We start from the raw sequence: 57,671 nt of genomic DNA on the forward strand, positions 1-57,671 counted from the left end.
GTCTCGGTTAAGTCTCATCGCTTGTCCTTTTCTTGGTCGAAAACGCAAGTTAGAAACCTAACCATCCCTAGAATTCACTTTCTAGGGATTTTTTTGTTTTCAGCCTAGATCGGATTTACTTGACGATGAGAATCCGCGTTGAATATGATTCATATATTGCCTTGTTTGGTTCGTTGAAAGAAACATGGAAGGGGGTTAAACCGAAAATACAAGGTGATAAATTAATTGTGGAAATTCAGGACTCAACAGCCTTGTCTAATGGTGAACGGGATATTATTGTTTTCCTTGCTATGTTAGAACGAGCGAAGAATGTTTTAAATAAAAAGCAGAATATTTTAATCATTGATGAAATTTTTGATTATTTGGATGATGCCAATTATACTGCCGCATACTACTATATTTTGGAATTTATTTACAAATTGCAACGTGAGGACAAGACCATTTATCCAATTATAATGAGTCATTTGAATCCTGATTTTTTTGATCATTTTCCGAAAGATTCGTTGCGAGTTTACTATTTGAATCCTCAATCTGTACCAACTTCATCTGAAAATATTTTGAAAGTATTAAGAGTGAGAGAATCTAAATTAGGACAAGGGGACGACTATATTTCGAAGTATATGTTGCATTTCTATGATCCATACGACGATTCAATCAATGATTGTTTGAAAAATGAATTGAAAATTTGGCAGGGAAAAATACTAAATTTTAAAAATAGTTGTAAAAAACAAATGGATGCATATTTAAAAGGTGAATCTACTTATGATGCCGTCGCCGTTTGTATTTGGTTAAGAGAGTGTATTGAACGATACGTATATGATCGTTTGAATGTAGAATTGCGTAAACAGTTTTTTGATGGTCCTCAGGCTGAGGGAACTCGTAGTAAATTGATTTTTGCTGAACGACATGATGTTTCGTATCCAAAATCATTTTCAATATTGGCTCCTATTTACAATGATCCTCTGCATATAGGAAAAAGTGGTGAGACAAAAGATCTTCGTCAAACACTCTTTTCAAGACTACACAATAATACAATTCGTGGAATGATTGAGAAAATTGCTAATGGTATTGAATTGGAGTTTTAAAAATCGTTACTTCGTACATTTTTTACGTTACTAAAGGCCAATAAAACTTTTCAGATAAGATGCAATAGAAGAAATATTTCCTAAGGTTGTTATAATGTCAGATTTGCGAGAGTTTTCGTTGATTTGATTTACTTTTTGTTGTAGGTCTTGCAGCATCTTTAGCGCCTTAGCTCTATCAATCTCAACGGAATCCTTCGTCTTTTCATCTTCAGCCCTAACGAAAATGATATCCTTGTTTTTCTTGAAGGAATCTTTCGCCCGTTGAACATATTCTTTATCGACAATTTTTAGACAAAGACGGTCGTAATTAAGACTTTCTCTGCCATTCCTTTTGATGAATTCCACATCTTTTACAGTGACGAGAGAAGAATTAATTCTCTTGAATAGCGTAGGAGCAACGTTCAATTCCTTAATTGTAATTCCAGCTTCTTCTGCAAGGCGGATGATAAGGGATGTTCCCTTTGGTCCCTCACCAGGATAACCCGAAGTTAATCCGCTTTTGATAAAAACAACGAGGTCCTGATCTTCAAAGCATAACATTAGGGCGTGATAATTTTCGCAAGTCAGGATTGTCATGTCCACAATTTTGCGACTACCATAAAGACGTCTCATAAAGTCGTCAATGCAGTATTGAGTCGCACTTGTAGAACCTTCGTATTTAATATCAATGCTATATAAACCGAGAGAATCGTTGTTAAATATCATTTGCCCCTCCCTTACTGGCCTGAACTTTCTTTCATTTCTTCTTTTCGGACTTTTTCTGCTGTCAATTCAGGATTCCTAAGTTCAAATACAAGTTCATCCACATGTGTGCATGGGTTTTGTGTACTCGGCGCATCTACGGAATCTTTGTGATTCTTCTTAAGGGCATTTGCCCTTGCAAAGGCATCGGCTTCGCTTCCAAGTGTTGTTACATGTTCGTAGATTTTCTCATTGCCTTTGGAATAATCATAGAGGGCATTCGGAGCGGTTTTGTGCAGTTCATTGCGGATGGCTTTTTCGAGTAAATCACAAAGGTCTTTGCGGTTCGTTCTTTGAGTAACGTCTCTGAAATGCAGCAGCAACCACAGTTCAAAACTTTCGTTTGACCAAGCGCAATTGATCTTGTGTTCCGTGGCTTGTTGGATGGCTTCGTCAAAATCAGGAAATTCGTCCCTATCGAAGACTACCCAAACTCGGTCGTATTCCTGGTGGTTGTATTTTATTTGACGATAAACTTTGCCGACAAGCGCTGTCGTCGATTTTCCTTTGCCCTGTACAGAAACTTCTATGTTGAACCGGTTTGACTTTTCGAGTTCCGTTTTGAGCGCATTGAAATAATTTGGTTCTGTTTGTGTGCCTTCGGTTGCAATCAAAAACGTGAGCTTTACAAATCGTTCCTTCTTTTGCGATTCTAGTTCAACTCGTTTGGCATGCAGTAGCTCTTCCTGTGCAATTTCCTCTAATGAGAGTTTTTTCATCTTAACTCCTTAAGAAAGGTATTGCGCCATATTTACCATTTATATAATCCTTTTCATAAACACGATCGTTTCTGATTTTGTCGCCGTTCTGTTCCCTGATGTCGCTCAGTGGATAAATGTCCGTTGACTCGTCGTTTCTGTCTTTTTCTGCAAACCAGATTTGGTCTCGTCGTAATATTTTATTGCTTAAAAGGTTTGTATCGTGTGTTGCAAAAATCAGTTGAGCTTTGTTTGGGTTGGTTTCCGGAGAATTGAATGTCTCAATAATCTTTCTTGTTAATAACGGGTGCAACTTTGCATCGAGTTCATCAATGACGAGTGTATAACCGTTTGCCAATGTGTCCATAATAGGACCGGACATATTGAGTATTTTTTTTGTTCCTTCAGATTCCATCTCTTCTACAGAGAAAAATTGTTCTGTAGAGGATCCGTCGTTTAAATGAACCATGTGCCCAGATTTTAAAAAGGGAGTCTTTGAATTAGGATATTTTTTTAATAAATCTTTTCTTAAATCTTCAGGGAAATTAGGGGGAAACGTGTCTTCGAAATTCAATTCTGTCTTTTTCAGACTTGAGAATCCCAAATCCATACTCCCTAAGAAGCTTTTCGCCTTGGCTGATTCGGGTGAATCTTTTGTGATATAGTCTATGGAGAAAAATTTAAAATCCTCATCATTTATTCCAGAAATGATGTTGAAATGTTGAAACCAGTTCATGACGGAATAAGATGTTTTTCCATTAAAGTTGGCGACCACAGAAAGGAAAAGTTTATTGTCTGTGGTCATTTCTTCTTTACCTTTGCCTTCCGCGAATTTGTCATCTACTCCTATTCCATTTTCGTTGCGAGTGAAGAGTAGTTTTTCTTTCCCCTTGGTGGCGTCATAAAGCCATTCTTTCAATATTTTTTTTGCATTATACTCAAAACCGTAGCGGTATATTTTTGATTCTATAGTGCATACAACTTCAAAATGAGTGGGCTCTTGGGAGTATGCTTCATCTAGTTTAAATATGTCGGTTTCAAGATCTTCTGTGGGATTCGTTTTTATAGAAGACAACAATAGGCTTTTCATAGCCATCATGGCTGTAAGAAGATTGCTTTTGCCGCTAGAGTTGGCTCCGTAAATGGCCGTAACGGGCAGAATGCTTTCGCTACAGTCTTCGCGCACAAATTCCTTGAGTTCTTGGATGGAGGCCGCCCTCATGGAAAAGGTCTTGTTCTCTTTAAATGATCGGAAATTGCCTACAGTAAACGATAAAAGCATTAGTCATCATCCTTGAATTTTGAGAGATTTTCTCAAAATTTATATTATTTTTGCGTAAAAATCAAGGTTTTGTCTTGAGAAATGAGAAAGAGTTTCAAAATGAAACAATACTTGCTTTTTTGTTCAGTATTGAAACGTGGTAACCGCCAAAGTCGCTGTTTTAGTTCCGAAAAACCGTGATTTCGATATTTTTGATTGTTGGCATGGAATTTGCATTAATGATGTCGAATAAAACAATGGTGTTTTATTCTAAATGCAAGGAGAAAATAAAATGGCGACAAATCCACCGTCAGGTGACAATCATAGAAATGGGGCGGTTCGTTCTCGTTCGCAAACCTTTAATCCTAAAACAGGCCTATATATTAAGCGAAATGCTGAAACAGGTCGATTTATGGATGCAAAACAAAACGGAACTCCGTTTAAAGGTGTGAGAAAGGAACGTTAATTTCAACGCAAAGAGGGACTTGTTCAGACCCTCTTTTTTAGATGAGATTATATATTCCCCGCGAGCAGTCGCTCTATTTCCACACGATATCTTCTTCAGCCTTGCGGTACACTTCTGCAAGGTTGATTTTCTTTTTAGGTTTATGAAATAGCAAATTGGTAGCACCCAAAGAACGGCATTTCTGATGTTCCTTAGGTGCAGTTTTTATTTGCCCCTCGCCATTCAGGATTCGCGATACATGGCTTTTAGATATGCCGGAGAGTATTTCTATTTCGCGAACGGTAAAACCCTGCGTTTGCAATAGTTGCAAGTTGTCTGGAGCTTTGCCGACGAATGATTTATAAATGTTTTTGAGATAGTCACATTTGATGTTTGCGTCGCTGAATGTGATGTCGGCCTTGATGATTTTTCTTAAATCAGCGGGGCAGGGCAGTTTTTTGTTCAGGTTAATAATTTTTTGGAAGAGACGAGAGTTTCGTCCAGCAATTTTAAACTTGGTCAGGAAATTGTTTAGAATAGATTCCGCAATTTCTTGCAAATCGTCCTGGGAGTATCTATTGAAATCAACAATGGAATCGAAACGGCGGGAAAGCGCCTTGTCAAAATGCTTGAAAAGGTTCGTCGTGGCGATAATGGTAATCTTTTCGTTGAGGTTGTCAAATCCCTTGAGGATTGCCGACGTGGCACGGCCCATTTCGCGAAGGTCCTGGGAGCTGGTTCTATCAAGGGCTATGGCATCGATTTCGTCGAACAGAACAAGAATTTTTTCAGGGTGCGCGAAATGATTCAGTTCATCGAACAGTGCTGCGATGTTCTTTTGCGTTTGCCCGAGTTTGCTGTTATTGCGTCTCGGGTTTTACAATGTACATCGCTACACTTGTCTATCTCACCTGTACTTGCATGCTTCTATTGACCCGGGAGCCATTGTTGGAAAGGCCGCGGATATTCACCAGGTAGGAGCCTCTGCTATAGTCATTCAGGTTCACAATGGCGGAGCCGTTTACGGAAACGATGGACTTGGAAGTCATTAGGTGCTTTCCACTCAAATCCGTCACGCTGATAGAAACATTGCGGGGCAATCCGTAAAGATGGACGATGTTGTTCTGGATGGCGACATGGAATGTTTTTTGGTTCAATGCGGCAACGGATGTGATATCGCCATCCTCATCGGGTTCTTCTGTTTCGGTAATTACGCCGGGTTCCGGATCCTGTGCGGATACTGCAGCCAATTTCTGGGTAACGCCGATCTTGCGGGAATAGGTATCGCCGGCATTGTCCTTCAGGGTAAAGGTAATGTAGCCAACGCCTGCAAAAGTGTCGGACAGTTTCACGGTCATCTTGGATCCGCTTACAGTTGCTGTGACACCGCTTGGAATATTGCTCAAGGTATAAGTTCCGCTGTCATAGCCCTTGGTGTATTGGGACAAATCAATTGTCTGGGTTTCGCCTTTTTCGAAGGTGAAGTTTGCGCGGGCAAGCCATTCCAGGTAGCGTTCCAGTTCCGTCCAGCCATCGCCGAGACGATCCTTGTTGGCGTCGCTGAAGTCTCCCTTTGCCGAAGCTGCGTTCAGACCGTACATATTTTCCCACCAGTCCGGAAGGCCGTCAGCATCGGAGTCAAAATCATTTGCCATGCTTACGCTAGGATAATTTTCCAGGCCGCCCACGTCGCTTTCGCGATCAGGGATACCGGGCTTCTTGCCTACAGAACCTGTGTACTTGTAGGTGCCGGTCTTGACTTCATTAATGATGCGAGAGTCGTGATCGTCGATGACGGTGCGGTTTAAGCCTACGTCGCTAAGCACGTCCTTGTAGGCTGCTTTTGCGCTATGGATGGTGGCGTAGGAATCAAAGTAGGGCTTGTTGACGAATACAGTCCAGTTTAGCACCTGCTTATCGTACTTCTGGTATTCGCGACCGCAGTTGTCGTTGGTGCCATCGCAGGTGAAGGAACCGTTAGCAGCCTGTAGAATGTTGTTGTGGTAATAGTATTCCTGGGTTCCGCCGCCGGTACCTTCCAGCTGGGCACGCAATGTGTAGCCATGCAATGTGGTGGCTGCCCCTTCCTTATAGTAATTGCCTACGAAGTTCACGTTATGTGCGCCACCATCAGTAACGCGGTCAATCCAGTTGTAAACCACATTGTTGAAAATGTCCAGCTTGCCGGCGTAATTTCCTGCGGCATCCAGGCCACCGCCCATGCTCCAGTTGCGGCCATCATTATGAGCCAGCAAGTTGTGATGGAAACTGCCGACGTCGCCCCCGATGGTAGCGGCATACCCGTGGGCCGTACCTGCAGGATAATTGGGGTGGCCTGCAATATTCAGCGCTTCTGAAATGAGGGTGCGCTGCAGCGTGATGTTCTTTGCCCCACGGCTGCTGAACGCTTCGTCGGTAGTCCAGCTGATGGAGGAATGGTCAATAATGCTATGGTTTGCGCCTGTGATTCCCATGCCGTCAAGGCCGCGGTTCTGTTCTTCGGTAGTGCTTGCAAAACCGCGGCGAACACGCATAAAGCGGACAACGCAATCGTTACCGGTAATACCGAAGGGAGCGCCTGTAATGGTGATGCCCTTGCCGGGTGCCGTCTGGCCTGCTACAGTCACATAGTTACTGCTCAGCACCAAACGGGATTTCAAATTGATAACGCCTGCCACCTTGAAAACGATAGTGCGGGGGCCGATATCGTTGGTAACAGCTTCGCGAAAGGAGCCTACGCCGGAATCATTCAGGTTGGTAACATAGACGATTTTTCCGCCGCGGCCGCCCACTGCATTGCGCCCATAACCTTCAGCACCTTCAAAAGCCAAACGCCCGATGCGGAATTTCCAGACATCGCCCTTGGTGATGGTGCCGTTGGCATCCACTTCGTCAACGCGCCAGAAATAGGAGTTTAGAGGATTCGTTCCAGTGACCTTGAATGTTGTTTCGGTTTGTTCGCCTTTGTATTCTGCGCTCTTTGAAGTTGCTGCAAGTACTGCGGCTGAATCGGTACCGAAATAAACCTGATGTTTCTTTGCGGAAACTGCTGCCGTCCAGGACAAGGTCAAGTCCCCATTATTGTGGGCAGCATGATCGTTTAAATCAGCAGGAATCGGGCCGGAAGATTGTGCTGCGGAATTGGGAACATTCAAGGCGAATCCGTTAAGAGTCACGTTGCGAAATGTTGCGTTGGATGTGCTGGGAACGAACTTGATGGTGGCGCTGCCTGCAAAAGTTACCTCAAAGGAAACGTAGGCTGTTGCAGCGTTCTCTGTGGTGAGGGCTCGATTGGATGGCTTGACGGTTATCTTTTTTGTCCCGTTGACGTAGACATCAATATTGCTGTAGTTAAAGGCTTCGGGCGCGTCCACATTATTCAAGTAGGCGAGAAGGCTGTGAGTTCCTGCAGAAAGTCCAGAGAATGTAAGGCTGATTTCTCCGCCGGAATTTCCGCCATCTACGGTGACGCCATCTCCAACCAACTTTGCGTAATAGGGCGACTGGATAGAAGCCTTGTACCAGTTTGTTTTTAGAGCAGTTCCCGCACTGCCCTTGTTTATGGTAATCTTGACTCCACTTAAAGTCGTGTCTTTGGAGATCGCCCCGGTAACTACCCAGGGGATGTAATTGCCCTCAGTGACTTCGGAACTATTTCGACCACTCTGGTCAAAATCTACCTTGATAGTAGGTGTTGCTGCAATGGCGGAAGCGGTTCCTGCCACAATCACGAATTTACCCAATCCAAACATTTTGCACTCCCAAAAATCCATTTCATTTGGAATTTTCTTCAAAAATATTTTCGGTCACTGCAAAATCGTATCCCTAATAAAATCAAAGAGTTGTCTATAGACTACGCGTTGTCGCTGGACAACAGAAAAATTTTGTTGAGGTGTACATGTGCGGTAATACCGAGTATCTTTAGGTTTGGGAAATCCCGGAAAATGGTGTTTGGGTTCCCAAGGGATGTTTATGAAAAGGTTTATGGTGTGTGCAGGCCTTACGCTTGTAATGGGTTTTGGTGTTGCAAACGCAACTCGTCAAATGGAAAATCTGGATCGCGGCCTGGTGGCTGTGAAGACTAGCGGGGGCGTTTACCTCAGTTGGCGCGTTTTGGGTACCGACGGCAACACCACTGGTTTTAACCTCTATCGTGATGGCGCAAAAATCGCAAGCTTCGATGGAAAAGCCGCCAGCAATTATACGGATGCTCAAGGTACAAGCGCTAGTAAGTATTATGTACGCCCGGTTGTGAACGGCGTTGAAAAATCTGCAGACAAGACTGTCTCTGTGTGGGGTTCCCAGCAGCTGGTTGTTAATCTGGATCGCCCCGCGGGTGGTTCCGATTATACTTACAGCCCTAACGATATCGCCGTAGGTGATGTAGATGGCGATGGCGAATATGAACTGATTTTGAAGTGGGATCCTAGCAATTCCAAGGACAATTCCCAGAAGGGAAAGACCGGCAACGTGTTTGTGGATTGCTATAAGTTCAATGGCAAAAAACTTTGGCGCATTGACCTAGGCGTAAATATTCGCGCAGGTGCTCACTATACCCAGATTCTGGTGGGCGACTACGATAGCGATGGCAAGGCTGAAGTGGTCATGAAAACAGCCCCTGGCACAAAGGATGGTTCCGGCAAGTACATTAGCAAGGGCGCTGCCGCCAGCGAAACAAACCACACCAAGGATTACCGCAATTCCAACGGCTACATTCTGGGCGGTAATGAATATTTGACTTTGTTCAATGGCGAGACCGGTGTGGAATTGGCTACGGTCAATTACAATCCCGCTCGCGGAACAGTTTCCAGCTGGGGCGATTCCTACGGCAACCGCGTAGACCGTTTCCTGGCAACTAACGCCTATTTGGATGGACAGAAACCCAGCATGGTTTTCCAGCGTGGTTACTACACCCGTATGGCAATTGCCGCTTACGACTGGGACGGAAAAACTTTGAGCCAGCGTTGGTATTACAATGCCGCTACCAAGGGCAGCGAATGTTACGGCATGGGCAATCACAATCTTTCTGCAGGTGATGTGGATGGTGATGGCTTTGATGAAATCATCGAAGGTGCCTGCGCCATCGATCATAACGGAAAGTTCATGTACCGTACCGGCAAGGGTCATGGCGACGCCATGCACTTGGGCGACTTGGATCCGGATCACGAAGGCCTTGAAGTATGGGAAGTTCACGAAGAAAAGCCCTACGGATACGACCTGCACGATGCCCGCACCGGAGCAATCCTGTGGAGTTCCAACAGCGATGCTGATAATGGCCGTGGCCTCGCCGCCGACGTAGACAGCACTAGCCGCGGTTATGAAATGTGGAGTACTGCCGATGGCAACGTATATTCCGCAAAAGGTAAAGTTCTGGGAAGTCGCTACTCCGTCAATTTCCGCATCTATTGGGATGGCGACCTTCAGGATGAACTTTTGGATGGAAACAAGATTAGTAAGTGGAATTATTCCAGCAAGAAGTTTGGTGACTTGGTGACTTTGGAAGGCAATAGCTGCAATTCCACTAAGGCAACTCCCAACTTCAGCGGAGACCTTTTCGGTGACTGGCGTGAAGAAGTCATCCTTCACGATGGCGCTTCCAAGCTCTACGTTTATACCACGACAATTCCTACCACACATCGCCTTTATACTCTTGCCCATGACCCGATCTATCGCTTGGGAATGAGCTGGCAGAATACCGCCTACAACCAGCCGCCTCATCTCGGCTTCTGGCTGGGTGCTGGTGTCGACAAGGCTCCTACTCCGGACATTATGCTGGTGGGTGGCGAAGCTGGTCCTAGAATTCCTGCCATCCAGAAACAGGGTGCAGGCTCTAGTTTCCAGACCATTATGCTGGGCGACGCCATTACGGAATACGCCTTCGGTTACAGCAACTGCGATGGTCTTACCATCACGGGGTTGCCTGATGGTGTGACTGCAAAGCTGGATGCCACAAATTCCCGTTATGTCATTAGCGGTACTCCTACAAAAGCAGGTGTTTACGAAATCAACATTGTTACCAAGGGTGGTTCCGATGAAGTGGATCCCGCCACACGCACAGCAAGCATTACGGTTCTTGCAGAAGCAAAGATTGAAAATTCCGCAGTGAGCGTTTTGTCCAGCATAGAGGCAGGTGTCCCCACTGATGGCGTTGGCGTTTGCGAAACAACTAACGGTGGCTTTGTTGGTGACTGCTACTTCAATTTCGACAACATTGTTACCAGCTATGGCATCTGGAATTTGTATTCTCCCTCTGCCCAGGAAGGTGTCACTCTGGTTCTCCGCTATGCCCACGGCAAGACGGATACCCGCAAGATGGAACTGTTCGTCAATGATGAAAGCTATGGTGTCGCCACATTCCCGCCTACCGCAGATTGGACAACCTGGGATTCCGTGGCAATCAAGATTTCACTGAATAAGGGCGTGAATGTTCTGAAGTTGCAATCTGTTTCAGAACAGGGCGGCCCCAATATTGACCAGCTTGAATTTGACATGAAGGGCATTGTGCTTGCAACTGACGAATCCATCGTGGATGAGGATCCCTCTGAAGATTCTTCCGAAAATCCCGGTGACGATTCTGCCGGTGAAAAATCCGACGATTCTTCTGATGATTCGGAAGACCCGCAGGTGATTGCAAACTCCCTGCACTTACAAAATGCAGGAATGGCTCAAGTTCAAGTATTTGATCTGCAAGGGCACCGCGTAGCGTCTTTCAATGCAGAATATGCTGGTGAAGTTCTAGATGCCAAACCTCATATGAGTGGACGTCCTAATGGAATCTATTTCCTGCAGGCAAAAGTGAATCACCAAGTTTTGCGAATGAAAATGATTCACAATAAATAGGCACGAATTATTTTCTGCAGTAACTAATCAACGTCGTCCCAAAAGACAGTGCGGTAAGCAATAGGCCTGCCAGCACTGTTCCGTTCCAGCCCCAGAGTGTCCAGAAGGTTCCTGCCAGGAATGTTCCGAGGGAACCGCCAATGAAATAGATGGTCATGAAGATGGTGTTCATGCGGCTGGTGGCTTCGGGGCAAAGTTTCATCACGGAACTTTGGTTGCCCAGCTGGATAAACTGCATGCCGATATCGATGAGGATAATGCCTACGACGATGGCGGCGTAACTGGAATTTCCGAAGTAGAAGGTTGCCCATGCGGCTGCCATCAAAAGGCTTCCGGCGTTGCAGAATTTTTCTACACCATAACGCTTGATGTACTTGCCGATGCGAGAGGCTGTTAATGCACCGGCGATACCGCAAAGTCCCAGAAGTCCAACAGCTTTACTGTCCTGGAAGAACGGCGCTTGCTTCATTCGGAAAGCGAGACATGCCCATAGCGCAAGAAAAGACCCGAAAGCGAATCCGGAGCGGATGCTGAAAATTCTTGCCTGAGGGAATCGGAGGAAAAGTTCCCCGATGGATTTCAGCATGGTGAAAAATGTGCCGCGATAGGTGGTGGGTACGTTGGGCAATGCCTTGAATACGATGGCGGTAGATATTAGCATCATGGCGGCTGCAATCAGGAACATGCTGCGCCATCCGAACCATTCCCCAATAAGACCGCTGAACACGCGGGAGGCAAGAATTCCTGTGAGGAGTCCGCTCAACACCATTCCAGTTTTCAGTTCCCTTTCGTCGGGTTTCGAAAACAGCGAAACCATGGGAATAAAAATCTGCGGCGTCACGGAGCAGATGCCTGTTACAAAGGAGCCTGCCAGAAGCATTCCTGCGTTCTTGGAAAAGTAAATGGTAATGAGGGCGAAAATCAGCAGGGAAAAATTCACCAGTACAATGTGGCGGCGGTCAATCATATCGCCCAGCGGTACAATGAAAAGCAGGCCTAACGCATAACCTACCTGTGTTAAAACCGGCATGAGATTCACATGAAATTCCGAAAGACCCATGTCCATGCGGATCATGTTCAGCAGGGGCTGGCAATAATAAATGTTTGCCACAGAAATGCCCGCCATAATGGCAAGCATCAAAGTCAAGGAGCGGGGAATTCCTGCATGTGCTTTCAGTTCGTACATTGTGCGACTTGGTACTGGTTCGCTGCGGGTCTGAGCGATTCGTTACGGACACCGCACCAGCACTTTTTTCTTTTGTAAGAAGTCAATGCATTCTTCGGCGGAGGCCTTGCTGGAGTCGAAAAGGAAAATGCGGCCGCCATCGGGGCTGCCCATTTCCTTTAGCTTCATGATTCGTACATAGCCCAGTTCCTTGCTGGCTACATAACCGGTAACGTATTCCGGGTCGTCGCTGATGCAAAGTTCTGCAACCATGCCGGGGGCGTTTGCCACCTTTGTTGCAAGAACAATGGCTTCGTTAAAATGATTCTTATTGGTGGAAGCGGTTCCGCAGGGCTCCCGGTCGTCAACAGCGTTAGTCTGCAGTGCATCCATGTAGGTGGCGCGAACCCCACGTTCCTTGTTGGGTTCCAGACGTTCACCGGTGCGGATGTCGTACAGCATGGCTCCACGCATGGAATAAGTAGCACGGAGAAGTTCCGGCAGCTTTTCGCGGACGCCTGCAGCGGCTTCTCCCACAAGTTCAAAAGCCTTATCAAGGCCTTTCTGCCAAGTATTCACATCGATGCGGGTAACGGGCAGCGCATCCAAAATCTGGATGTCTTCTTCGGCCACCTTTTCGATCTTGATGTTAATCTTGTCTGGATCACCTTTAGAATGAGTCATGGCGCGGCGTACCATAGCCTGGCAAACGTATTCTACAGCATCTCGAGATACGATGCGTTCTGCACCGGAAATATGTTGCTCGCGAATATTGCGGCTGCCGTCTGCACCAGTTTCTTCCACATCCTGGGAAGCACGCATTTTCAAGCTGTAGTAATCCATAAATCTTTACTCGTGGAATTCGTCGTCGCTGACGGGGCCAGGTTCGCACTGACCGATCATCTTGATGGCTTCGCATATGCGGTCCACTTCGGATTCGCTGGTAATGAGGGGCGGCATGGTGTAAACGTAATTGCAGAAGGGACGGAGCCACACCCCAGTTTCCTTGATGACGCGGAGGATGTCGTCGCTGGTGGGAATAGCCTTCAGTTCCAAACAACCGATGGCTCCGAGAACGCGAACGTCTGCGGCGTTTTCCAGGTTGCGAAGCGGTTCCAAGTTGGCGCGGAGTCGCTTTTCGATGGCGGCTACGCGGGATGCGTAATCACGATTTTCAAACAAGTCCAGGGAGGCAATTGCTGCGGCGCAGGCCAGCGGGTTTGCCATATAGGTGGGGCCGTGCATGAATGCGGAAATCTTGCTGTTGGTAATGACGTCGGCCACCATTTCAGAAGCGACACATGCGGCCATGGTCATGTGACCGCCCGTAAGTGCCTTGCCGATAGTCATGATATCCGGCAGCACGTCTGCGGCGCAATCTTTGCCCGCGGCACCCGGGGTACCCCAGGCGTGTTCCATGCCCCAGCGGGGGCCGGTACGGTAAAAGCCTGCGGCGATTTCATCAAAAATCAGCAGAATGCCTTTTTCGTCGCAAAGCTTGCGCAGTCTCTTCAGGTAGCCTGCGTTATAAAGCCACATGCCGTTTCCGCCCTGGAAAACAGGTTCGCAGATAATGGCTGCAATTTCGCCTTCGTGTTCCGCAACCACCTGCTCCATAGAGGCGAAGTCGCGGTCGTCCCATGGTTCGTCAGCGCGGCAGTTAGGGCGTTCCGCAAAATAATGCTGAGGCATGATACCGCGGAAAAGAGTATGCATTCCATCGGGATCGCTTAAGGCCATGGCTCCTGCGGTGTCGCCGTGATAGCCTCCCTTCAACGCCACCAGCTTGCATTTTTCAGGATGGCCCTTGGCGAACTGGTACTGCACTGCCATCTTGGCGGCGCACTCCACAGAAATGCTTCCGGAGTCGGCGTAGAAAATCTTGTTCAGGCCCTTGGGCAAAAACTTCACCAGACGTTCGCCCAGTTCGATGGCTGGCTCGTGGGTGAAACCGCCAAACATCACATGGCACATCTTTTCGCTTTGCTTGCGAATGGCTTCAACAATTTCGGGGCAGTTGTGACCGTGGGCTACACACCACCAGCTAGAAACGGCGTCAATCAGTTTTAAGCCGTCAGCGGTTTCGATGGTGGTTCCCTGTGCGGAACGTGCCAAAAATCTGGCCGGCGTGTTGCGTAATGCTGCATAAGGATGCCACAAGTGACCCGCATCAAATTCAAGAAGTTCGCTGGCGTTTTTCATACCCTAAATTTAGAAAATAAAGCGGTGCGTTATGGGTGCCGCTTAAGAGGTTTGCTAACTTTATGAAGTGATGAAAATGAATTCCTTTTTTAAAGTGGCTGGCCATGTTTTCGAGGTGAAGTTGAACGACGATGCTTCGCCTTTGTTCTTCGCGTCGATGGATAACTATGCTCCCTTTAAATTGGAATCTGTAGACGGTTTGCCATTAGCATTCTCGCTGGAAATTTTTACGGAAAATGTACGGGTTGATTTTGTCGAAGAGACGCGTCAGGTCGATGAAGGGCAAGAAATCATCTGCGGAAAAAATGCTGAAAGTTTGCCGACATTTGAATTTCTGTTGGGTGGAAAATCTACTGGAGTACTCGTTTGTCATGACGAATTTCAGAGCGGTTCGCTTTATGTGAATGGAACTTTGCCCGCTCATTTTCAAAAGTTCGCCTTGAACAATTCCCTGATGGTGCTGTATGCGTTGGCCACGTCCTGCAAGAATACGGTGCTGTTCCATTCGGCAGTAATTGCTCGTGAAAATCGAGGCTACATGTTCCTTGGGAAAAGCGGAACAGGAAAGAGCACTCACGCGAGAATGTGGTTGCGTCGATTCAGTAACGCTGATCTTTTGAATGACGACAATCCTGTGGTCCGTCTTGAAGAGGATGGCGTTTGGGTCTACGGAACGCCTTGGAGTGGTAAGACTCCCTGTTATAAGAATAGCAGGGTTCCGCTGGCGGGAATAGTAAACCTGAGTCAGGCTCCGCAAAATAAAATTCGCCCCATAAAGGGAATTGAAGCCTATATGGCTCTGGTGGTGAGCATTTCTGGAATGCGTTGGGATAAGAAAGTGGCCGATGGCCTCCACGCTACAGAAAACCGCCTTGCCCAGGAAGTAAAAATGTTCCATCTGGAATGCCTTCCCGACGAGAATGCGGCCGAAGTTTGCTACGGCGCCTTTACCGAGGTTTCTGCGCAGTGAACATTACGGATGAAGTTATTATAGCGGAAGCGATCCGCCTTGTAGAAAGTGGCGTGAGCGTAACGTTCCCGGTGAATGGTCGTAGCATGTTGCCCTTTATTGTGGGCGGCCGCGAAAAACTGGTTCTTGTAAAACCCGAAAACCTGAAGGTGGGCCATGTGGTGCTTGCCTTTGTTGAGGGGAACCGTTATGTGGTTCATCGGATTGTGAAAATCAGTGGTGAGAATGTAACGCTGATGGGGGATGGCAATCTGGCTTTTGGGGAACGTTGCAAGTTGTCAGATGTAAAGGCCCAGGCCATCCGTGTGGTGGATGAACAGGGGCGTCACCGTTCGCTGATTTCCAGGTGGAGTCTTTTTTGTGCGAAGCTTTGGGCTTTGTGTTTGCCTATCCGCAGATACCTTTTAAAAATTTATCTTATAACTCATAAAGTTTGACTGTACTTGAGGACGTAAAATGAAAATCAAGAATGGCTTTGTTCTTCGCGATGTGTGCGGCGAAAAGGTGATTATGGGCGAGGGCCTCGGTGCCCTGGATTTTGGTCGTCTGCTTTGCCTGAATGATACCGCTGCTTTCTTGTGGAATGAAGCGTCGCAAGGCGAATTTACTGTGGATAGTCTGGCTGAAAGACTCTGCCAGGAATATGAAGTTTCCGAAGCTCAGGCCAAGGCCGATGTGTCTGCCATTGTAGCCCAGTGGCAAGAGGTTAAAGTCGTCGAATGAAATATCTGACTTGGTTGTGGCGCAATTCAAGAGGCGAACGCATGAACATGTGCGCTCGCGTCATGGCTGGCGTTTTCCAAGTGGCTTCGGGCTTGCTTACGATTTGGTTGAGCAAGACCTTTATCGATGTGACGATTCATGAAGGCTCCAATCATGATGTTGCCGTGATGGTGATGTTCCTGGTGGGAACCGTTGTGGCTGGCGTTTTGTTGCGACAACTGAATTATTATCTGGGTATCAAGTCTTGCACTCGTGGTGTTAACCGCTTGCGTGCGGTTGTCTTTTCAAGGATTTTTTCGCGGAAACTTTACGGCAAGGAAACCCTTCATTCTGGTGATGTGGCGTCCCGCGTCATGAAGGATGTGGAAACCATTTGCGATGTCACTTTTGATAAGTTGCCGCAAATGGCGGTGACTTCGATCCAGCTGGTGGGTGCCTTTTTGCTGATGCGCTGGTTTGATCCGCGGTTGGCTTGGGCCTTGCTGTTGACGACTCCTTTTGCATTGGTGCTGGGAAAAATGATTGCCCGCCGTCTGCGAAAGATGACTGCAGAAATTCGCGAAAGTGAAAGCCGCGTTCAGATGCATGTGCAGGAGTGTGCCGAGAATGACGCTCTGATCCGTTCCATGGTGAGCGAGGGATTTGTGGGCGGACTGTTGAACAATATGCAGGACTGCTTAATGGGGCGCGTTGTAGTCCGTAGCCGTTTTACGGTGATTGTCCGTCTGCTGATTGGCTTGTCTTTTGGGCTTGGTTATTTGCTGGCCTTTGTGTGGGGCGGTATTGGACTGCGAAATGGAACAATCACTTTTGGCGTGATGACTTCGTTCTTGCAATTGGTAGGTCAAATTCAGCATCCCATTTTTAATTTGCTGAATTCGGCTCCTCAGTTGATTCATGCTACGGCAAGTATTGACCGTGTTGATGAAATTATTGAAAATCGTCTGACTCAGGAATCCGCTAACCTTGACCGAGTGCAACACTCAATGGAACCGTTCCCTTCTGCAGGTGTCCGCTTTGAAAACGTTTCCTTTGCCTATGACGATGACGGTAGAAAAGTTCTAGAAAATTTGAATCTTGATTTTAAGCCTGGCAGCAAAATGGCGCTGATGGGTGAAACCGGTATTGGAAAAACCACACTCTTTAGAATCATGCTTGGTCTTGTAAAACCTGACGTTGGCAGGACTATTGTTTATTCAGGGAGCCCGGATCCTCGGGAAGTTTCTGCCGATGAATCTACCCGAAAAAATTTTGCTTATGTTCCTCAGGGTAATTCGCTGATTAGCGGTTCTCTCCGCTTGAATATGCAGATGGCAAATCCTGCGGCAACTGACCAGGAAATTTCTGCGGCGCTGCACATTGCCTGCGCAGATTTTGTAAATGATCTGCCTGAAGGTCTTGATACGGAATTGGGTGAACGGGGCTATGGTCTTAGCGAAGGTCAGGCGGAACGTATCGCCGTTGCCCGCGGTCTTTTGCAAGGCGGATCCATCATGTTGCTAGATGAAATTAGCGCCGCCCTGGATGTGGATACCGAAAAGGAAATGTTCCGCCGCATCTTCGAGGCGTTCCCGCAGAAGACCATGATCTTTATTACGCACCGTGAAGAAGTCTGCAAACTTTGCGATGGCGTGATAAGGCTGTAACCTATTCGCAAAAAATTATTGTAGTATCTTAGTTAGCTTCTTGGTGGCCGGACGTTCCACCAATATATGCATTGCTGCAGATACGAGAATGCAAACGATAAATGAAATGGCGAAGTTTAAAAATCCGTTGTTGATTCCGGTCAGTTCCTGGAACTTGAAAACGGGAATCCAACAGAAGGATTGGGCCAGAAAAAAGGCGTAGGAAATCTTGCAGGCAAACTGCAGAATTTTTGAATTTTCAAGTGCTTCTGACTTGACTCCGGAAAGGCTCCACAACATCGCTGCAAATGCAGGCAAAGCAATAAAATCAAAGAGCATATAGTTTCCGGGAATTCCGATTTTTAATGCGGCGGTTACCGCCACGGCATAAAGTAAAAATTCTGCTGCAAAGAATTTCCACTGCTGCAAAAATCTAAACTTGTCTGCAATAGCGTCGTTGCGTAAAGAACAGAGCATGACGCCGATGGTAAATTCAAGGCCTCTGTAGAAGGGGTTTTCGTAAATAGAAGCGGTGTGGTAGAAATGAACGATGACGGGTGCCCAGCACAGGGCCACACCGCAGAATGCGATAATCAAAATTTTTGCACGGGAGCTGATTTGCTTGGCCACTTCCTGCATCAAGGGGAATAGCAAGTAACATATCAAAAGGCACGAAATGAACCAGGTCCCGTCATTATGAGAAACCGTGAAAATGGAAGAGAACGTGGATTGAAGCCCTAGGATTTCTACGGGAGCGAGAATCAGGTTTTCTTTTAGGGATTCCTGCCCTAGAGTTACAATGAAGAGCAAGGCGAAAAAGTAGTAGAGCGGTAAAATACCGATGGCCCTTTTGAAGTAGAATTTTTTTAGGGTTGTTACCTGCATTAAGTTCGTCTGACTATGGGTCAGGTGCAGAACAAAACCAGAGAGCATAAAGAACCCTGTCATGAAAACAGCGCCCATTTGAATCACGCTGTCGGCGGGACCGAAATCGCACTTCAGGAAAAGCTGTGCGTGAAAAAGGAACACGATAAAAACTGCAAGGACTCTAAAGATGTCCAGGCCTACAATACGTTTTTTGGGCATGCCCTAAATATAATCTTTTACTTAACGTTGAAGTACTCGATTTCGGGATGGCTGATGTACAGGCCGCTGACAGATGCCTGCGGGTACATGGCGCCATTTTCGGTGAGGCTGATGCCTACGCTGTCGAAATCGATGAGCTTTGCCACGTTGAAGATTTCCTTGATGTTGGGCAGTACTGGGTAGCCAACGGCGGGGCGGATGCCCTTCCAGTTGTTGTTTGCGTCCAGCTGATTGCTCAGGTATTGGGCGCCTGCTTCGGCCAAGCGGTCTGCCACAGTCTGCATCAAGAGCACATCGTAATCGCTGCCACCCTGTTCCGCCTTCAGTTTTTCAAGACGCTTTACGAAAGTGTCGCTGACGGTAACGGCAAAGGCGCCCACGATATCGCGGAAAATCTTGTCGCCCAGAACGCTACTGAACACGCTGGCGGTCTTGGCGTCGGCGGGGGCCACATAGTCGCAGAGGGCAAGGCAGGTGCCTTCGGGATTCTGCTGACGTGCGGTGGTGACTTCAACCAGGTCGGCTGCGGTGCCGGTGCGTCCGGTGTTGAACTGGACGGTGCTATCGGTACCGGCGGCTGGGTAGAATGCCTGAACGGCTCGCAGGGCGTATTCGGGCTTGCTGATTTCTGCCAGCAGTTTTTCGGCGTCGGCCTTCAGCTTGATTGCTTCTTCGCAATCCGGCTTTACCTTCCAGGTGTAGAAGAAGTATTCCCAGCTGATCAGCGGGATGACCTTTTCCAAGGCGATAGGCGGCAACTTGCTTTCGCCCATGAAGGGGGGCTGTACCGGCTGATATTTTTCCCAGTCGCACTTGTAGCGGCGTTCCACCGGAGTGGATTCTGCAGCGGCCATGGCTTCTTCGGCAGCAGAGATGATGCCAGCCTGCTTGTCGCGAATGCGCTGCTGTTCCTTGCGGTTTTCTTCGATGGTTTCTGCGCTGGTGGAGGGATCCAGAAGTTTCTGGGCCAGGCCCGGATTGCTTGCGGCATCGCGGACGTGGAATACGGGGCCATCGTAGCAGGGTGCGATTTTTACTGCGGTGTGGGTAGGCGAAGTGGTGGCACCGCCAACGATAATGGGAATGCGGAGTCCCGCTTCCTGCATCTTGGTGGCCACGGTACACATTTCTTCAAGAGACGGAGTAATCAGACCGGAAAGGCTGACGATATCCGCCTTATGTTCAATTGCCGCGTTGACAATCACATCTTCGGGAACCATCACGCCCAAGTCCACCATGTCAAAGCCGTTACAGGCCATGATTACGGAGACGATGTTCTTGCCGATGTCATGGACGTCGCCCTTGACGGTGGCGATGACGATCTTGCCTCGAGAGGCGGCGCCTTCTTCCTTGCCGGCCTCGATGTAGGGCTGCAGAATTTCAACGGCCTTCTTCATGGTACGGGCTGTCTTTACCACCTGGGGCAAGAACATCTTTCCTTCACCGAAGAGGCGGCCCACTTCGTTCATGCCGTCCATCAAAGGACCCGAAATAATGTTCACCGGGCTGTCGCCACGGTTAATCAGTTCCATCAGATCCGGCTGCAAGGTGGTGGAAGTTCCCTTCAGGAGGGCTTCCTGCAAACGCTGTTCCGGAGTGGTCTGCACTGCGGCGACATCGGCACCCGCGCTTTCAGAACTAGCGGCGTTCGCGGCTCCGGCGCTTACGGCAAAAATAGCCTTGGGGTCATATTTGGCGCCACTTTCCTTGGCGGCCATCTGGGCGGCAGTCATGCGGCTTGCAATTTCGATCAGCTCTTCGCTGGATTCCGGATAGGTATTCAGCAGAACTTCGGTAATGGCCATGCGCAATTCCAGCGGGATGGTCTTGTAGTCTACGGCGGCGGCCGGATTCATGATGGCCATGCCCATGCCGTTGGGAGTTGCCAAATGCAGGAACGTAGAATGCATGGCTTCGCGGAGGTAGTTGTTTCCGCGGAAGGCAAAACTCAAGTTAGAAAGACCGCCAGAAATGCGGACTCCAGGCAGGTTGTCGATAATCCAGCGGCAAGCGCGGATAAAGTCATGGGCGTAGGCGTTGTGTTCCGCCATGCCTGTTGCTACCGTCAAGACGTTGGGGTCGAAAATAATGTCAGAGGGATCGAAACCGCACTTCTCGGTAATGAGCTTATAGGCGCGGGAAGCAATCGCTACACGGCGATCGTAATTGGTGGCCTGTCCTTCTTCGTCAAAGAGCATCACGATAACGGCGGCACCCAAGCGCTTCACCGTCATGGCGTGTTCGATAAAAGCTTCTTCGCCCATCTTCAGGGAGATGGAGTTCACGATGCACTTGCCCTGGGCGCACTTCAAACCTTCTTCGATGACTTCAAAGCGGGAACTGTCCACCATGATGGGCACGCGGCTAATGGCCGGGTCGGAAGCCAGCAAGTTCAGGAAAGTTCGCATTTCCTGCTTGGCATCCAGAAGGCCATCGTCCATGTTCACGTCAACAACCTGGGCGCCGTCTTCTACCTGCTTGCGGGCGATGTCCAGAGCTTCTTCGTAATTCTTTTCGTTGATCAGTCGCAGGAACTTCTTGGAACCTGCCACATTGCAACGTTCACCCACGGGGACGAAATCTTCGGAATTGCAGTTGTCGGCGCCATTGCTGGGGCGTACCTGATTGACCAACAGCGGTTCCAAACCGGCCAGGCGCAGCAGCGGGGAAGTTGCGAATTTCGGTGCGGGTTTGCGACGTTCGTAATCGGCAGGCAGGGCATCCAGCATCTTGCGCATGGCGGCAATATGTTCGGGAGTAGTTCCGCAGCAACCGCCGATCATGTTCACCAGATGTTCGTCCATGTAAGGCGTCATGAGACGCACCATGTCTTCGGGGGTATCGTCATAACCGCCGAACTGGTTGGGGAGTCCTGCGTTGGGGTGGCAGCTCAAATAACAGGGAGCCACCTTTCCCATGCGACGCAAATAGGGAATCATGCCGTCGGCACCCAGGCCGCAGTTCAAGCCGATGCTCAAAGGCTTTGCATGCATGACGCTAATGGCGAATGCTTCTACAGTCTGGCCAGAAAGGGTTCTGCCCGAAGCGTCGCTCACCGTCATGGAAAGCATCACTTCTACCGGGCGGGGCGTTTCACCCTTGGCGATGGCTGCGGCTTCCATGGCTTCCTTGGCCTTGCTGTAAGCGCTCAAGGCGGCCTTTGCGTTCAAAGTATCGAAAATCGTTTCGATGAGAATGGCGTCGACGCCCTCTTCCAAGAGAACTTGAATTTGTTCTAAATAGGCGTCTTCCAGTTCATCGAAAGTAATGGAGCGGCTGGCGGGATCGTTCACGTCGTCGCTCATAGAAAGCATCTTGCTGGTAGGGCCCACGTCGCCTGCGATATACACCTGACGGCCATATTTTGCCATGGCCTCGTCGGCGGCCTGCCTAGCGATCTTTACGGAAGCGCGGTTCATTTCGGCGATACGATGTTCCTGATGGTATTCGTGCTGGCTCACTCTCTGGCTAGAGAATGTATTGGTGGTCAGCACGTCCACGCCGGCGTCTACATAGCGGCGCTGGATATCAAGAATGACGTCGGGGCGTTCAATGCTCAACATATCGTTGTTGGCGCCCTTGATGCCGTAGGTCTGAATGACGGAACCCATGCCCCCGTCCAGGAGCATCATTCTACTTTCAAATGCTTCACGTAAAGTCATAATTGGAATTTTAGAAAAAAGGTGCCGCTAATCCACTACTCTATAGGCATTGCCAATTACGAAAACTGAAAATAAATGATTTGTTATTGATAAAAACTATAACGTGAAATAGAAAATCCCTTTTATATAATGTACGTCGGGCAAAGAACTGCTAACTATTATTTGAAACGCGGTCTTTGTCGCAAGCAATCACGCGAAAAAGGCAGTGTAAACCACCGTTTTTTCACCAAATCCACTGCCTTTTTTGCAAAAGATCATCGCAGGCCGCCCCTTTCGCCTCTGCGTAAGCCTCAATTTGGCTGTCCAACCCGCCATTTCCTCTGTTTAGACCGCCACTTTCATCGTTAAACCCGCCGCTTTCGCAAGCAAATTCGCGAAAAGGCAGTGTAAACCACCGTTTTTCGCCGAATCCACCGCCTTTTTCGCAAAAGATCGTCGCAGGCCGCCCCTTTCACTGCCTTTGGAATAATTTCCACCGCCAGCGGGCTGTGTAAAATGGCGTCCGATTGCTGATTTGTTGACCGCGCTCACAGTTTGCTCTTGAATGGAGATGTTCCGGCCCCCTTTGAGGCGTTTTTATCCATGAGGAATCCCATTCTTTTTTTTAAAATTTGCGGTTTTTCGCCTGAAAACGCCAATTTTGTATCAAAACTTATATTTTTGTGACAAAAATCACGATTGGCTTGGACAAAACGTCCACGGCAAATTCGCGAAATATCTATTTTTTAAAACGTCCAAAGTCTATCTTATTAGTGTAAAGATTTGGATAATTAATATGGTTACTTTTTCTGACATAGCGGACTACCGCGAATTCCTGAAAGCCTTCTATGATCGTAAAAAGGCAGAGATGCCTTTCTACAGCTATCGCATGATGGGTGACAAGCTGGGCCTCGATTCCAGCTACCTGTACAGGGTGCTTCAGAAGAAGCAGCACCTGCCTGCCCGTGCGCTGCCTGCCGCGAAGGAAATGCTTGAACTGTCTGGCCGCGAAGCCGAGTACTTCGACCTGCTGTTCTCTGCCTCCGTTACCAAGGACAAGGGTCAGCGCGAAGAACTGATGGCCAAGGCCCTGTCTCTCAGGGACGTGAACCGTCATAGCCTGCAGGCCGCCGAACTTAAACTGCTTGAGAACTGGTGGATTCCCGCCGTCCGTGCCTACCTGGAACTGAATGGTGGCGTGGTGAACATCAAGCAGATCGCCCATGACATCTGCCCACCCATTTCCGAGGCCCAGGTGCAAGAGGCAATCGATACTCTGCTGGAAGTGGGTCTGGTAAAGAAGATGGCTTCCGGTAAACTTGCGCTTACAGACGCCCATTTGACCGCTGGCGGACCCGAAAAGAAGGCCGCAGTTCGCAAATTCCAGCGTCAGGTGCTGTCTTTAGCCAGCGATGCGCTTGATAACGTTCCTGTGGACGAAAGAAATATTTCTACACTTACATTGTCTGTCGACCAGTCCTGCTTTGAGGATCTGGGGGACATGCTCCGTGAATTCCGTCGCCTGGTTCAGAAGCGCGTGGATGGCGCCAAGAATCCGGATCGGGTAATGCAACTCTCGATGGCGTTCTACCCGGTTGCCCGAAAGGGCGGGGTTGGCACCGTAGATGAAGCGGAGGGCGTAAAAAGGGAGACAAAATGAAAAAGTGGGTGTGGCATTTAACTTTAGCTGCAGCAAGCGCATTCAGTGCGCTTTTTGTCGCATGTTCTAGCGACAGCGTGGGTGACACTGCCGGTTCTTCGTTTGAAACGGAGAACTCTGTTGCCATGACTGTACGCCAGGCTGACGGCTCTCCTGCAGCTCGCACTAAGGTGATGGTGCGACCGAGTCATTTCTTGGCTGGTTCCAGCTCTCGTTATGTCAATAGTCTTGAAGAGTCTGATTCTGCCGCCGGTATCTGGAATAAGGAGACCGACGACCAGGGCCGGTTGAGCCTGCCCAGGATGAAGGCCGGCGAGTATCTTGTCGAAGCTCGTGGTAGCTCCGATAAGGCTTTGGACCGTATTGTCGTTAAGGATAGCGTTTGCGATACCTTGTCCATGGTTCTCAAGAAGACTACTTCTATGAGCGGTCAGGTATTGATTCCCGAGGGAAACAAGTCTACCTACGTGGGTATCCGCGGTCTTGATTACGTTGTGCAGACGGATTCTCTGGGCAACTTCGAATTCAAGTCCCTGCCCGAAGGATCCTTTGACGCTGTGGGCTTTATCTATTACACCAGCGAATACGTGAATGTCAACGGCCAGCTTGAAGTTTACGACAACTTCCAGACCATCGGCTTTGTTCCCGTGACTGTGGTGTCTGAAAAGTCCAAGGATGGCGTGGTTATCGGAACCCGTCCTCAGGTTGAAACTCCCGATACGCTTCCTGCCGATACAACGGCGAAGGATTCCGTAGACGAAGATACCGTAGAGGTTTACCCCTATGTGCTGCTGGATGATTTCGACGATGGCACCTACCGCTGGTACACTTCTGTATCCAGGAATGCGACTATCGAGCTGGATGCTGTGGAAGAAGCCAAGTTCGGTCTGGTAGCTCATATGAGCTGTCACAAGGATTCCAACTTGGTGTGGTCCATGATGGGGCACAACTTCGCCGAATTCCATGACTTCTCGGAACTTGATTCCGTTGTGTTCTGGGCTCGCGGCGAAAATCCGGATAACGATTCCATGTGGGTCAGCTTCTCCTTCGATGTTCACGTAGACAACAGCACCGCAGATAGCGTGCTTGGTTACGAGACCGGCAAGGCTTGGGGCCATAAGAGAATTACCGACAGGTGGACTCGTATTGTGATTACCGTAGACGATCTGGATCCTGCAAGCGAAAGCAAGATTGGCGGAAACGTCGGTTGGGACGCTGTCAAGGATCATGTGAACAGTCTTGGTATCTTTGCCGCCCGCCGTGGCGACGAAGGCGAATACGAACTCTGGGTCGATGACGTGGAAATCTATGGCGTAAAGGGTTTAACGCCCTAAGGTCCGTTAGGCTTTATATGAAAAAAAGCTCGTCGCAAAAGCGACGGGCTTTTTTCTTTAGTTTGCCGCTCACGTTGACAAAATGTCAATGAAATCCCTTTTTCGGTGTGAAAAATTTTCTTCTGCCGGAAATATCTTTAGAAATGAAAAGATAAGGCTGGGTGTATTTAAGGCCTTAGGGAGTTTAGCATGAAGCTTTTAAAGAAAGTGGTTGGCGCCACCTTTGCCGCAGGTCTTGCAACCTTCGGCCTGGCCTACAATCCGATTTCAACTTACCATTATCTGGCTGACCCGGGTGCCGCCGCCGATGATGAATATTTCTACATCATCACCGATTCCGATGACCCGGCTCCCTATAATTCCGATGGTTATAAGATTTATGCTCTTTACGGCTTCCGCAGTAAGGACATGCAGAACTGGACTGATTTCGGTATTATCTATGATGCCCGTCAAATCAACGGCATCGGTGATATTTGGGCTTCCGGTATTGCTTCCGATCCCAAGACTGGTAAACTTTATATTGTGTTCCCCGATGGCGGTGGCGGCGGTATTGGCTACATCAAGGCTGATAGCATCGCCGGTCCGTGGAGCAACGCTGTGGGCGGTGGCAAGGACAAGCTGGTTGCCGGTTGGGGAAAGGGCCATATTGACTGTGATGGCGTTTCCTGGTGCTTTGACCCGGGTATCTTCATCGATGACGATGGTACTACCTATGTGACATGGGGTGGTGGCGAAAGCACTAGTCGTCCGAACACAGATAACTTTGACGTCGTAAAGCTGAATGATGCCAAGGATGCTCCGGTGGGTACCGGCTCTCACGTGAAGGTGAACGGCCTGTCTACCCGCAAGATGCTGGAAGCTTCCTACATCCATAAGCATGAAGGTAAGTATTACTTCTCCTACAGTACTGGCTGGCAGCAGGGTGCTCCCACTATTGACTATGGTATTGGTGATAGCCCCACGGGCCCCTTTACCTGGAAGGGTACCATCCTTGGCGATCCCAGCATGAATGGCAAGAGCATTAACGGCAATAACAACCACCACGGTATCGCCGAATTCAAGGGCCATTCCTATGTGGTTTACCATGATCGCCGTATTGCCAAGGGCCACGATGGTCTGGAAATTATCCCTGCCGATGATGGCATGCCTAAGCCTAACGAAGGTTACCACCGTAGCGTTTCTGTAGACGAAATGTTCTATAACGCCGATGGTACCATTAAGCAGGTGGTTTGCACTAACGAAGGTCCGGAACAGATTGAAAACTTTGACCCGTACGATTGGTATCCGGCTCTGACTAGCTCCAAGCAGAGAGGCGTCCGTAGCCGTTCCCTGTGGGCTCCGGGTAAGGTATCTGGTAGCCTTCTGTTGCCTCTTTCTACCAAGGAATCCTGGATTCGCGTTTCTGGTGTAGACTTCGGTACTGCAGCAACTGGCTTTATCGTTGAAGCGGGTAGTGTTGCCGATGGGAACACCATTGAAATCCGCAAGGGTTCTGCAACTGGCACCTTGGCTGGTACTTGCGAACTGAAGAATACTGGTTCCAAGACGACCTATGCCGAAAACAAGTGCGAAGTTGAAGGCCTCTCCGGTATTGTGGATCAGCTGTTCCTGGTGTTCAAGGGTGCCAAGGATTCTACCATGGCTATCAAGGCCTGGGGCTTCGAAGGTAGCGGAACTACTGAACCCACGCCGCAGTCACCTTATGGCGGCACCGCCTGGGCTATCCCCGGTGTGATCCAGATGGAGGACTTTGACGTTCCCGGTGTTGGCCGCGGTAGCGATTTGAAGTCCTACTATGACAAGGATTCCGAAAACCACTCCTGCACCGATGCCGGCAAGGAAGCGGAATGCTCCGACTACCGTGACGGTACTGGCGTAGATATCTATAAGAAGGCTGGCGGTAAGCTGATTGTGGGTTACATCAACGAAGGCGAATGGCTGGAATATACGGTGAACGTTGCTGAAACTGGCACTTATACCATGTATGCCGCTGTTGCTTCTGATGGTGGTTCCAGCTTCAAGCTTTCTATCGATGGCAAGGATATTACAGAAGATATCGCTGTTCCCGCCAACAAGAAGAGCGAAGAATCTGCCCAGAACTTTGACGATTACAGCAAGGTTAGCGCCAATGTGAACCTGACCAAGGGCGAGCACATCCTGCGCTTTACCGCCACTGCAGACTGGTTCGACATCGACTTCATCAACTTCGTTGCTGGCGCCGATGCACCGGATGACGTGGAACTTGATCCTACTTCCATTAAGTCTATCCGTATGAACGTGACCTCTTCCAGAAGCTTCCAGGTGTTCGATGTAAACGGTCAGAAGATGGCTACCATCGATGCCAAGGACCTGTCTTCTGCAACGGCCCAGTGGAAAAATTCTGCCAAGGGTGTCCAGGGCATCTTCATGATCCGTGGTACCAATGGTGAAAAGTCCATGATCCGTGTGGTTCGCTAAAACGCAGAAAATCGTTGAATTTAGGCGAAAATCGTCAAAAGATACCATAAACGCATCCAAAAAAGCCTCCAGAATTTGCCTGGGGGCTTTTTGTCTATGGACAATTTGTCCATGGAAAGAGGGTGTCCATAGTGGATATATGCTCCGAAATGGAATAGTTTAAGTTGCATAGGGCGAGTGGTGTCGCTCTTCATACATGGAGTATGGGATATGTGGAATAGAAATTGCTCTTGCGTAGGCAAGATTGCGTCTTTGTTTGGCATCCTGGGCTTTTTTGCCGGTAGCGCCTTGGCTTCGACTGTTACTGTCGATGCAAATACTGAATATCAGGTAATTCGTGGTTTTGGTGGCATGGTCCACAATGAATGGCAGGGCGGTAAAGGTCTCTCCGATGCCGATGCTAAGCTTGCCTTTGGTACCGGTGATGGCCAAATTGGCTTGAATACCCTCCGTATTCCGGTTTACGGAAATTCTAACAGTTTTAACAAGGATGTTGCCGCCGCCAAGTCCGCCAAGAAGTATGCCGGCAATGACTTCATTCTCTATGCAACCCCCTGGACTTCCAACTATGCAGGTGCCGGTCAGCACATCGCCTCCAGCAACTACCAGAAGTATGTTGACCATCTGAATAGCTTTGCAGAATACATGATCAACCAGGGTGTTCCCCTGTACGCCCTTTCCATCAGCAACGAACCGGACTGGTGCGGCGAATGGGCCTGCTGGTCTGCTGACGAAATTTACAACTTTACCAGAGATTACGCCGCCAAGATGCGTAAGCATGGCACCAAGGTGATTTCTACGGAATCCTTTGCCTATGCCAAGGGCATGTACGACAAGGTTCTGAAGGATGATAATGTTCTGAAGAACTGGGACATTCTTGGCGCCCACTTCTACGCTAGTGAAGCCTATACCGCAGATTCCTGGTTCCAGTACTCTCTCGCTGACCAGAAAAATGTGGAACGCTGGATGACGGAACACTATACCGAAAGCCAGGGCAGCGGCAACTATTGGCGTAAGATTATGAATACCGGTGACCAGGCAAATCAGAACAAGAAGGACACCGTCCGCGCTATGGACGTGGCCTACGATATTCATCGTGCCTTGGCTATTGGTAACTTCAATCAGTACACCTGGTGGTACATCCGTCGTTGCTATGGCCTGATCATGGAAACGGATTTTAGCAATAAGCTTTCCATTCCTTCCAACGAAGTGGGCAAGGTTTCCAAGCGCGGCTACATCATGAGCCAGTTTGCCCGATTCATCCGTCCGGGTGCAGTTCGTGTGGGTGCTACCCTGAAGCCCGAAACTGACGTTCATGCTTCCGCTTACAAGAGCGCCAATGGCGATAGCGTCATCGTGGTTCTCCTTAATCGTGATGCCAGGAACGCAAAGACTGTTACGGTCAACATAAAGGGTGCTGATGTCAAGACCGTTCGCGCCTACATGACCAGCGAAAACAAGAATGCGGAATACCTGGATGAATATGATGTGGTTAACGGTTCCGTGACCATCAAGATGGAATCCGGTTCCTCCAACAAGGACTGCATTGTGACCCTGGTTGGTGCTGCCGCCTTTGCTCCTCCTACTCCCCGTGAACCGTTCAAGGGTGAAGCCCTCGCCATCCCGGGCAAGATCCAGGCCGAAGACTTTGATATCCCGGGTACGGGTAACGCCAACAAGACTTTCTATGATACCGATTCCGAAAACCATTCTTGCTCGGATACCGATGTTTCTGAATGTTCTGATTACCGCAAAGACACCGGCGTCGATATCTACAAGAAGTCCTTTGGCAACGTGGTCGGCTACAACCGCAATGGTGAATGGCTTGAATACACCGTGAAGGTGGCCAAGTCCGGTGATTACACCATGTTCGCCTATGTGGCTTCCAACAACGGTACTGCAAGTTTCCAGCTCTTGATGGATGGCAAGGCTATTACCGATACCATCGTCGCTCCGGCAACTACTTCTAGCGAAGGCAATTTTGACTCCTTTGACAAGATCCAGAGAAATGTAACCCTTACCGAAGGTGAACATATCCTTCGCTTCCAGGTGACCTCCGACTGGCTGGATGTAGACTACTTCACCTTCGTCGAAGGCAAGGACGCAACTGACCCGGAACCGGTTGTGGATCCCGAAGATCCTGAAGATACGACTAGTATTGTCAAGGTCCGTTTTGACGTGGCTGGCGAACAGAACTACTCCGTGTTCGATATGAACGGTAATTTGATGGGTTCCTTCAAGTCTGAATCTGTGGATCTGCAGAACAAGACTGCTGACCTTGTAAAGGCAAAGGGTTCCTATCTGGTGAAGTCCGTCTCTGGTTCTGCTGTAGTGAACGTAACTAAGTAAGATTCATAAAAACTTCCATAAACCAAACCAAAACCAAAAAGGGGCGTCCTGGGAAACTGGGATGTCCCTTTTTTTAAAATATGACGTTTTTTGGACATATAATCCATATTTTACGTGTAGAAATTTTGCTTTTTATTCCATTAAAGAATAGTTTATAGTGTGATAAATTGTACGAGGAGTGTTATGAATACAATTAAGTCTAAATTTATGAAGGCGGCGCTGGGTGTATTGGCTGTTGCCGGTTGTGCTTTTGCTGCACCCAATCCGAATTTCCATATTTATATTGCCTATGGCCAGTCCAATATGTCGGGTAACGGTGAAATCGTTCCGTCTGTGGATCAGGCTCAGGAACCCAAGAACTTTATTATGCTGGCTTCTCACACGGCAAATGCCAGCAGCCGTACTGGTTCCACAACCCAGTCTATCAAGACCGGAGAATGGTATCCGGCAATTCCCCCCATGTTCCACTCGTTTGAACAGCTTTCCCCCGCTGACTACTTTGGCCGCGCCATGGTGGACTCCCTGCCGGGTGTGACCGTGGGTATTATTCCTGTGGCTATCGGTGCTGTCAGTATCCGCGCATTTGACAAGGATCAGTATCAGGCTTATTTTGACGGCGATGGTAAGGACATTAAGTCTTGGGGCTGGCCCAAGGATTACGACAACAATCCTCCGGGACGTATTCTGGAACTTGCCAAGAAGGCCAAGGAAGTGGGTGTCATCAAGGGTTTCATCTTCCATCAGGGTGAATCTGACGGTACTGATGATAACTGGCGTAAGACTGTTTACAAGACCTACAAGGACATTATCGACGCTCTCGATCTGGACGAAAACGAAGTTCCTTTCGTGGCTGGTGAATTGCTCCAGGAAGGTAACAACTGCTGTTCCAGCAAGAACGGCGGCATTGCTCTGCTGAAGAACAACTTCAAGAAGTTTGGTTTGGCATCTTCCAAGGGCTTGAAGGGTAACGGCAAGGATGTTTACCATTTCGGACGCGAAGGTGTCATTGAACTGGGCAAGCGTTACTGCTCCGAAATGCTGAAGCTGATCGACAAGACTATTGACCCCAACGCACCCGCCGTGGATCTGGTTGACCCCAGCAAGTCTACAGTGGCTGATGAACCCCCTGAAGAATATGGCCCCTATGCAGATCCTATTGAAATTCCGGGTAAGCTTCAGGCCGAAAACTACAACAAGGGCGGCGCCGGAAAAGCTTACTATGACTTGAGCAAGGGCAACGAAGGTGGCAAGCTCCGTAAGGATGACGTGGATATTTACCAGCCGGATAAGGGTATGGCTATCGGTCATTGCCAGAAGGGCGAATGGCTCAAGTATACCGTGAACGTGGCTGCTGATGGTGAATACGAAATTTCTGCAAGAATCGCTGGCGAAAACAGCACTGGTAGCTTTGTCCTCTACATGGATGAAAAGCAGATCGGTACTGAAATGGTCAACGAGGGCTTGGGCTTTAGCGAAGAAAGCTACACGACTGTGAAGGGCGGCTCCACAACTCTCACCGCTGGTGAACATGAGCTGAAACTGGAAATCACCAACGACTGGATTGACATCGACTATGTGGAATTTGTCAAGGTGGGCGGTTCTGAAGAAGATCCCACGGCAATCCGTTTGGGTGTGAAGTCCAATCAGCAGGTGGATATGTCCAAGGCCCAGTACTTCGATATGCAGGGCAATCGCGTAAGCAAGTCTGCTACCAAGAAGCAGGGCGTTTACCTGGTCAGTGTCCCCGGCGAAAAGAACTTCATTATGCGAGTTGAAAAATAACACCAAGGAAGATTTATGGGCGCTCACGAAATTTCCATCGTAAAACAGATTGTTGTCTGCGGCATTGTAGCAGTAGCGCTTGGTCTGATTTACGGATAAAACGAAATTTTGGTGGTTAGAGGGGAAAGGGTCCGTTCGCGGACCCTTTCTTTTTTTTTGATGCATCACACCCTCTCCCCGCAAAGCAGTACCTATAGAAAACAGTCAGACGTTTATAACGTCCCCCTCATTGATAAAATGTTTTGGTGAGGAGTGAAAAAGACGTTCCTTTTATGCAATAACGTTCTAATCTGCTTTCACGTGGCCGGGCGGGAAAGGGGTGCGGGGGAGAGGGCTGACGGCCTTCGTAACTCTGAGTGCGGGCCCTCTCCCCGCAAAGCAGTACCTATAGAAAACAGTCAGACGTTTATAAGGTCCCCCCCCTCATTGAAAAAATGTTTTAGTGAGGAATGAAAAAGACGTTCCTTTTATGCAATAACGTTCTAATCTGCTTTCACGTGGCCGGGCGGGAAAGGGGTGCGGGGGAGAGGGCTGACGGCCTTCGTAACTCTGAGTGCGGGCCCTCTCCCCGCAAAGCAGTACCTACTGAAAACAGTCAGACGTTTATAACGTCCCCCCATTGATAAAATGTCAATAAAAGCTTTTGTCTAGGCATGTTTTTTGTCCTTGGACAGAGGTAATTTATAGTCATGAAAACCGCAGGTTGTTGGTGTGGCCTGCTGAGGAGATGATATGGGATTGTTAAAGAAGTTTTTTGCCGGAGCAGCTTTGCTCGGTTCTGCAGTTGGCGCCTTTGCCGTCACTGTTAATAATCCGGTGATCTGGTCCGATTCTCCGGACCCTTCCATTGTACGCGTCGAGGGCAACTACTACATGGTGACGACCACCATGCATTACGCTCCGGGCATTCCCATTTTCAAGAGCACCGATTTGGCTCAGTGGCGCACTATTGGTTATGTGTACGAAACCCTGACCAATAACGACAACATGAATTTGAACGGCGGTAAGGATGCCTATGGTAAGGGCTCCTGGGCTTCTAGCATCCGCTATCGAGAGAAGGACGGTTACTATTACGTCCTGACTCCGTCTTATACCACCAACAAGACTCACCTTTACAAGACCAAGGATATCGAAGGCGGCCCCTGGAGCGAAGTCCAGCTGCCCTTCTATCACGATCCCTCTCTGTTCTTCGATGATGACGGCACGGCCTGGGTTTTCTACGGTTCTGGCGATCAGATTAGCTATGTGCAGCTGAACGACGATGCTTCTGGCGTCAAGGCTGGCGGCCGCAGTGGTAAGGTTGGTGGCGTTAGTGTCAACAAGATTACCGGCAAGGGCGATCGCGATTACTATGTGCAGCAGGAAGGCTCTCACATGGAAAAGGTGAACGGTGAATACTACCTGTTTACTATTTCTTGGCCCGCAGGCGCTTGCCGTACTGAAATTGTTTATCGTTCCAAGAACCTTTTGGATGGCTTTACCGGCCGAATCTTCTTGCAGGATAATGGCGTAGCCCAGGGCGGTATTTTTGATACTCCCGATGGCAAGTGGTATGCGCTCCTGTTCCGCGATTCTGGTCCTATTGGCCGTATTTCTCACCTGGTTCCCACGGTGTGGAAGGATGGTTGGCCGGAACCTGAAGGCGGTTCCAAGAAGGCTCCCGCAACTTTGGATTTGCCTAGCGAAGTGGAACCGGGTTACGGCATGGTCACTTCCGATGACTTTGATGGCGACGAACTTCCGCTGGAATGGCAGTGGAACCACAATCCGGATAACTCCAAGTGGAAACTGGCTGATGGCAAGCTCCGCATTACCACTGGCCGTACCGATGCCCGCATTACCAGCGTCAAGAATATGCTGACTCAGCGTACCTTTGGCCCCAAGTGCGTTGGCCGTACCTTGGTGGATGGCACTAATATGAATGATGGCGATGTTGCCGGTCTTGCTGCTTGGCAGGACAACAAGGGCATGGTTGCCATTACGAAGGAAAGCGGCAGCTATAAGGTTGTCATGTACAGCGGTACCAAGGATGGTGAAAAGCGCGAGGCTTCTGAAAATCTTTCTGGCTCCAAGGTTTACCTCCGCGTCGATTTTGACATTCCTGTCGATAAGGGCACAGCCTCCTTCTACTACAGCGAAGATGGCAGTTCTTGGAAGAAGATCGGTACTAATGTAAGCTTGAGCTTCGATTTGCACATGTTCGTGGGTAATCGTTTTGGCTTGTTCAACTGGGCAACAAAAACCGCTGGCGGATCTGTTGACTTTGACTGGTTCAAGATTGGTGTAGACGCAAATGATGAAATCTACCTGGATGGTGCCGGCGCAGAACCTATTCCCCAGACGGCACACAATGCAACCCAGACTCCGTGGGCACTTCCTGGCCAGATCGAAGCTGAAGACTTTGACGATCCGGGTAAGGGCAAGGGCGGTCCGTCTTACAGCGACAAGGATTCCGAAAATCGTGCCTGCACTGGTGACAAGGTTAGCGAATGCTCCGATTACCGTAAGGATACTGGCGTAGATCTGTACAAGAAATCTGGCGACCGCATTGTGGTTGGCTATATCCAGAAGGATGAATGGCTGGAATATACCATCAATGTTACAAAGGCTGGTGACTATACTTTGTTTGCCGCAGTCGCTTCCGATGGTGGCTCCAGCTTCAAGCTTTCTCTGGATGGTAAGGATCTTACTGAAGACATCGCTGTTCCTGCTGCAAAGAAAGACGGTGATAGCGAAGAACAGAACTTTGATGATTACAACAAGGTGAATGCTAATGTGGTCCTGCCTGCCGGTGAACATATCCTGCGCTTTACCGCCACCGCAGACTGGTTCGACATTGACTACTTTAACTTTGCCGAAGGTAAGGACGCAACGGATCCCGCTCCTATTGGCACCACCTCCATCAGGGACATTCGCATGGTGGTTGGCGGTCAGCAGAACTACCGCGTGTTTAACCTGAACGGAAACTTGCTGGGAATCGTGAACAGCAATGGCGCCGATATCGTGAACGTTACCCGCGATTTTGTAAAGCAGAGCGGCATGTATATCGTAAAGCCTGTCCGTGGTGGCCTGGTTCACAAGATTACCGTGACCAAGTAAATTTTACAAACGATCTTTCATAACACATCCCATACACTAAAGCGGTACCTGATTTACGTCGGGTGCCGTTTTTTTTTGCTTGTTTTGTCATGGACTTTTTATCCATAGTTGTTATGGTTTGATGTTTTCTTTTTGCTTACAACCCATATAGTTTTAAGGTGGGTTCGCGGAGTGGTGTCCGCTAACCTTAAAAATGAGGATGTGGATGTCTGGCAAAAAGTTCTTTGTCGCAGCATTTGCTGCGTTGACTGTATTTATGGGAAGTTCCTTTGGGATTCCTTCTCAGAATATCAATGTGAATGGTGCGAACCGTAATATGCTGGTTTACGCACCCGCTAATATCGAAAAAGATCGCCCCCTGATTATTCAGATGCATGGCATGAATCAGGATGCCCCCTACCAGCATGATGCGGCTAAGTGGGAAGAAATCGCGGATACCGCCCGATTTGTGGTGGTGTTCCCTAATGGCGAAAATAAGTCCTGGGATATTTCTGGCGACAAGGATGTGAACTTCCTGAAAGCAATCATCAATGAAATGTATACGAAATACGGAATTGATAAGAAACGCGTATATGTTTCAGGCTTCTCCATGGGCGGCATGATGAGCTATCACGCTGCTAACAAGATGAGCGACCAGATTGCTGCAATTGCTCCCGTGTCCGGCTACCCGGTTGGAAATCCCGCTCCCGCCAGCAAGCGCATGATGCCGATTCTGCATACTCACGGCACGACGGATCCTACGGTGAACTACAACAGCGCTGTTTCCTATTTGAAGCGTTGGGTGGAATACGAAGGCTGTTCCTCCAACTCCGAAAAGATTTCCCAATATCCAGTTGGCAAAACCACTTCTGCAGCCTCCATGGAAAAATGGAGCGGCTGTAAGGAAAATAGCGATATCCGTCTGATTTCCATTAAGGATAAGGGCCATTGGTATTCCATGGATTTGGCCAGCGTCAATACCTCTGACGAAATCTGGAATTTTGTAAAGCGCTTCTCTCTCGACGGAGCGGTAGCGGAAACGCCTGCCGTACCTCCTTTTGTTGAACCCACCAACCGCGACAGCATTTATAATGGTGGTTTCGATTCTACTGCGAATGCATGGACCCTCCAGAATCATGGCGATGGTAAGTCCGTTGGTTCTGTGAAGGATGGCAAGTATGTTCTTGATATTTCCGCTGTCGGGTCGCAGCCTTATACCGTGCAGCTGATCCAGCACAATCTTCATCTTGAACAGGGTGAATGGTACAAGGTCAGTTTTGAGGCCGGTGCCGATGCAGATCGTGTTCTTGAAGTGAACGTGGAACAGCATGAAGATCCTTGGGGTAGCTATTTGACCGCGGTCCAGAATTTTGACGTTAGTACTTCCATGCAGCCCCTTTCATTCTATTTCCAGATGACCGCTGCGACGGACACCGATGCCCGCCTAAGCTTTAATGCGGCGACATCTACGGGAACCCTTATGCTGGATAATGTTTCCATTGAAAAGGTTGATGAAAATGATGTGCCCATGGTTCCCTGCTGCGAAACCGCTGTGCATGCGTTGAATTTGGATCGTAATGTTTTACGAACTTATGAAGTCTACGGTTTATCTGGTGCCTACCTTGGAAAGATTGATGCCTTGAATTTCAATGAAATGAAATCGAATGTACTTTCGCTGGTAAAAAAATCTGGCGTGTATATGGTTCGTTCAGGAAGTTCTGTGAAATCGATTCAGGTTGGTCGATAATATCTAGACAAAATGTCCATGAAATATCTTGGTAGGTTGGTGTTTTCAGTGACAGAAGTGGATAGTTTAATACCGAATTAAACAGGAGTGAAAAGATGTTCGGTTTGAAGAAACAGATGGGTCTTGCTGCAGCCGCTATGGCTGTAGCTGCCGTTACTGCAAATGCCCACCCAGATAGTCTGGTGCTTACGCCCCCTCTGGGCTGGAACAGCTGGAACGTATTCCACGAAAACATCAACGAAACCCAGATCAAGGAAGTGGCCGACGCCATGGTTTCTTCTGGCCTTCGCGATGCTGGCTATATCTACCTGAATCTGGACGACAACTGGATGGACACCAAGCGCGACGCCAATGGCGACCTCCAGAACCATCCCAAGACTTTCCCCAGTGGCATGAAGGCTCTGGCCGATTACATTCATAAGAAGGGCCTGAAGTTCGGCGTGTATGGCGACCGCGGTAAACGTACCTGCCATCATTACAACAGCAACTGGGTAAGCGAAAACGGCTCCTACATGCACGAAGAACAGGATGCCAAGAAGTTTGCCGAATGGGGCGTTGACTACCTGAAGTACGATAACTGCGACCCGGCTCCCGGCTCCAACCAGGAAGAAGATTACACCCGTATGTCCAAGGCTCTCCGCAATTCCGGCCGCGACATCGTGTTCAGCATTTGCGCCTGGGAATATAAGGACTGGATGCCGAAAATCGCCCATCTGTGGCGTACCACTTTCGATATTGGCCCCGAATGGAGATCTACCTCCTGGTACCGCGGCGTTTACGAAATTATCGATGCCAATGACAAGTACTGGAAGATTGCAAAGCCGGGTAACTGGAATGACCCGGACATGCTCGAAGTGGATAACAGAAACCTGACTTATGAAGAACAGAAGTCCCAGATGACCATGTGGTCCATTATGGCGGCTCCCATCATGATCAGTTCCGATGTCCGCAAGATGAGCGACCAGGTGAAGGAGCTTTACCTGAACAAGGATATGATTGCCATTAACCAGGATTCCCTGGGCGTGCAGGGACATCGAATTTCTAATGTAGATGGTAAGCAGGTTTGGACCAAGCCCTTGCGCAATGGTGACCTCGCTGTAGCCCTCCTGAATGACAATACCTCTACCCAGACTATCGAAGTCAACTTTAAGGATATTGGCGTAGAAGGCGAGGTGGAAGTCCGTGATGCCTGGCAGAAGAAGGATCTTGGTCCCAGATCTAGTGTTTCGGCAGAAGTTCCTGCCCACGGTTCTGTATTGCTCCGCTTGATTCTTGAACCCGTTCCCCGCGAACCGTTCAAGGGCAAGGCCTTTGCAATCCCCGGCAAGATCGAAATGGAAGATTTTGACGTTAGCGGTATCGGCCAGGGTAACGTTTCCTATAGCGATGGCGATTCCGAAAATCAGGGCAACAGCGATTACCGTAAGGGAACTCCCGTAGACATTTATGAAAAGACTGACGGCCGCATTGTAATTGGTTACAACCAGAAGGGTGATTGGCTCGAATATACAGTTGATGTTGCCGAAACAGGTGAATACACTTTGGGCGCCTATGTGGCTTCTGCCAACGAAACTTCCAGCTTCAAGTTCTCTGTAGACGGTACTGACATTACCGAAGAAATCTCCGTGCCCAAGGGTGAAGGCGATGATAATTACGATGACTACAACCTGGTTGAAAAGAAGGTGAACTTGACCAAGGGCGAACACATTCTCCGCTTTACTGTTACTAGTGACTGGATGGATATTGACTATGTTCAGTTCGAGGGTAGTGGTACAGCTCGCATTGGTAAGAAGGTGGCTCAGAGCCGTTCTGCCGGTCTTGTGAAGGGCGAACGTAACGCCTATTCTCTGACGGGCCGAAATCTGGGCCGCGAAACAAAGAAGCGTTCCAACGGCATGTATCTGCTTCGCTAAAAAAAACAAGTCAGATTGATTTTGGTTCCTTTGACAAAATGTCAAAGGAACTTTTTTTTTGTTTGCGTTTTTTACCGCTGTGAAAAATATCTTTAGACTTGTAAACAGGATTGTGGTGGTTCCGTTTACGGTTGGTGCGTCGTGGTTGACGCAATTGAGAGGATATTATGGGGAAATTGGTTTCCGTTGCAGCATTTGCTGCTGTTTTTGCCGTTAGCTCCTTTGCGGTAACGAATCAGTTCCGCGGTACGAACTGGGCTGATAAGCGTGACAATTTCGTCTCCGATGTGCTGAAACTTTCCGGCATGACCGGCACTGAGGACTACCAGGCCGCCTACGCGCTGTCCGACCGCGTCATGAGCCAGTTCGTAGAAAAACTGGGCATCAACAGCCTGCGCATTCCTATTAACGAACCTACCGCTTTAAAGGCCTGGGGCTCCTATAAGGGCATTATCGACGGTATTCTGGCTCACGGTCGTATGCTCGTTGGCTACTGGGGCCCTGCACAGCCCGCCGGCCCCAAGAACATGGATGACTGGTGGAAAATGTGGGATACCGTCATCAAGGAATACGGTGACAATCCCAATGCCTATTTCGAAATTTTCAACGAACCCCACATGTACACCAAGGACGAACTTCGTAATCTGTACGCAAAGTGGCTGGCTCGTTACCCGGATGTTCCTCGTGACCATGTTTTGCTGGATGGTACTGGTCTCGCATGGAATGTGCCCGAAATCGCCGACGATTCCCGTTTTGATGGATGCCTTTTCGCAGTGCACGAATACACCTTCTGGAACATGAGCATTACTACCGAACAGGGCTGGATGAACAGTTTCAAGGGCAAGGTGGGCAAGTACGCCGACCGCACCGTGGCAACCGAATGGGGTGGCGCTATGGGCCCTGGCGACAAGAACGGCGTTCATTACGAGATCATGGATTACAACGATCCCAATCCCACCAACTACTTCATGGCCTACATTCGCGGTATGTCCGAACAACTTCGTGAATGGCAGATGGGCAGTTTCTACTGGGTTGGCCTCCGCGATGGTGACTGGTACAGTATGGTAACCCGTTCCGGTGAAGGAGCCAATACCAAACTTGAAATCGTGAACCAGTCTGGCGTAGACCGTATGCAGTATTCCTGGACGGATACTGTTGAGACGACTCCTGCCGTTCAAGAGCCGTTTGACGGAATCATTGCGTTGCCCGGAAAAATTGAAGCTGAAAATTATGACAAGGGCGGAAACCGTGTTTCCTTCTACGACAAGGATGCTTCAAACCAGGGAAATGTCTATAGGGATGATGCTGTGGATATCGTTGGCTTTGGCTGCTCCGACTCCCTGAATACCAAGGATTGCGAAGGCTATTCCTTGGGCTATACCCAGGTGGGTGAATGGCTGGAATATTCTGTGAACGTTGGAGCCCATGATTCTCTTGTCGGTTCTGCCCGAGTGGCTAGCGGTCTCGAGGGGGCAGGCTTTATCCTGTACATCGACGACAAGACGGTGACCGATACGGTCAAGATTCCCAAGGGCGGAGATTGGGTAACCTATTCCGAAATCGAATTCCCCGTGTCTGAAATCGCCGAAGGGGAACATGTGCTGAAGCTACAGTTTACGGGTACTTACGGCAATGTGGACTGGGTCAGTCTTGGAGATCCGAATGCGGTTGTCGGAACACGCCTGCAATTTAACGTGGCTACTCCGCAGAACTATTCAGTCTTTACCGTAAATGGAAATTATGTGGGGACTGTGTACGGTTTGTCTGCGGGTATTGCGGAACAGGTTCGCGGGCTTGTGAAAAATCCTGGAATTTATGTGGCGAAACCCGCTTATGGTCCCGCTGTAAAGTTTAATGTGAAGTAGCTGTCGGCTGTATACAGGCGTTTTGGTTATATTTTAACCCATGAAGACGTCTATTCATAGCAAAATCCTAAGATTAAACCTCTCCGTATTGCTGCTCTGCGCAGTATTCGTGGGAGGTTTTGGCATTTTGTGTGCTAGTCATTTTGTCAAGGACGACACCCAGGAACATCTGCAGTTGATCAGCCAGAGGGAATCTGCCCGCATTTCTGCCAGGTTGCAGAATATCGAGCAGTATGTGAAGACCGTATCTTATGTGGTGTTGGATGGGCTTGATGATTTGGATGAATTGAAGGATACCTTGCGCCAGCAAGCGTTTACGGATTACAACCTGAATTTTATGCGGGCGACCATCCATAACGTGAATAGTGCTGTGGCTGTGTATTTGCGTTATAATCCCAAGTTTACGCCTCCCACTTCTGGGGTTTTTCTGGCCAAGACAAGTAAGAACGGAAACATCCTGAAGCAGGTCCCGACCGATTTTTCAAAGTACGATCCCAGCGACATCGAACATGTGGGTTGGTATTACGTCCCCGTTATTTCGGGTAAACCCATCTGGATGGATCCTTACGAAAATAAGAATGTCGATATTTACATGATATCCTATGTGATGCCCTTGGTCAAGTTCGGAACGGAAGTTGGCGTTGTTGGTGTTGATATCGACTTTGGGTATCTGACTTCAGAAATCGCGAGCATTTCATTCCTTGAGTCTGGATATGCCTACCTGGAAAACAAGAATGGAACTGTAATTTATCATCCGTCTCTGTCGAGAGGTTCTAGGGTTCCTGATAATTTCCGCAGGGTCTGCGTGAAGAGAGTCCTTTCTAATGGGATGGTGCTTGTGCTAGAAGTTCCAGCCTCCGAGACCAATATGCAGCGCGATGCACTGGTTGCCGAAATTATGGGCTTTACTTTTATAATCCTTCTTGTTTTCGGTTTGATTTCTGTACGTATGGCCCGCTCTATTACAGAACCTCTGACGGCGCTGACTGAATCCGCCAATCAAATGGTTGCCGGAAATATTGATGTTTCGCTGGAATTCCGTTCTGATGATGAAGTGGAGGATCTTGCCCATAATTTTGCTGCAATCCGAAAGTATGTGAAGGAGTATATGGGTTTTGTAAGGGGCGTGGCCTTTAAGGATGGCCTCACTGGGGTGCGCAATAAAACGGCCTTTGATACTTTTTTGGCAGACCTGCAGAATAAGGTGAACATGTTTGCCGTTACGGAATTGGGCTTTGTCTCGTTTGATGTGAACAACTTGAAAAAGGTAAATGAATGCAGCGGCCATGATCATGGTGATTTGCTCTTGCAGAACGCTTGCCAGATTATTTGCCAGGTGTTTGGCCATAGTCCCGTATTCCGTGTTGGCGGAGACGAATTTGTGGCTGTCCTCCAGTATGAAGACTACAGAAACCGCGAGGCTCTTCTGGCTGAAATGGACCGCAAGATGGCTGCTACCCGTTCCGAAGATTCTGCTCCCTGGGATCGCATCTCTATTGCCAAGGGACTTGCCGTCTATAACTGTTACACGAACGAACCTCTTGTTGATGCGGTGCAGCGTGCCCATGACGCCATGTACGAAAATAAGAGAGCGATGAAAAGTTTCGGTTAAAAGCTATATTTGGCATCGTTAAATTAGCCTCCCGGCATTTGACCGGGATTTTTTGAAATTGGTAAGTATATGCAGAACGAATTCGATAACGCCCTGGAAGGATTGCTGAACTTTAAGCCCGTTGACAGTCAGTCCGCTGACCGTTACAATGAACTTTTCAAGCAGTTGATTTCATCTTCTATGAAGATTTGTAGCGAGACGGATTATGCTGCCCTTGTCAAGCAGAAGGCCGACTCTGTAGAAAAGAAGTATGGTGTCAAGATGGAAACTTCTGACGATGAAGGTGACGTGTATAAGAAATTGCGTGAAGTCGTCCGCTTTGAGATGGCTCGCGAATCTATTCTGAATAACAGGGAGCATGAAGTCTGCTGTACTGAATCTAATTTCAGGAATGCCGTGGGTAAGTTCCGTGGCGAGTTAGAAAAGATTGTTCCCGAGTCTCAGATGGAAGTGCTGGAATCCATGTCCCAGTCGCTGTATTCCGACTTTACCAACTTCTTTGTCTGTGCCTCTATGGATTTGATTGCAGACGCAAAAATCTATCAGATGAAAGAATTCCGTCCCTTACAGCTGAATGCCATGGGCAAGGAAATCCGCACCTATGTAAACGTCATCAAGCAGCAGAATGCCAAGCCCCAGAAATCCCAGGTCGTTACGGACTGGTTCAGGAGTGTAATGGTGTTGCCCGCCTTCCTGTTTAGAAAGCTGTACGGTGTCAGCTTTGTAGAAATGTTTGAAGTGCCTCAGAAACTGGTAGACGATGTGGCCCACACTTTCAATATCTTCCAGAAGAATTTCGAGGCTTTTACCGCAGGCGATGAATACAGAATCCTTCATGAATTCCTGAGGGCTCTGAATCTGGAAAACTGCTTTACGGTTCGCATTAAGATCGGTGACCAGAACCGAAAAGCAGACAAGGCTAAGGTGAACTGATTTTTTATTTCTGTTTGCGCTTGATGCCTGTATTCAAGACTCGGAGTTCGGAATGCCCGTCTTCGAATCTGAACAGGATTCTCCAGGTGTAGACTCCGGTTCCGGCGAGTCGTCCTTCTGACGAACGCTGGTTCCAGCTGATGAATCCAACCTTGTAACGGTGCTCGCTGCTACTGCGGCTTTCCATTTCCATTTCGCCGTTTGAGCCGAATTCCTGGTTGAAGGTGGCAAGCACCTGGGCCATTCCATCGTAAATGGTGACAGAGACCTTATAGGGGGCGATTGTCCATACCTCTACGCTAGAAATAGAATCGGGTTGAGTTTCCCATTCGTCCTGACCGTCGGGAATCCATTCGACAGGTTGGCCTAAGCCGCTGACAGAGGGGTTGCTCCTGATCTTGTAAAGATAGGTGGCGATGTCGGTGCCGGTAGCCTCTACGCCTCCGCGGCCCATAGCGTTTCCTGCTTCATCCTGATAAGGTGCCTGATGGTCTGTGATGATGCAGTTGCCTACGTTTACGACGCGGTCTTTCAGAAGTAAGGTCCACACCAACCCCGATGAATCCTTTTTCGGAATGCTCAGCAGATTGATGGGGTGGGAAACTGTATCTTCGCAGTTTTCTGAATATCGGAACAGTTTTTGCCAAGGTTCCCTATCTTCAGATTTTTTTGATTTCTTGGAAGAGGTCGTTTCTTTTACTTCGATAGGTTCTGACAGTTTGACGATTAATGTGTCGGGGTAGATTTCGTTGATTCCGCCCATGTCGTTGTTTATGGCGAATTCGCCGGGGCGCTTCTGGGCGCTGACAACAACTGCGCCAATCTTGTCCCTGATTTTCAGTTTCTGCGTCTTGCCCCTTTTCTTGTGAAGGATTCTCAGGTAGGGTGAATTCTTTGCGCTGGTAAGGCCATATTTGAAGGGTTCCAAATTGGCTGTAATCCAAAGGGAATCGCTTGAAATTTCCACGTTGTTCTGGGTAACGCTTCGCCAATCTCCATCGGGGCTATTCCAGAACAAGGTGTCGATGCCGGCGATCTTTTTCAGAAGCTTTTCCTGGAAACGGATCTTTATAAAGTCTGCGGTACCATCCAGATTCAAATCATATATTTCGGCCTTGTCCGCTACACGGGTGGAATCTTTTTCGGGGATATCCTCTTCCTCTTCAATAGGTTCTTCGCAGGCGTTGATGAATGAATTCCTGAAGGTTTTCCAGCGGGTGGTAACGCCAGCCTTGTCAGTGGCTCTCAGGTAGAATTCAACGCTATCACCTTGGAATAAACTTGACGGAATTTTTACAGACCAACGGTTTTCGCCGGCCAGGTGACTAAGGGCTTTGCCGTTGAAGACAACCATGTCGGAATTCTTGTAGAACAGTCTGGCTTCGTAAATGCCGTCGTTGTCCAGGATGTTAAAGGAGAAGGTTGCCTTTCCGTTAGAAGTGTCTGCGCAGTTGTAAACCATGGAAACGGAAGGTGCCTGGTTGTCAATGGGAATGGTGTAGGGTTGCGCGGCGGGGTTGCTGACATTAGGGCCGCGGCCCATTAGACCTGTCGTGTCAGCGGCTATGATGTAGAAGTCGATTCCCGGAGCCACGGCCATGGAGTCGCTAACCACAAAACGCCACAAGTTGCCAGAAACATTTTCCATGTCATAAGGGCTGAAGGATCCTTGGGGGATGCCTGCATGACGCAAGTAGATTCGGGCGTAGTCCACGTCGCTCTTGGTGGTAATGCGAGCCTCGATAACAATGGAGTCGCCTGCGGCTTGCTTTTTGCCGATGAGGGCCTTGGTGGAGTCCGTTAGACGGATAATGGGTGGCGTAAAATCTTCACTCCAGGTGGCGGTTTTCTGAGAAGCGTTTTCCAGGAATTTGACGTTCACTGAAACGGTATGGACGTCTCCGTCAAGAATCATATCGGGGCTTCGGTAACAGACAACGTAGCGGGTCTGTACGGAGGTTCTGACTTCGGAATAGATGGAAGCCAATTGTCCTGCGGTAGGTGCGTTAGTGTAGGTGCCTCCAGTAGCTTCTGCCAATTCTTTCAGGGGAACTTCGTAGTTGCCGCCGATGCCTACAGAATAGATGGTGGTATTTAGACTTTTGGCGTAATCGATTACTTCGTCGCTGGAAATGGTTTCGGATCCGTTATCGCCGTCAGAGAAAATGATGACTGCCGTTGGGTTGGTTTCGCCAAAGACCTGTTCTACGCCGTAATAGGCTCCGGTCTTGATGTTGGTCCCGCCGGATGCTGTAAGCCGGTCAACGGCATTCATCAGCAATTCCTTATCCGATGTCATGGTCTGGTGGACCTTGTAATTGCTTCCGCCAGAGAAGCCTACGATTGCCGTTCTATCGTATTGGCCCATATCCGAGATGAATTGACGGATGGATTCCTTGGCTTCGGTAATTCTTGTTCCCGACATAGATCCGCTTTCATCAACGACCAGGGCCACGGAAACGCCTCCCACCTGCTCCATAGTGGAAACCTGGGTGGGGACACTTTTGCCATCCTGGAAGATTTCGAAGTTTTCTGCGGACAAGTTCTGGATGGGGTTCCCTGTTTTACTGTCGCTTGCCGATACGGAAACGCAAACGCCCGGATGTTCGTTCAAGTTGATGTCCAGGATGCTTACGGCGGTAACCGTACTGGAGTCCAGCTCGAAATTCGGGCGGATGGTGCATTGTCTGGAAGTGGGCTTGATTCTCGTGGTGGCGGAATCCTTGCTTGCGAAAGTGGCTGTTCCGGTTACCAGTTCCCAGGACTTGAATTTGTAGCCGCCATAGGGAATCGCGGTCAAGGAGGTGTCAAAGCCGGGGTAAGTTATGATTTCGTTTTTAGGGAAGACTCTGCCGTTACTTGATTCTGAAACGATAACGGTGACGGGAGTCTGTTCGCTGATGGTGAAACCCGGGTTTTTGAATCCGTATGCGCTGCTCAGCTTAACTTCAAAATAGAGGGGGACTCCGGGTGTTCCTGAAACTTGGGCTTGGAAAGTGTTGCCAACTGCAACCCAGGATCGCGTAGAGTTGCTCAAGGTGGAATCGGTTCCCCAGTGATTGATGGTGTATGACGTAGTCGAATCAAACGTGATACCCAGCATGTGCTTTAAGGTGTCTGAGGGAGTCCACTTGAACAAGACAGAAGTACGGAGACTTTCGCTGTAGAAGTCCTTATAGAAGTCGTAATGCTTCTTGACTGTAGACAAGGTCTTGAAGACGCCTTTCTTGAATACAGCCTTGATTGTGGAGGAATCCCTGATAATGACCACGGTTCCGTTACTTAGGGAATCTTTGATGGTTGCCTTTCCCTTGATGACTCTCCAGTGGTCAAACCGGTTGTGTTTGGAAGAAGAAATTCGGATGGGATAGGCCACGTTTGTGTAGGCCGACGAGTAACCGCTGGGGGAGGCTGTTCCCAAGGAATCTGTGATGATCGTCAGGGAGGCTGTATTCTGGGAATAGCTGATCCAGAAGGGATCGTCCTGATAGTTGCTGTAATAAGATTTCACTGAGTAGAAAATGGAATCTCCTGCGTTCATGTTCAGTGTGTCTATCAGGATGCTTGATACGTAGCTGAATAAGGTGTCTGCAGTACTGAATGCTGAAGATTTGTATCGGGTGATTTGTAGGGCTCTTTCGCTGTAATCTACGACAGGGCGTGATATGGCGATGGTGTACTTTCCTGCCTTTGGGGCTACGAACTTGAGACGGACTTCCTTGTTGTATGAAGCGCTGCTGAAGCTGTGATCGTTAAAGTCGTACGAAACGGGCGTTGCGAAGATGGGATAGACCTGGCCCAGCCTATAGACGGCCTTTATGCGGCAATCGCTGTTGATGACCAGTTTTGTGCTAGCTTTCTTGGGGTCGAGAACGGAGCATTGCCCGCTTGTCACTTCCCACTTGGAGAATATGTAGTCGTTGCGGCTGTAAGCGGATAGGCTGAGAGAGTCTCCCTTGATGTGGGAGTAGTCGTAATTTTTCTGGTTGCCGGAGATGTAGATGTATCCTTGCGTGGAGTCGATGTCTGCATCCACCTTCAGCGCTTTCTGTACGCTTACGTTTATTGTCTCGGCCGGGTCTGAATATTGGTCCAGCAAGAAGTAGTAGGTTTTCCCCTTTTCGGCGGTAAAGGCATGGCCGTTGCCGTTATAATTGTAGGTGCTGCTCTTGCTGCGAGAAAACAGGCTGTCGTCCTGATAAGAAAGTATGTGTATGGTATTTTGGGTGTTGTACGAGATTGTATAATTGCTGGAATCTGTGGCGATGAACTTGAAACGTATGCCGTAATAACCGTCTTTAGTGGCGGATCCGTTTTTAGGGGTGCTGTAAGAGGTCGGCTTACTTGTCAGGGTGTACATCTCGCCCAGTTTCAACTTGTAACCAATAGTAGCCTGGGCCGTAGAAGGTATGAATAGGGTACTTTTGAGGGAGGAGTCTGCGAAAGTACCTTTGCCCGATATGACGTACCAGTTGACCAGTTGGGAGTCTGCCTTGACGCTTACCGATACAGAAAGGGTGTCGTTGATTCCGACGGTGTCGGGCCTGGTCTTGCCCTGGGTGGTGACAATGGCGGCGTCCATTGCCTGGATGAAGAGGGAATCCTTGTAATCGTAGTATGATTGCTTGTCTTTGAAATACCAGGAGTCTCCCTTCTTGCCCTTGACTGGGACGAAGGAATAGCGGTAGAGGCTTCTGTTCCCTTTTGAGGTCGTGAAGGTGGAATCGTTTTCGTATGAGTAGAAATAATGGGTCCTGCTCTTGGGGCTGCCCTTGATCACGTGGAGGTTCGTGTCTGGGAAGACGTAGCGGAACCATATGCCGTTTTCTGGCTTGACGTCATAAAAATCGCGGTCGGTGTCGTAGCCAGTACGCTTGGTGGTGATGTCGTAAATTTTGCCGGGTTCGCACTGGAGTTCCAGCTTTGTGTTCCCGTAGAAATAGGCGCTAAACTTATAGGTGATGTTGTCGTATGCGCGAAGGGAATCGGAAGTGTATTTCCAACCGGCGGGGCGGTACCCCTCTTTCCCGTATCCGAAAAAAGTCTGCTTTGTGCCGACGACCACTTTGCCGGAGGAGCCGCTGGTGTAGCAATTTTTCGACGCTGAAGTGACGGTCAAATTTTTTGTGGTGGCCGTAAGGGTGCTGTAGCTGACTTTGAAGTTTTCCAGCGTATCGGCGTACCAGTAGTTGTTCACCTTGTAGAAGAGGCTGTCGCCAGCATTTACCGCCACAGAGTCCTTGAAGGTGGAATAGAAGTAGGTGGTTAAAAAGTTGGCGTTGTAGGACGAGTCTGTCTTTATGATCTTAAACTCTTTGTCGGGGGCGTCGGTCTGGAAATTGATGGTATAGGTGCCTGTGGTGGGTGCGACAAAGATAAGTCTGACCCCTTCGTTGGAATAGTTGGTGGAACCTAGGAAACCATTATTCTTGACGTTGTATTCTGTGGCGGTGGCGGAAATCTTGTAGGTGGAGCCTGCAGCAAAAGCACCTGCCGTAAAAACAGCAGATGCGGCTAGACTAATAATACACACTCCTAAGACACGCCCGAAAAAATTCTTGAGACTCAAGGTTGACCTCAGAGATTTTTGAGATTTTTATGCGGACAAGGCGAAATTTAGAAATAGGGCCCTTGGTCGCAAACTTTTTTTTGAAAACAAAAATGTGACGGAAATGCTACGGGGTAGGGGTGAACGTGGGGATGTCTAAGCAAACTATAACAAAGAAAAAATTTACACACTTTCGAGTGTACAAACGGATAGTAATTCTATTTGGAATAGGCGTTTTAAGTTCTTGTTTCGGAAATTTTACTCTTGGACTGTTTATCAAAAAGTCTGCATTTATAAAAATTCTTAAACATTTTAAAAAAAAACAAGCCCCAGCATATGCCGGGACTTGTAGGGGGTTAGGAGGATAACAACGAAACTTGTCATTCAAGTTTGGAGTTGTCCATAATATAGTAATATTTTATACGAAATTAAGTTATTTGGTAAAATTTAATCAAATTAATAAAAAAATATGTTTTTGGTCTAGTTTTTGACGCGTAAATCGCCTGACTTGGAGTGTTGACAACTTGTCCATGGGATGTTTTGTAGGGGCAATTCTTTTTTTCCTGCATAGAAATATCTTTTAGGATGTGGTTGGTATATCCGTGTGGTAACGGAAAAAGCGAGGAAGTATGGCTTTTAAGCATGTTTTTGGTGGCGCAGTTCTGGCTTGCGCATCTATCTTTGGCCTGGCTCAGGCTGCGACTCAGGCTACCTTTTATGTGGCTCCCGATGGCAGTGATGCCGCGAAGGGTACCAAGGACGCCCCTTTTAAGACGATTACGGCTGCCCAGAAGGCGGTTCGTGCTATCAACGGCTCCATGACCGGCGATATCGAGGTCATTCTCCGGGAAGGTACCTACCAGCTGACCAACACCGTGAACTTTACCGAGGCTGATGGCGGTCAGAACGGCTATTACGTCCGTTATAAGGCTGCCGATGGCGAAAAGCCCCTGATTACCGGTGGTATGCCCATTACCGGCTGGACTATCCATGACGAAAAGAATAACATCTGGAAGGCCGAAAACGTAGATGGCCGTTTCCGCCAGCTGTATGTGAACAACAAGAAGGCCGTTCGCGCTTGCTACCCCAACATGGTCAACGACATGGACCATGATTTTAGGCGCCTGACCAAGGTGGACTCCGCTGGCCGCGCTTTTGATGTTTCTACCGACGATGTAAAGATGATCAAGGATGCGGACAATGTGGAAATCCACTTGATGATTGCCTGGTCCGAAAATATCCTCCGTCTGGAAAAGATTCAGAATAACGGTGGTACTTCCAAGTTGATTCCCAAGGATCCGGAACGTACCCGCCTCTTCCACCGCGCCTACCCTATGCTGGGTACCGCCTTTGCCAGCAATCCGCCCAAGCAGCAGGCTTTCTATCTCGAAAACTCCTACGATTTTATTGACGCCCCGGGTGAATGGTTCCTGGACGAAAAGGAACATGTGCTTTACTACAAGGCCCGCGAAGGCGAAAATATGGGCTCTGCAGTTGTTGTGGCTCCCCGTGTCAATACCCTGTTTAACGTTCTGGGTAAGGATACCAAGAACAAGGTGGGCTACATGGCATTCGAAGGCCTGTACTTCGGCCATTCCAATTACCTGCGCCCCAGCGATGAAGGCTTCCTGGATCTGCAGGCCGCAAACTTCAATATCGATGTCTTGGCTGACCCGGGTCGCGGAAACTGGGAAAATTTGAACAGCAATAAGTTCCTGCTGTGGCGTCCGGATGCCGCATTCCGCGTAGAAAATGCCCATCATTTCAAGGTCCAGGGAAACGTTTTCTCCCAGATTGCCGCAACGGCACTTGATTTTGTTAGCGGTACCAATGACGATATGATCCAGGGCAACGCCTTCTTCGATATTGGCGCTGCTGGTATCATGATCGGTAAGTTTGCCCAGGACTCCCTCACCGAAATTCACGAAGCCTACAATCCTACCGATAAGGAAGAAATCAGCACCCGCGATACCATCAAGAACAACTTGGTCAATAACGTAACTACGGAACATCAGGGTGCTGTTGGTATTGGCGCTGGTTACCCCCGCTTTGTGGAAATTGTCCATAACGAAATTTCCTATACGAACTACTCCGGCATTTCCGTTGGTTTCGGCTGGACCAAGAAAGAAACGGCCATGACCAATAACCATATTAACTGGAACGAGATTCACCATATTGCTCGTCTGCTTTGCGACGCAGGTCCGATTTACACTTTGTCTAACCAGGGTGTTGGTGGTGAAATCCAGTACAATTATATTCACGATAACACCACTTCCAAGTGGGCTGACTACTGGAATGTGCCCATCTACCTGGATGAAGGCACCAGCGGCTTTACCATCAAGGAAAACGTGTTCAAGAATGCCCAGGGTGGTGTAGGCCAGAACCAGGCAGGAACCAATACAATTAACCAGACTGGTGATTACTGGAACCAGAATACTGCAGACAATGCCGGTATCGAAAAGGATTTCAAGTACATCAAGGAAATCACGGAAATTCCGCTGCCCGATTTCTCCAATACGGTGCCCCAGGCTCCTTTCGGTGGCGTGGCCGCAGCTATCCCGGGCGTAATCCAGCTCGAAAACTACGATGAAGGCGGTCAGAGCGTTTCCTTCAGCGACAAGGATTTCATCAACGAAGGTAACGTATACCGCGAAGATGGCGTAGACGTTGTGGGCTATGGCTGCTCCGACACCTTGAATACCGAAGATTGCAAGGGCTATGCCATTGGTTACACCAATCCTGGCGAATGGCTGGAATACACCGTGAACGTGGCTGAGGATGGCGAATACCTGTTCCGTGCCAATGTGGCTAGCGGCCTGGATGTGGCAAGTTTCCGCCTGTTCATGGATGGCAAGGCCATTACCGATACCATTGCGATCCCCCAGGGCGAAGACTGGGTGACCTACGATACCATCGATGGTAAGACGGCGAAACTGACTAAGGGTGAACATGTGCTCCGTGTGGCCATTACCGGTACATACGGCAACCTGGACTGGATCAAGTTCGCTCTGACCGAAGAAGAACTGAACGCCATGGGTATCAAGTCGGTGAATTACGGAATCAGCTTGGATTTGAACAGCGTTGGTGCCTACAAGGTGTATACCGCTCAGGGCCGCCTCATGGGCTACGTGAATGCAAATTCCGCCCGCGAAGCTCAGAATGCCGCCCGTGCCATGATCCATGATGCCGGCATCTACATGGTGAAGGCTCCCAACGGATCCGCCTTCCGCATGAAAGTGAAGTAGTTTTTTAAGGAATGAAACATTGTTATCCCATTGACAACTTGTCAATGGGATTTCTTCTTTTTGTTGGTCGGTTAGCGGTTCCTAAAGATATTTTTATAAAAAATCATAAAAGGGTATGGTATTGTATGAAAAAGAGTTTCAAGAAGTGGATTGCTCCGGCCGCATTCGGCCTGTTTGGCTTGGGTCTCGTGCCCTCTGCCATGGCTGATAATCCGATTATCCAGACGTACTATTCCCCGGACCCGGCTCCGGTTGTGTTTGGCGATACCCTTTGCTCCTATTCCGGTAACGACGAAGGTGGTTCCTTCTTTACCATGCACGGCTGGCGTGTTTCCTGCACCACCGATATGGTGAACTGGACCGATATGGGTACGCTGATTCTGGAAGCTGGTGATTTTAACGGCAGCGCCAAGAAGAATGGCGACTGGGCTGCCCAGGTAATCCGTCGTAAGGATGCCAGCGGCAAGTACAAGTATTACTACTACGTTACAGTGGAATCAACCCGTGGTGGCCGCGCCATTAACGTGGCTGTTTCCGACACCAAGGAAGGTCCCTTTAAGGATGCCTTGAATGGTAAGCACTTGGCTGGCCCCAACTGGGACTACATTGATCCGACTGTATGGATTGATGACGATGGCCAGGCTTATCTGTACTGGGGTAACTCCAAGCTTTATTATTGCCCTCTTAAGGAAAACATGATCGAATGTGCCACCGACGTGAAACTTACCGACATGTCTAGCTTTAACGGCAAGTATACCGAAGGTCCGTGGATCCATAAGCGCGGCAACAAGTATTACATGATTTACGCTGCAAGCGGTGTTCCTGAATCTATTGACTATTCCTGGAGTGACAAGCCCACTAGCGGCTGGCAGTATAAGGGCACTATTATGCCTAGCGGCGAATCGGGTGCCGCATTTACAGTTCATTCCGGCATTGTGGATTTCCAGGGCCGTAGCTTCTTCTTCTATCATAATCAGCGCCGTGTTCCTGGTGCAGGTGGCTATTCCCGTACTTCTGCAGTGGAGGAATTCACCTGGGGTGCTGATGGTACCATTCCTACCATTCACATGACGGATGAAGGCGTCAAGACTCCTATCAAGAATCTGGACCCGTACGAAAAGGTACAGGCCGAAACCAAGGCTTGGATGGAAGGCATCAATCTAGATAAGAGCGGTGGTTATACCATTATCAAGAATGTTGAAACCGAAGGTAAGACTGTTTACCTTACCAATATGAATGCGGGTTCCTGGACTAAGGTCCGTTCTGTGGACATGAGCATGGGTGCCGATGATATTGTGGTCTGCACCAAGGGCGGCTCTGGTGTGATTGAACTTCACTCCGGTTCTGCAACTGGTCCGCTGATGTCTACCATCGAGGTTCCTGCAAGCACCGATTGGCAGGAAAACTCCTTTAAAGTGACCGGTGCCGAAGGCATTGGAGACTTGTATTTCGTATTTAAGTCGGGCAACTTCAAGTTTGACTACTGGTACTTTGAAACTTCTGCAACCGCTGTTCCTCAGGAACCGTATCTGGGTGCTGCATTCGCAATTCCCGGTAAGATCCAGGCCGAGAATTTCGACAAGCCGGGTGTGGGTCGCGGTAACAGTTCCTACATGGACAAGGATGCTGAAAACCATGCTTGCTCCGGAGACGATCTTTCTGAATGTTCCGACTACCGTGATGGCACTGGCGTTGATATTTACAAGAAGAAGGATGGCCGTATCGCTATCGGCTTTATCCAGGAAGGCGAATGGCTGGAATACACCGTGGATGTGGCCAAGGATGGTGATTACACCATGTATGCTGCGGTGGCATCTGCAGGTGGCTCTACCTTCAAGCTTTCTATTGACGGTGAAGATATTACCTCTGACGTAGAAGTTCCCGCCGCCAAGGAAGAAGGAAGTTACAGCGAATACGCCAAGGCAAAGGCCAATGTGAAGCTGACTGCGGGTAAGCATATTCTTCGCTTTACCGCTACCGGCGACTGGTTCGATGTGGACTACTTCAACTTTGAATCTGGCAAGGATGCTGAAGACAGCTCTCCCATAGGTAATGAATCTAATGATGAGGAAGTCTCTATTGGATCTCGTGTTCAGTTCGTCAAAATTCAGCCGGCTTCTTATGAAGTGTTTAGCATGAACGGCAAACTGATTGGCAATGTGGAATTGTCTGCAACCGAGGCTGTTTCCATTTCGCAGGAAATGAAGTCTGCAGGATTTGTTCGCGGTGTATACCTGCTTCGTGGCGTAGGCGTTAATGCCATGCAGAAAGTTCAGGTGAAGTAAAAATCTTTTGATACTCCGAAAGGGAGTTTTGGGGAAAGTCTCAGTCTTCGGACTGGGACTTTTTTTTGTCCATAATGGACGCTTTTGGACAATCTGTCAATGAGATTTTCACAACAGATATTTCGCTACCTCTTTAAAAGGGGTATTTTTTTATTGGTTGGTAATAAAGCGAGGACCTTATGAAAAAAGGATTGGTTTTGTGTGCTGCATTGGCTTCTGCCGCAGCGGTTATGGCTCAGCCTAACAATGAATGGAATGGCAAGCCCACGGTGTTCGGAGTAAATACTCTTACACCCCATGTGACTTCCATGCCTTACAGCACTTTGGAAGAAGCTCTGAAAATGGACCGTCGTGCTTCTGAATGGTATCAGACCTTGTCTGGCACGTGGAAGTTCTTTCATGTGAATGCACCTGCTCAGCGTAACAACGAATTCTACGGCGATACCTACGATGTTTCCAAGTGGGACGATATCCCGGTTCCTGGTAACTGGCAGATGTATGGTTACGATCATCCCATTTACAGTAATGTAATTTATCCCTGGAGCAAGAACGACTGGATCAGCCCTCCCGAAGCTCCCACCAAGTTCAATCCCGTTGGACATTACCGTCGTGACTTTACCGTGCCCAAGGCTTGGGACGGCAAGCGTATCCGTCTCCATTTCGAAGGCGTGGAATCCGCCTACTATGTCTGGGTGAACGGTAAGTACGTGGGCTATAGCGAAAACTCCTTCACCGATCACGAATTTGATATTACAGACAAACTTCGTAGCGGTACCAACAATATTTCTGTGCAGGTGTTCCGCTGGTGTGATGGCTCCTGGATGGAAGACCAGGACTTTATCCGTCTGGCCGGTATTCATCGCGATGTCTATATCTATGCTACTCCCAAGACTCACATTCAGGATTTCCAGGTCAATGCGTCCCTGGCTAGCAATTACAGCGATGGTACCTTGGATGCAAGCGTCTGGGTAAGAAATACTAGCGGTTCTGCATCCGGTTCCTACACTTTGGAAATGGGCGTGTATAATGCCGCCGGTACCGCTGTGGCTACCGACAAGGCTACTGTTTCTGTTGCCGCCGGTAAAGAAGAAAAGGTTTCCTTCAGCAAGACCATTACTTCTGTCAAAAAGTGGGCTTCTGAAACTCCCAACCTGTATACCTTTGTGTTGACCCTTAAGGATGGCTCTGGCAAGACCGTGCAGGTGGAAAGTAACCGCATCGGTTTCCGCAAGGTGGAACTTAAGAAGGATGGCAACGGCATTACCCGTTTCTATGTGAATAATTCTCCGGTGATCTTGCGCGGTGTGGACCGTCACGAAATCGATCCGGATTATGGTCATACCATGAGCTATGAACTGATGGAAAGGGATGTCTTCCTGATGAAACAGTTCAATATCAATGCTCTCCGTATGTCTCATTATCCCAATGACCCCCGTATGTACGATCTTTGCGACAAGTACGGCATCTACGTCATTGACGAAACTAACCTGGAAACTCATGGTGCCAACGATAAGGTTCCCAAGAGCGATGACAACTGGCGTGCCGCTTCCGTGGAACGTATCAGCTCCATGATCCAGCGCGACAAGAACCATCCTTCTATCTTGATCTGGTCCCTGGGTAACGAAGCCGGCTGGGGTAACGTTTTCGGCACCATGCAGGAATATGCCCATCAGGCTGACGCTTCTCGTCCGGTTCATTACGAAGGCGACAACGACCACGCCGACGTGAATAGCTGTATGTATTGCAGTGACTGGACTGCAGCCACCTACAATAACAATAACAAGCCCTGGATGCTTTGCGAATACGAACATGCCATGGGTAACTCCGTAGGCGAACTGAAGGAATACGTGAAGGCCTTCTATGATAATCCCCGCGTATTCGGCGGATTCATCTGGGACTTTATCGACCAGGGCCTCCGTCGCAACGGAACCAAGTACTTTAACTTTGGCGGTCTCTGGGGTGATGAACCTAACGATGACAACTTCTGCGCCAACGGCCTGGTTTTCCCGGATCGTAGTCTGCAGCCCGAAATGTGGGAAGTCAAGCACCAGTACCGTAACGTAGTGGTTCACGCCAAGACTCTGGAAAAGGGACTTGTAGAAATCGAGAACCGCTTTGACTTCGTGAACCTGAAGGATTACGCCAACGCTGTCTGGACCTTGAAGGAAGACGGCAAGGAAATCGCTACCGGTAAACTTTCTGGCTCTGACTTGGATGTGGCTCCCTTGGCCAAGAAGGAAGTGACCATCAATTTCAAGAAGCCTGAATTGAAGGCCGGTTCCGAATATATGCTGGATATTGATTTCCAGTTGAAGAATAAGGAAGACTGGGCTGATGCGGGTTTCAGCATTGCTCATGAACAGTTTGCCGTTCAGCTGGGTCAGGGTGATATTCCCCAGGTGGATTACTCTAGCCTGCCCAAGCAGAAAGTTTCCGAAGGTTCTGGCAAGACAACCATTGATGGCAGCGATTTTTCCGTTACCATCAATATGGATAATGCAACCATTGAAAATTACAAGTTGAATGGCCTGGAATTGATTCAGCAAGGTGGTGTGCCTAACTTCTGGCGTGCACCTACCGATAACGATAAGGGCTACAATATGGAAAAGGTTAGCGGTGTCTGGCGCAAGGCCGGTAGCTCCCGCAAGGTGAACAGCTCCAAGGTGACCAAGGTCGACGAAAATGAAACTCGCGTTGACTTTAACCTGGGAATTTCCGCCGGCTATTCTACCATGACCTTGAGCTACACCATTTACGGTAGCGGCGATATCCTGGTGGACTACACCCTTACTCCCGATGCCGCCCAGCCCGATATTCCTAACGTAGGTACCCTCTTCACCATTCCGGGTGGATTTGAAAAGGTCCAGTGGTATGGTCGCGGCCCCAGCGAAAACTATGTTGGCCGTCGTGAAGGTAGTTATGCCGGCATCTATTCTGCAAATGTAGACGATTTCTTTGTGCCTTACATGGAAGTGGGCGAAACCGGTCAGCGTAGCGATGTAAAATGGATGATGCTCACCAACGCTCAGGGCAAGGGCCTTATGGTTGTGGGTTCTCCCCGCATGGAATTCAATGCTTTGCATTACACTCCGGAACAGCTGACCGATGTAAAGCTGCCCTGGGATCTTAAGCGCGATAAGGAAATCACTCTCCGCGTTGACCTTCAGCAGATGGGCCTCGGTGGCACAAATAGCTGGGGCGCAAAGCCGCTCAGTTCCTACATGATTGGTGCCAAGAATACCTACAAGCATAAGTTCCGCATTTCTCCGGTTCGCGGTCTTATGGAAGATCCTACCGTGTTGGCAAATGTTGGTTTCCCCAACTTAGAAACCAGCAAGGTGATTAACGCCAAGTATCCGACTATCGAGTACGGAGAGGTTC

At 48.8% G+C, this 57,671-nt stretch carries 32 protein-coding genes and 1 pseudogene (1 of these 33 running past the window's edge); 21 read left to right on the plus strand and 12 right to left on the minus strand.

The features are described 5' to 3' along the window. Positions 1 to 125 precede the first annotated feature (125 nt). Positions 126 to 1,085, plus strand: a complete 960-nt coding sequence (locus tag BUB94_RS03395) for a hypothetical protein (RefSeq protein ID WP_139260115.1) — start codon at positions 126 to 128, stop codon at positions 1,083 to 1,085. Between the two features lie 30 nt (positions 1,086 to 1,115). Here BUB94_RS03395 and BUB94_RS03400 read toward each other — a convergent pair whose 3' ends face one another. Genes BUB94_RS03400 through BUB94_RS03410 form a run of 3 tightly spaced genes read right to left on the minus strand, consistent with a single transcriptional unit; the run spans position 1,116 to position 3,806 of the window. Continuing rightward, entirely contained in the window at positions 1,116 to 1,790 is a 675-nt protein-coding gene (locus BUB94_RS03400; protein ID WP_073234255.1) for a hypothetical protein, read from the minus strand. An 11-nt stretch (positions 1,791 to 1,801) separates the two neighbouring features. Beyond that, positions 1,802 to 2,545 (minus strand): RloB family protein, encoded by a 744-nt coding sequence (locus BUB94_RS03405; RefSeq protein WP_073234257.1) that lies wholly within the window; start codon positions 2,543 to 2,545, stop codon positions 1,802 to 1,804. A 1-nt stretch (position 2,546) separates the two neighbouring features. Next, entirely contained in the window at positions 2,547 to 3,806 is a 1,260-nt protein-coding gene (locus BUB94_RS03410; protein WP_073161140.1) for an AAA family ATPase, read from the minus strand. 203 nt (positions 3,807 to 4,009) lie between these two features. Between BUB94_RS03410 and BUB94_RS03415 the strand changes: the two genes are divergently transcribed. Next, a complete protein-coding gene (locus BUB94_RS03415; protein WP_175547688.1) occupies positions 4,010 to 4,237 on the plus strand; it encodes a hypothetical protein in 228 nt (75 codons plus the stop codon). Positions 4,238 to 4,324: 87 nt separating this feature from the next. Here BUB94_RS03415 and BUB94_RS03420 read toward each other — a convergent pair. Both BUB94_RS03420 and BUB94_RS03425 read right to left on the minus strand, forming a co-directional pair. Continuing rightward, positions 4,325 to 5,074, minus strand: a pseudogene (locus tag BUB94_RS03420) (AAA family ATPase); the annotation flags it as partial. A gap of 58 nt (positions 5,075 to 5,132) precedes the next feature. Next, on the minus strand, positions 5,133 to 7,982 hold the full coding sequence (locus BUB94_RS03425) for a T9SS type A sorting domain-containing protein (protein WP_073234266.1): 2,850 nt from the start codon (positions 7,980 to 7,982) through the stop codon (positions 5,133 to 5,135). Positions 7,983 to 8,196: 214 nt separating this feature from the next. Here BUB94_RS03425 and BUB94_RS03430 point away from each other — a divergent pair, with 214 nt between their 5' ends. Further along, positions 8,197 to 11,070, plus strand: coding sequence for a rhamnogalacturonan lyase family protein (locus BUB94_RS03430; protein ID WP_371585318.1), 2,874 nt, complete (start codon positions 8,197 to 8,199; stop codon positions 11,068 to 11,070). 7 nt (positions 11,071 to 11,077) lie between these two features. On the opposite strand, the gene BUB94_RS03435 is transcribed toward BUB94_RS03430, so the two are convergent. The 3 genes from BUB94_RS03435 to bioA are packed head-to-tail and all read right to left on the minus strand — an operon-like array spanning position 11,078 to position 14,437. Next, entirely contained in the window at positions 11,078 to 12,256 is a 1,179-nt protein-coding gene (locus BUB94_RS03435) for an MFS transporter (protein WP_073234269.1), read from the minus strand. A gap of 42 nt (positions 12,257 to 12,298) precedes the next feature. Further along, positions 12,299 to 13,078, minus strand: coding sequence for a 6-carboxyhexanoate--CoA ligase (locus BUB94_RS03440; protein WP_073234272.1), 780 nt, complete (start codon positions 13,076 to 13,078; stop codon positions 12,299 to 12,301). A gap of 6 nt (positions 13,079 to 13,084) precedes the next feature. Next, on the minus strand, positions 13,085 to 14,437 hold the full coding sequence (gene bioA / locus BUB94_RS03445) for an adenosylmethionine--8-amino-7-oxononanoate transaminase (RefSeq protein WP_073234275.1): 1,353 nt from the start codon (positions 14,435 to 14,437) through the stop codon (positions 13,085 to 13,087). Positions 14,438 to 14,513: 76 nt separating this feature from the next. On the opposite strand from bioA, the gene BUB94_RS03450 reads away from it, so the two are divergent. From BUB94_RS03450 to BUB94_RS03465, 4 genes are read left to right on the plus strand one after another with little or no spacing between them, the layout of a single operon-like run. Next, positions 14,514 to 15,407, plus strand: a complete 894-nt coding sequence (locus BUB94_RS03450) for a hypothetical protein (protein ID WP_199505679.1) — start codon at positions 14,514 to 14,516, stop codon at positions 15,405 to 15,407. Then, positions 15,404 to 15,844 carry a S24/S26 family peptidase gene (locus BUB94_RS03455; protein WP_199174011.1) on the plus strand — a complete coding sequence of 147 codons (441 nt, stop codon included), beginning with the start codon at positions 15,404 to 15,406 and terminating at the stop codon, positions 15,842 to 15,844. Before BUB94_RS03450 ends, BUB94_RS03455 begins: the two co-directional genes overlap by 4 nt. 19 nt (positions 15,845 to 15,863) lie before the next feature. Further along, complete coding sequence (locus tag BUB94_RS03460; RefSeq protein WP_073161133.1) at positions 15,864 to 16,130, plus strand: PqqD family protein; 267 nt, start codon at positions 15,864 to 15,866, stop codon at positions 16,128 to 16,130. Further along, positions 16,127 to 17,776 carry an ABC transporter ATP-binding protein gene (locus tag BUB94_RS03465; RefSeq protein ID WP_073161132.1) on the plus strand — a complete coding sequence of 550 codons (1,650 nt, stop codon included), beginning with the start codon at positions 16,127 to 16,129 and terminating at the stop codon, positions 17,774 to 17,776. Before BUB94_RS03460 ends, BUB94_RS03465 begins: the two co-directional genes overlap by 4 nt. 15 nt (positions 17,777 to 17,791) lie before the next feature. On the opposite strand, the gene BUB94_RS03470 is transcribed toward BUB94_RS03465, so the two are convergent. The 3 genes from BUB94_RS03470 to BUB94_RS03480 form a co-directional block, all read right to left on the minus strand. Then, positions 17,792 to 18,841, minus strand: a complete 1,050-nt coding sequence (locus BUB94_RS03470; RefSeq protein WP_073161131.1) for an acyltransferase family protein — start codon at positions 18,839 to 18,841, stop codon at positions 17,792 to 17,794. A 17-nt stretch (positions 18,842 to 18,858) separates the two neighbouring features. Beyond that, positions 18,859 to 22,503, minus strand: a complete 3,645-nt coding sequence (metH, locus tag BUB94_RS03475) for a methionine synthase (protein ID WP_073234281.1) — start codon at positions 22,501 to 22,503, stop codon at positions 18,859 to 18,861. A gap of 324 nt (positions 22,504 to 22,827) precedes the next feature. Further along, on the minus strand, positions 22,828 to 23,034 hold the full coding sequence (locus BUB94_RS03480) for a hypothetical protein (protein WP_073234284.1): 207 nt from the start codon (positions 23,032 to 23,034) through the stop codon (positions 22,828 to 22,830). Positions 23,035 to 23,278: 244 nt separating this feature from the next. On the opposite strand from BUB94_RS03480, the gene BUB94_RS03485 reads away from it, so the two are divergent. From BUB94_RS03485 to BUB94_RS03535, 11 genes are all read left to right on the plus strand, one after another. Beyond that, positions 23,279 to 24,142, plus strand: coding sequence for a DUF4423 domain-containing protein (locus tag BUB94_RS03485; protein ID WP_073161128.1), 864 nt, complete (start codon positions 23,279 to 23,281; stop codon positions 24,140 to 24,142). Continuing rightward, positions 24,139 to 25,476, plus strand: coding sequence for a hypothetical protein (locus BUB94_RS03490; protein WP_073234286.1), 1,338 nt, complete (start codon positions 24,139 to 24,141; stop codon positions 25,474 to 25,476). Before BUB94_RS03485 ends, BUB94_RS03490 begins: the two co-directional genes overlap by 4 nt. Before the next feature lie 189 nt (positions 25,477 to 25,665). Continuing rightward, positions 25,666 to 27,933: a carbohydrate-binding protein gene (locus BUB94_RS03495; protein WP_073234288.1), complete on the plus strand. Its 2,268-nt coding sequence runs from the start codon at positions 25,666 to 25,668 to the stop codon at positions 27,931 to 27,933. A 210-nt stretch (positions 27,934 to 28,143) separates the two neighbouring features. Next, complete coding sequence (locus BUB94_RS03500; protein ID WP_073234291.1) at positions 28,144 to 30,282, plus strand: carbohydrate-binding protein; 2,139 nt, start codon at positions 28,144 to 28,146, stop codon at positions 30,280 to 30,282. 183 nt (positions 30,283 to 30,465) lie between these two features. After that, entirely contained in the window at positions 30,466 to 32,064 is a 1,599-nt protein-coding gene (locus BUB94_RS03505; RefSeq protein ID WP_073234294.1) for a sialate O-acetylesterase, read from the plus strand. Between the two features lie 732 nt (positions 32,065 to 32,796). Next, positions 32,797 to 35,163, plus strand: coding sequence for a beta-xylosidase family glycoside hydrolase (locus BUB94_RS03510; RefSeq protein WP_073234297.1), 2,367 nt, complete (start codon positions 32,797 to 32,799; stop codon positions 35,161 to 35,163). A 205-nt stretch (positions 35,164 to 35,368) separates the two neighbouring features. Continuing rightward, positions 35,369 to 36,889, plus strand: coding sequence for an extracellular catalytic domain type 1 short-chain-length polyhydroxyalkanoate depolymerase (locus BUB94_RS03515; RefSeq protein WP_073234301.1), 1,521 nt, complete (start codon positions 35,369 to 35,371; stop codon positions 36,887 to 36,889). A 95-nt stretch (positions 36,890 to 36,984) separates the two neighbouring features. Further along, on the plus strand, positions 36,985 to 38,802 hold the full coding sequence (locus BUB94_RS03520; protein ID WP_073234304.1) for a carbohydrate-binding protein: 1,818 nt from the start codon (positions 36,985 to 36,987) through the stop codon (positions 38,800 to 38,802). Positions 38,803 to 38,969: 167 nt separating this feature from the next. Next, complete coding sequence (locus tag BUB94_RS03525) at positions 38,970 to 40,667, plus strand: carbohydrate-binding protein (RefSeq protein WP_083538083.1); 1,698 nt, start codon at positions 38,970 to 38,972, stop codon at positions 40,665 to 40,667. Positions 40,668 to 40,707: 40 nt separating this feature from the next. Further along, the gene (locus tag BUB94_RS03530) at positions 40,708 to 42,279 is read left to right on the plus strand and encodes a sensor domain-containing diguanylate cyclase (protein WP_073234310.1); all 1,572 of its coding nucleotides are present in this window, start codon (positions 40,708 to 40,710) and stop codon (positions 42,277 to 42,279) included. A 69-nt stretch (positions 42,280 to 42,348) separates the two neighbouring features. Continuing rightward, complete coding sequence (locus BUB94_RS03535; RefSeq protein WP_073161119.1) at positions 42,349 to 43,212, plus strand: hypothetical protein; 864 nt, start codon at positions 42,349 to 42,351, stop codon at positions 43,210 to 43,212. A gap of 4 nt (positions 43,213 to 43,216) precedes the next feature. Here the strand turns inward: BUB94_RS03535 and BUB94_RS03540 are convergent, their stop codons facing one another. Continuing rightward, on the minus strand, positions 43,217 to 48,745 hold the full coding sequence (locus tag BUB94_RS03540; protein WP_073234313.1) for a vWA domain-containing protein: 5,529 nt from the start codon (positions 48,743 to 48,745) through the stop codon (positions 43,217 to 43,219). Positions 48,746 to 49,389: 644 nt separating this feature from the next. On the opposite strand from BUB94_RS03540, the gene BUB94_RS03545 reads away from it, so the two are divergent. The 3 genes from BUB94_RS03545 to BUB94_RS03555 all read left to right on the plus strand — a co-directional run. Next, positions 49,390 to 52,005 carry a carbohydrate-binding protein gene (locus BUB94_RS03545; RefSeq protein WP_073234316.1) on the plus strand — a complete coding sequence of 872 codons (2,616 nt, stop codon included), beginning with the start codon at positions 49,390 to 49,392 and terminating at the stop codon, positions 52,003 to 52,005. Positions 52,006 to 52,130: 125 nt separating this feature from the next. After that, on the plus strand, positions 52,131 to 54,290 hold the full coding sequence (locus BUB94_RS03550) for a carbohydrate-binding protein (RefSeq protein WP_073234318.1): 2,160 nt from the start codon (positions 52,131 to 52,133) through the stop codon (positions 54,288 to 54,290). Positions 54,291 to 54,469: 179 nt separating this feature from the next. Next, positions 54,470 to 57,671, plus strand: partial view of a beta-galactosidase, LacZ type gene (locus tag BUB94_RS03555; RefSeq protein WP_254793653.1) — the 5' portion only. Its footprint extends 698 nt past the window's final position; the window shows 3,202 of its 3,900 coding nt (coding positions 1-3,202); the start codon lies at positions 54,470 to 54,472; its stop codon lies off the right edge, out of view.

Origin of the sequence: Fibrobacter sp. UWH9 (genome assembly GCF_900129715.1) — a bacterium.
In the GTDB taxonomy this organism is placed as follows: domain Bacteria; phylum Fibrobacterota; class Fibrobacteria; order Fibrobacterales; family Fibrobacteraceae; genus Fibrobacter.

Excerpts from the sequence above, each read along its gene's own strand:
- BUB94_RS03395 (WP_139260115.1), top strand. The coding sequence starts at position 126 with ATGAGAATCCGCGTTGAATATGATTCATATATTGCCTTGTTTGGTTCG.
- BUB94_RS03400 (WP_073234255.1), bottom strand. The coding sequence starts at position 1,790 with ATGATATTTAACAACGATTCTCTCGGTTTATATAGCATTGATATTAAA.
- BUB94_RS03405 (WP_073234257.1), bottom strand. The coding sequence starts at position 2,545 with ATGAAAAAACTCTCATTAGAGGAAATTGCACAGGAAGAGCTACTGCAT.
- BUB94_RS03410 (WP_073161140.1), bottom strand. The coding sequence starts at position 3,806 with ATGCTTTTATCGTTTACTGTAGGCAATTTCCGATCATTTAAAGAGAAC.
- BUB94_RS03415 (WP_175547688.1), top strand. The coding sequence starts at position 4,010 with ATGGAATTTGCATTAATGATGTCGAATAAAACAATGGTGTTTTATTCT.
- BUB94_RS03425 (WP_073234266.1), bottom strand. The coding sequence starts at position 7,982 with ATGTTTGGATTGGGTAAATTCGTGATTGTGGCAGGAACCGCTTCCGCC.
- BUB94_RS03430 (WP_371585318.1), top strand. The coding sequence starts at position 8,197 with ATGTTTATGAAAAGGTTTATGGTGTGTGCAGGCCTTACGCTTGTAATG.
- BUB94_RS03435 (WP_073234269.1), bottom strand. The coding sequence starts at position 12,256 with ATGTACGAACTGAAAGCACATGCAGGAATTCCCCGCTCCTTGACTTTG.
- BUB94_RS03440 (WP_073234272.1), bottom strand. The coding sequence starts at position 13,078 with ATGGATTACTACAGCTTGAAAATGCGTGCTTCCCAGGATGTGGAAGAA.
- bioA (WP_073234275.1), bottom strand. The coding sequence starts at position 14,437 with ATGAAAAACGCCAGCGAACTTCTTGAATTTGATGCGGGTCACTTGTGG.
- BUB94_RS03450 (WP_199505679.1), top strand. The coding sequence starts at position 14,514 with ATGAATTCCTTTTTTAAAGTGGCTGGCCATGTTTTCGAGGTGAAGTTG.
- BUB94_RS03460 (WP_073161133.1), top strand. The coding sequence starts at position 15,864 with ATGAAAATCAAGAATGGCTTTGTTCTTCGCGATGTGTGCGGCGAAAAG.
- BUB94_RS03465 (WP_073161132.1), top strand. The coding sequence starts at position 16,127 with ATGAAATATCTGACTTGGTTGTGGCGCAATTCAAGAGGCGAACGCATG.
- BUB94_RS03470 (WP_073161131.1), bottom strand. The coding sequence starts at position 18,841 with ATGCCCAAAAAACGTATTGTAGGCCTGGACATCTTTAGAGTCCTTGCA.
- metH (WP_073234281.1), bottom strand. The coding sequence starts at position 22,503 with ATGACTTTACGTGAAGCATTTGAAAGTAGAATGATGCTCCTGGACGGG.
- BUB94_RS03485 (WP_073161128.1), top strand. The coding sequence starts at position 23,279 with ATGGTTACTTTTTCTGACATAGCGGACTACCGCGAATTCCTGAAAGCC.
- BUB94_RS03490 (WP_073234286.1), top strand. The coding sequence starts at position 24,139 with ATGAAAAAGTGGGTGTGGCATTTAACTTTAGCTGCAGCAAGCGCATTC.
- BUB94_RS03495 (WP_073234288.1), top strand. The coding sequence starts at position 25,666 with ATGAAGCTTTTAAAGAAAGTGGTTGGCGCCACCTTTGCCGCAGGTCTT.
- BUB94_RS03500 (WP_073234291.1), top strand. The coding sequence starts at position 28,144 with ATGTGGAATAGAAATTGCTCTTGCGTAGGCAAGATTGCGTCTTTGTTT.
- BUB94_RS03505 (WP_073234294.1), top strand. The coding sequence starts at position 30,466 with ATGAATACAATTAAGTCTAAATTTATGAAGGCGGCGCTGGGTGTATTG.
- BUB94_RS03510 (WP_073234297.1), top strand. The coding sequence starts at position 32,797 with ATGGGATTGTTAAAGAAGTTTTTTGCCGGAGCAGCTTTGCTCGGTTCT.
- BUB94_RS03515 (WP_073234301.1), top strand. The coding sequence starts at position 35,369 with ATGTCTGGCAAAAAGTTCTTTGTCGCAGCATTTGCTGCGTTGACTGTA.
- BUB94_RS03520 (WP_073234304.1), top strand. The coding sequence starts at position 36,985 with ATGTTCGGTTTGAAGAAACAGATGGGTCTTGCTGCAGCCGCTATGGCT.
- BUB94_RS03525 (WP_083538083.1), top strand. The coding sequence starts at position 38,970 with ATGGGGAAATTGGTTTCCGTTGCAGCATTTGCTGCTGTTTTTGCCGTT.
- BUB94_RS03530 (WP_073234310.1), top strand. The coding sequence starts at position 40,708 with ATGAAGACGTCTATTCATAGCAAAATCCTAAGATTAAACCTCTCCGTA.
- BUB94_RS03535 (WP_073161119.1), top strand. The coding sequence starts at position 42,349 with ATGCAGAACGAATTCGATAACGCCCTGGAAGGATTGCTGAACTTTAAG.
- BUB94_RS03545 (WP_073234316.1), top strand. The coding sequence starts at position 49,390 with ATGGCTTTTAAGCATGTTTTTGGTGGCGCAGTTCTGGCTTGCGCATCT.
- BUB94_RS03550 (WP_073234318.1), top strand. The coding sequence starts at position 52,131 with ATGAAAAAGAGTTTCAAGAAGTGGATTGCTCCGGCCGCATTCGGCCTG.